This is a genomic window from Micromonospora sp. NPDC005979, assembly GCF_040614415.1.
Lineage (GTDB): Bacteria > Actinomycetota > Actinomycetes > Mycobacteriales > Micromonosporaceae > Micromonospora.
In genome coordinates, this window is sequence record NZ_JBEXUR010000012.1 from 170,341 (window position 1) to 228,011 (window position 57,671).

At 73.0% G+C, this 57,671-nt stretch carries 48 protein-coding genes, 1 pseudogene and 1 riboswitch (2 of these 50 only partly in view); of the genes and pseudogenes, 35 read left to right on the top strand and 14 right to left on the bottom strand.

Annotated features, from left to right (window positions below; all coding sequences use genetic code 11):
* From infB to ABZ272_RS21145, 7 genes are all read left to right on the top strand, one after another.
* Positions 1-2,810 carry the 3' portion of a translation initiation factor IF-2 gene (gene infB / locus ABZ272_RS21115; protein WP_355051642.1) on the top strand. It extends 202 nt beyond the left edge of the window, so 2,810 of the gene's 3,012 nt are visible here — the last part of the coding sequence; its start codon lies off the left edge, out of view; it ends in the stop codon at positions 2,808-2,810.
* 90 nt (positions 2,811-2,900) lie between these two features.
* Entirely contained in the window at positions 2,901-3,197 is a 297-nt protein-coding gene (locus tag ABZ272_RS21120; RefSeq protein WP_355051643.1) for a DUF503 domain-containing protein, read from the top strand.
* Between the two features lie 128 nt (positions 3,198-3,325).
* Complete coding sequence (gene rbfA / locus ABZ272_RS21125) at positions 3,326-3,826, top strand: 30S ribosome-binding factor RbfA (RefSeq protein WP_355051644.1); 501 nt, start codon at positions 3,326-3,328, stop codon at positions 3,824-3,826.
* Entirely contained in the window at positions 3,823-4,881 is a 1,059-nt protein-coding gene (locus ABZ272_RS21130; RefSeq protein ID WP_355051645.1) for a bifunctional oligoribonuclease/PAP phosphatase NrnA, read from the top strand. Before rbfA ends, ABZ272_RS21130 begins: the two co-directional genes overlap by 4 nt.
* Before the next feature lie 112 nt (positions 4,882-4,993).
* Entirely contained in the window at positions 4,994-5,401 is a 408-nt protein-coding gene (locus tag ABZ272_RS21135; RefSeq protein WP_355051646.1) for a hypothetical protein, read from the top strand.
* Positions 5,401-5,610 carry a DUF6186 family protein gene (locus tag ABZ272_RS21140; RefSeq protein WP_355051702.1) on the top strand — a complete coding sequence of 70 codons (210 nt, stop codon included), beginning with the start codon at positions 5,401-5,403 and terminating at the stop codon, positions 5,608-5,610. The genes ABZ272_RS21135 and ABZ272_RS21140 overlap by 1 nt, the downstream gene beginning before the upstream one ends.
* Positions 5,611-6,174: 564 nt before the next feature.
* Entirely contained in the window at positions 6,175-7,497 is a 1,323-nt protein-coding gene (locus ABZ272_RS21145; protein ID WP_355051647.1) for an MATE family efflux transporter, read from the top strand.
* A gap of 12 nt (positions 7,498-7,509) precedes the next feature.
* On the opposite strand, the gene ABZ272_RS21150 is transcribed toward ABZ272_RS21145, so the two are convergent.
* Complete coding sequence (locus ABZ272_RS21150; protein ID WP_355051648.1) at positions 7,510-8,520, bottom strand: hypothetical protein; 1,011 nt, start codon at positions 8,518-8,520, stop codon at positions 7,510-7,512.
* Between the two features lie 11 nt (positions 8,521-8,531).
* Positions 8,532-8,834, bottom strand: a complete 303-nt coding sequence (locus ABZ272_RS21155; RefSeq protein WP_355051649.1) for a hypothetical protein — start codon at positions 8,832-8,834, stop codon at positions 8,532-8,534.
* Positions 8,835-9,015: 181 nt separating this feature from the next.
* Between ABZ272_RS21155 and truB the strand changes: the two genes are divergently transcribed.
* The 6 genes from truB to dapB all read left to right on the top strand — a co-directional run bounded on the left by truB (position 9,016) and on the right by dapB (position 16,281).
* Positions 9,016-9,900 carry a tRNA pseudouridine(55) synthase TruB gene (gene truB / locus ABZ272_RS21160; protein ID WP_355051650.1) on the top strand — a complete coding sequence of 295 codons (885 nt, stop codon included), beginning with the start codon at positions 9,016-9,018 and terminating at the stop codon, positions 9,898-9,900.
* Positions 9,901-10,014: 114 nt separating this feature from the next.
* Complete coding sequence (locus ABZ272_RS21165; RefSeq protein WP_355051651.1) at positions 10,015-10,944, top strand: bifunctional riboflavin kinase/FAD synthetase; 930 nt, start codon at positions 10,015-10,017, stop codon at positions 10,942-10,944.
* 191 nt (positions 10,945-11,135) lie between these two features.
* Positions 11,136-11,405 (top strand): 30S ribosomal protein S15, encoded by a 270-nt coding sequence (rpsO, locus tag ABZ272_RS21170; protein ID WP_007456699.1) that lies wholly within the window; start codon positions 11,136-11,138, stop codon positions 11,403-11,405.
* A 227-nt stretch (positions 11,406-11,632) separates the two neighbouring features.
* Entirely contained in the window at positions 11,633-14,023 is a 2,391-nt protein-coding gene (locus tag ABZ272_RS21175; RefSeq protein WP_355051652.1) for a polyribonucleotide nucleotidyltransferase, read from the top strand.
* Positions 14,024-14,070: 47 nt separating this feature from the next.
* Positions 14,071-15,468 carry a pitrilysin family protein gene (locus tag ABZ272_RS21180; RefSeq protein ID WP_355051653.1) on the top strand — a complete coding sequence of 466 codons (1,398 nt, stop codon included), beginning with the start codon at positions 14,071-14,073 and terminating at the stop codon, positions 15,466-15,468.
* A gap of 60 nt (positions 15,469-15,528) precedes the next feature.
* The gene (dapB, locus tag ABZ272_RS21185) at positions 15,529-16,281 is read left to right on the top strand and encodes a 4-hydroxy-tetrahydrodipicolinate reductase (RefSeq protein ID WP_355051654.1); all 753 of its coding nucleotides are present in this window, start codon (positions 15,529-15,531) and stop codon (positions 16,279-16,281) included.
* Between the two features lie 228 nt (positions 16,282-16,509).
* Here the strand turns inward: dapB and ABZ272_RS21190 are convergent, their stop codons facing one another.
* Entirely contained in the window at positions 16,510-18,615 is a 2,106-nt protein-coding gene (locus ABZ272_RS21190) for a glycogen debranching N-terminal domain-containing protein (protein WP_355051655.1), read from the bottom strand.
* Between the two features lie 145 nt (positions 18,616-18,760).
* Here ABZ272_RS21190 and ABZ272_RS21195 point away from each other — a divergent pair, with 145 nt between their 5' ends.
* From ABZ272_RS21195 to ABZ272_RS21210, 4 genes are all read left to right on the top strand, one after another.
* Positions 18,761-19,747, top strand: coding sequence for a substrate-binding domain-containing protein (locus tag ABZ272_RS21195; RefSeq protein ID WP_355051656.1), 987 nt, complete (start codon positions 18,761-18,763; stop codon positions 19,745-19,747).
* A gap of 24 nt (positions 19,748-19,771) precedes the next feature.
* Entirely contained in the window at positions 19,772-21,019 is a 1,248-nt protein-coding gene (locus ABZ272_RS21200) for an extracellular solute-binding protein (protein ID WP_355051657.1), read from the top strand.
* A 75-nt stretch (positions 21,020-21,094) separates the two neighbouring features.
* The gene (locus ABZ272_RS21205) at positions 21,095-22,216 is read left to right on the top strand and encodes a sugar ABC transporter permease (protein WP_355051658.1); all 1,122 of its coding nucleotides are present in this window, start codon (positions 21,095-21,097) and stop codon (positions 22,214-22,216) included.
* A gap of 1 nt (position 22,217) precedes the next feature.
* Positions 22,218-23,102, top strand: a complete 885-nt coding sequence (locus ABZ272_RS21210; RefSeq protein WP_355051659.1) for a carbohydrate ABC transporter permease — start codon at positions 22,218-22,220, stop codon at positions 23,100-23,102.
* A gap of 10 nt (positions 23,103-23,112) precedes the next feature.
* Here ABZ272_RS21210 and ABZ272_RS21215 read toward each other — a convergent pair whose 3' ends face one another.
* Entirely contained in the window at positions 23,113-23,706 is a 594-nt protein-coding gene (locus tag ABZ272_RS21215; RefSeq protein WP_355051660.1) for a GNAT family N-acetyltransferase, read from the bottom strand.
* Positions 23,707-23,741: 35 nt separating this feature from the next.
* Between ABZ272_RS21215 and ABZ272_RS21220 the strand changes: the two genes are divergently transcribed.
* Positions 23,742-25,016, top strand: coding sequence for a glycosyltransferase 87 family protein (locus tag ABZ272_RS21220; protein WP_355051661.1), 1,275 nt, complete (start codon positions 23,742-23,744; stop codon positions 25,014-25,016).
* On the opposite strand, the gene ABZ272_RS21225 is transcribed toward ABZ272_RS21220, so the two are convergent.
* A complete protein-coding gene (locus ABZ272_RS21225; RefSeq protein WP_355051662.1) occupies positions 24,915-25,466 on the bottom strand; it encodes a GNAT family N-acetyltransferase in 552 nt (183 codons plus the stop codon). The two genes, ABZ272_RS21220 and ABZ272_RS21225, sit on opposite strands and share 102 nt — an antisense overlap.
* 80 nt (positions 25,467-25,546) lie before the next feature.
* On the opposite strand from ABZ272_RS21225, the gene ABZ272_RS21230 reads away from it, so the two are divergent.
* From ABZ272_RS21230 to ABZ272_RS21250, 5 genes are all read left to right on the top strand, one after another.
* The gene (locus ABZ272_RS21230; protein WP_355051663.1) at positions 25,547-26,776 is read left to right on the top strand and encodes a crosslink repair DNA glycosylase YcaQ family protein; all 1,230 of its coding nucleotides are present in this window, start codon (positions 25,547-25,549) and stop codon (positions 26,774-26,776) included.
* Positions 26,777-26,840: 64 nt separating this feature from the next.
* Positions 26,841-27,362 (top strand): DUF2752 domain-containing protein, encoded by a 522-nt coding sequence (locus ABZ272_RS21235; RefSeq protein ID WP_355051703.1) that lies wholly within the window; start codon positions 26,841-26,843, stop codon positions 27,360-27,362.
* 85 nt (positions 27,363-27,447) lie between these two features.
* Positions 27,448-28,188: an FAD-dependent thymidylate synthase gene (gene thyX, locus ABZ272_RS21240; RefSeq protein WP_210786506.1), complete on the top strand. Its 741-nt coding sequence runs from the start codon at positions 27,448-27,450 to the stop codon at positions 28,186-28,188.
* A 47-nt stretch (positions 28,189-28,235) separates the two neighbouring features.
* A complete protein-coding gene (gene dapA / locus ABZ272_RS21245; RefSeq protein WP_355051664.1) occupies positions 28,236-29,162 on the top strand; it encodes a 4-hydroxy-tetrahydrodipicolinate synthase in 927 nt (308 codons plus the stop codon).
* A 52-nt stretch (positions 29,163-29,214) separates the two neighbouring features.
* The gene (locus ABZ272_RS21250; RefSeq protein ID WP_355051665.1) at positions 29,215-30,903 is read left to right on the top strand and encodes a ribonuclease J; all 1,689 of its coding nucleotides are present in this window, start codon (positions 29,215-29,217) and stop codon (positions 30,901-30,903) included.
* A 168-nt stretch (positions 30,904-31,071) separates the two neighbouring features.
* On the opposite strand, the gene ABZ272_RS21255 is transcribed toward ABZ272_RS21250, so the two are convergent.
* Both ABZ272_RS21255 and ABZ272_RS21260 read right to left on the bottom strand, forming a co-directional pair.
* Positions 31,072-32,628, bottom strand: coding sequence for a YbjN domain-containing protein (locus tag ABZ272_RS21255; protein WP_355051704.1), 1,557 nt, complete (start codon positions 32,626-32,628; stop codon positions 31,072-31,074).
* A 98-nt stretch (positions 32,629-32,726) separates the two neighbouring features.
* Positions 32,727-33,197, bottom strand: a complete 471-nt coding sequence (locus tag ABZ272_RS21260) for a YbjN domain-containing protein (RefSeq protein ID WP_355051666.1) — start codon at positions 33,195-33,197, stop codon at positions 32,727-32,729.
* A gap of 113 nt (positions 33,198-33,310) precedes the next feature.
* Between ABZ272_RS21260 and ABZ272_RS21265 the strand changes: the two genes are divergently transcribed.
* The gene (locus ABZ272_RS21265; RefSeq protein ID WP_355051667.1) at positions 33,311-35,764 is read left to right on the top strand and encodes a DNA translocase FtsK 4TM domain-containing protein; all 2,454 of its coding nucleotides are present in this window, start codon (positions 33,311-33,313) and stop codon (positions 35,762-35,764) included.
* A gap of 66 nt (positions 35,765-35,830) precedes the next feature.
* Here the strand turns inward: ABZ272_RS21265 and ABZ272_RS21270 are convergent, their stop codons facing one another.
* Positions 35,831-36,076 carry a hypothetical protein gene (locus ABZ272_RS21270; RefSeq protein WP_355051668.1) on the bottom strand — a complete coding sequence of 82 codons (246 nt, stop codon included), beginning with the start codon at positions 36,074-36,076 and terminating at the stop codon, positions 35,831-35,833.
* Positions 36,077-36,149: 73 nt separating this feature from the next.
* A complete protein-coding gene (locus tag ABZ272_RS21275) occupies positions 36,150-36,464 on the bottom strand; it encodes an SMR family transporter (protein WP_355051669.1) in 315 nt (104 codons plus the stop codon).
* A 33-nt stretch (positions 36,465-36,497) separates the two neighbouring features.
* Positions 36,498-36,569, bottom strand: a riboswitch (guanidine-III (ykkC-III) riboswitch).
* Between the two features lie 92 nt (positions 36,570-36,661).
* Here ABZ272_RS21275 and ABZ272_RS21280 point away from each other — a divergent pair.
* The 7 genes and pseudogenes from ABZ272_RS21280 (at position 36,662) to ABZ272_RS21310 (ending at position 43,115) form a co-directional block, all read left to right on the top strand.
* The gene (locus ABZ272_RS21280; RefSeq protein WP_355051670.1) at positions 36,662-37,585 is read left to right on the top strand and encodes an ornithine cyclodeaminase family protein; all 924 of its coding nucleotides are present in this window, start codon (positions 36,662-36,664) and stop codon (positions 37,583-37,585) included.
* Between the two features lie 80 nt (positions 37,586-37,665).
* On the top strand, positions 37,666-39,174 hold the full coding sequence (gene rimO, locus ABZ272_RS21285) for a 30S ribosomal protein S12 methylthiotransferase RimO (protein ID WP_355051671.1): 1,509 nt from the start codon (positions 37,666-37,668) through the stop codon (positions 39,172-39,174).
* A 77-nt stretch (positions 39,175-39,251) separates the two neighbouring features.
* Positions 39,252-39,845, top strand: a complete 594-nt coding sequence (gene pgsA, locus ABZ272_RS21290) for a CDP-diacylglycerol--glycerol-3-phosphate 3-phosphatidyltransferase (RefSeq protein ID WP_355051672.1) — start codon at positions 39,252-39,254, stop codon at positions 39,843-39,845.
* A gap of 133 nt (positions 39,846-39,978) precedes the next feature.
* Positions 39,979-40,461 (top strand): annotated as a pseudogene (locus ABZ272_RS21295) (CinA family protein); the annotation flags it as partial.
* Positions 40,462-40,776: 315 nt separating this feature from the next.
* A complete protein-coding gene (locus ABZ272_RS21300; protein WP_355051673.1) occupies positions 40,777-41,229 on the top strand; it encodes a helix-turn-helix transcriptional regulator in 453 nt (150 codons plus the stop codon).
* Positions 41,230-41,431: 202 nt separating this feature from the next.
* Positions 41,432-42,304 carry a PspA/IM30 family protein gene (locus ABZ272_RS21305; protein WP_355051674.1) on the top strand — a complete coding sequence of 291 codons (873 nt, stop codon included), beginning with the start codon at positions 41,432-41,434 and terminating at the stop codon, positions 42,302-42,304.
* Positions 42,305-42,329: 25 nt separating this feature from the next.
* Complete coding sequence (locus ABZ272_RS21310) at positions 42,330-43,115, top strand: hypothetical protein (RefSeq protein WP_355051675.1); 786 nt, start codon at positions 42,330-42,332, stop codon at positions 43,113-43,115.
* 29 nt (positions 43,116-43,144) lie between these two features.
* Here the strand turns inward: ABZ272_RS21310 and ABZ272_RS21315 are convergent, their stop codons facing one another.
* Positions 43,145-46,798 carry a hypothetical protein gene (locus tag ABZ272_RS21315; RefSeq protein WP_355051676.1) on the bottom strand — a complete coding sequence of 1,218 codons (3,654 nt, stop codon included), beginning with the start codon at positions 46,796-46,798 and terminating at the stop codon, positions 43,145-43,147.
* A gap of 168 nt (positions 46,799-46,966) precedes the next feature.
* Complete coding sequence (locus ABZ272_RS21320; RefSeq protein ID WP_355051677.1) at positions 46,967-47,776, bottom strand: DNA-formamidopyrimidine glycosylase family protein; 810 nt, start codon at positions 47,774-47,776, stop codon at positions 46,967-46,969.
* A gap of 109 nt (positions 47,777-47,885) precedes the next feature.
* Between ABZ272_RS21320 and ABZ272_RS21325 the strand changes: the two genes are divergently transcribed.
* Positions 47,886-49,154: a hypothetical protein gene (locus ABZ272_RS21325; protein ID WP_355051678.1), complete on the top strand. Its 1,269-nt coding sequence runs from the start codon at positions 47,886-47,888 to the stop codon at positions 49,152-49,154.
* A 27-nt stretch (positions 49,155-49,181) separates the two neighbouring features.
* Here ABZ272_RS21325 and ABZ272_RS21330 read toward each other — a convergent pair whose 3' ends face one another.
* Both ABZ272_RS21330 and ABZ272_RS21335 read right to left on the bottom strand, forming a co-directional pair.
* Positions 49,182-49,424, bottom strand: coding sequence for a CPCC family cysteine-rich protein (locus ABZ272_RS21330; RefSeq protein ID WP_039905669.1), 243 nt, complete (start codon positions 49,422-49,424; stop codon positions 49,182-49,184).
* Positions 49,425-49,449: 25 nt separating this feature from the next.
* The gene (locus ABZ272_RS21335) at positions 49,450-50,250 is read right to left on the bottom strand and encodes an SAM-dependent chlorinase/fluorinase (RefSeq protein ID WP_355051679.1); all 801 of its coding nucleotides are present in this window, start codon (positions 50,248-50,250) and stop codon (positions 49,450-49,452) included.
* A gap of 148 nt (positions 50,251-50,398) precedes the next feature.
* Here ABZ272_RS21335 and ABZ272_RS21340 point away from each other — a divergent pair, with 148 nt between their 5' ends.
* Positions 50,399-51,004 (top strand): hypothetical protein, encoded by a 606-nt coding sequence (locus ABZ272_RS21340; RefSeq protein ID WP_355051680.1) that lies wholly within the window; start codon positions 50,399-50,401, stop codon positions 51,002-51,004.
* 316 nt (positions 51,005-51,320) lie between these two features.
* Here the strand turns inward: ABZ272_RS21340 and ABZ272_RS21345 are convergent, their stop codons facing one another.
* Positions 51,321-56,003 (bottom strand): DEAD/DEAH box helicase, encoded by a 4,683-nt coding sequence (locus ABZ272_RS21345; RefSeq protein ID WP_355051681.1) that lies wholly within the window; start codon positions 56,001-56,003, stop codon positions 51,321-51,323.
* A gap of 178 nt (positions 56,004-56,181) precedes the next feature.
* On the opposite strand from ABZ272_RS21345, the gene ABZ272_RS21350 reads away from it, so the two are divergent.
* Both ABZ272_RS21350 and ABZ272_RS21355 read left to right on the top strand, forming a co-directional pair.
* Complete coding sequence (locus ABZ272_RS21350; RefSeq protein WP_355051682.1) at positions 56,182-56,568, top strand: hypothetical protein; 387 nt, start codon at positions 56,182-56,184, stop codon at positions 56,566-56,568.
* Between the two features lie 149 nt (positions 56,569-56,717).
* Positions 56,718-57,671, top strand: partial view of a Na+/H+ antiporter subunit A gene (locus ABZ272_RS21355; RefSeq protein ID WP_355051683.1) — the 5' end (the start) only. 1,884 nt of this gene lie beyond the right edge of the window; 954 of the gene's 2,838 nt are visible here — the first part of the coding sequence; its start codon is at positions 56,718-56,720; its stop codon lies beyond the right edge, outside the window.

The window sequence follows — 57,671 nt, forward strand, 5'->3', positions numbered from 1 at the left end:
CGACGCCGGCTTCGACGCCGTCCCCGACGCCGTCCCCGACCCCGGGCGCGCCCCGGGTCTCGGCCAAGCCGATGCCGCCTCGGCGGCCGGCCGCGCCGGTACCCGGTCCGAAGCCCAAGGGTCCGGTGCCCGGTGCGCCGCAGTCGGCGGCCCCGGTCGCCAAGCCGGCGAGTGCCCACGACATCGAGGTGGCGGCCGCGGAGGCGCGCGCCGCCGCGCTGAAGGCTGAGCAGGAGGCCGCGGTCAAGGCCGCGCAGGCAGCCCGCCAGCAGCAGCGTGACAACCCCGTCCGCCGGGAGCCCCCGGCCGACGGCAACCGGCCCGGTCCTCGGCCGGGTCCCGCGGCGATGCCGCCCCGTCCCGGTTCACCGGCCGCTCGTCCGAGCACGCCGGCTCCGGGTCCGGGTGCCCGCCCCGGCGGTCGTCCGCCGGCGCGTGGCGCCGGTAACAACCCGTTCGGCATCCAGGGCGGCCAGCAGCAGCGGCCCCCGGCCGCCGGCGCGGGTGGCCCCCGGCCGAACAGCCCGGCGGGTATGCCGCCGCGGCCGAGCCCGAACTCCATGCCGCCGCGGCCCAGCCCGGCGTCCATGCCGAGTCAGCGTCCGGCCGCCGGTCGTCCCGGCCCCGGTGGCGCGGGTCGCCCCGGTGGCGGCGCGGGCCGTCCCGGTGGCGGTGGCGGCGGGTTCCGTGGCGGTCCCGGCGGTGGCGGCGGCGGCGGTGGCTACCGCGGCGGCCCCGGTGGCGGCGCGGGTGCCGGCGGTGGCGGTGGCTACCGTGGCGGTCCCGGCGGCGGCGGCGGTGCTCCCGGTGGCGGTTTCCGTCCGGGTGGTCCGGCCGGTGGCGGCGGTCGTCCGGGTGCGGGCGGTCGTGGCCGTGGCGGCGGCGCCGCGGGTGCCTTCGGGCGTCCGGGTGGTCGGCCGACGCGCGGTCGCAAGTCCAAGAAGCAGCGCAGACAGGAGTTCGACAACCTGTCGGCTCCGACCATGAGCTCGGGTGCTCCCCGGGGTCAGGGTCAGGTCGTCCGGCTCTCCCGTGGCGCCTCGCTGTCGGACTTCGCCGACAAGATCAACGCCAACCCGGGTTCGCTGGTCCAGGAGATGTTCAACCTGGGCGAGATGGTCACCGCGACCCAGTCCTGTTCTGACGACACCCTGCACCTGCTGGGTGAGCACCTGGGCTTCGACATCCAGATCGTCAGCCCGGAGGACGAGGACCGCGAGCTGCTCGCGCAGTTCAACATCGACCTCGACGCGGAGGTGGCCGAGGAGCGTCTGGTCAGCCGTGCGCCGGTGGTGACCGTCATGGGTCACGTCGACCACGGTAAGACCAAGCTGCTCGACGCCATCCGTAAGGCGAACGTGGTGGCCGGTGAGGCGGGTGGCATCACCCAGCACATCGGTGCGTACCAGGTCCACGTCCCGCACGAGGGCGAGGACCGGGCGGTTACGTTCATCGACACCCCGGGTCACGAGGCGTTCACCGCCATGCGTGCCCGTGGCGCCCAGGTCACGGACATCGTGATCCTGGTCGTCGCGGCCGACGACGGCGTGATGCCGCAGACCATCGAGGCGTTGAACCACGCCAAGGCGGCCGACGTGCCGATCGTGGTCGCGGTCAACAAGGTCGACAAGCCGGACGCCAACCCGGACAAGGTCCGCCAGCAGCTGACCGAGTACGGCCTGGTCGCCGAGGAGTACGGCGGCGACACCATGTTCGTCAACGTGGCCGCCAAGCCGGGCATCGGCATCGAGGAGCTGCTCGAGGCCGTCCTGCTCACCGCCGACGCGTCGCTGGAGCTGACCGCTCCGATCGACGGGCCGGCGCAGGGTGTGGCCATCGAGGCGCACCTGGACAAGGGTCGCGGTGCGGTGGCGACGGTGCTGGTGCAGAAGGGCACCCTGCGGGCGGGCGACTCGATCGTCGCCGGTGGGGCGCACGGCCGGGTCCGGGCCATGCTCGACGAGAACGGCAACCAGCTCTCCGAGGCTGGTCCGGCGCGTCCGGTCATGGTTCTGGGTCTGACCGCGCCGCCCGGTGCGGGTGACACGTTCCTCGCCGCGGCGGACGACCGTACGGTGCGGCAGATCGCCGAGCAGCGCCAGGCACGGCGGCGGGCGGCGTCCTTCGCCAACTCCCGTGGCCGGGCCACCCTTGAGACGCTCATGGAGCAGCTCAAGGAGGGCGAGAAGACCTCGCTCAACCTCATCCTCAAGGGCGATGTCTCCGGTTCGGTGGAGGCTCTCGAGGACGCGCTGTTCAACCTCGACATCCCCGAGGAGGTCCAGCTCAAGGTCCTCGACCGGGGCGTCGGCGCGATCACGGAGAGCAACGTCATGCTCGCCAGCGCGTCGTCCGAGCCGGTCACGATCATCGGCTTCAACGTGCGGGCCTCGAACAAGGTCCGCGAGATGGCCGACCGCGAGGGCGTGGAGATCCGGTACTACACGGTCATCTACCAGGCCATCGAGGAGATCGAGGCAGCGCTCAAGGGCCTGCTCAAGCCGGAGTACGAGGAGGCCGAGCTGGGCACCGCGGAGATCCGCGACGTGTTCCGCTCGTCCAAGATCGGCAACATCTCCGGTTGCATCGTCCGGTCGGGCATCATCCGGCGCAACGCGAAGGCTCGGCTGCTTCGGGACGGGACGGTCGTGGCGGACAACCTCACGATCACCTCGCTCAAGCGGTTCAAGGACGACGCGACCGAGGTCCGCGAGGGCTTCGAGTGCGGTCTGACCCTGGGTGGTTACAACAACGTCCAGGTCGGCGACGTCATCGAGACCTTCGAGATGCGGGAGAAGGTTCGCGCCTGATCCGGCAGTGACACGCTGATCAAGGGGTTTACGCCGACCGGCGTAAACCCCTTGATCATGCGGGGTGGGGTGGCGGTATCGTCCGGGGCGATGTTCACCGGAACCGCGGTCTTCGACCTGCTGCTGCCGGGCGACTCCCGGTCGCTCAAAGCCAAGAGATCATATGTACGGCCGATCGTGGCGGCCCTGCGCCGCTTCGAGGTGTCGGCCGCCGAGGTGGGTGCGCTCGACCTGCACGGTCGGGCGGAGATAGGGGTGGCCGTGGTCGCCGCCGAGGCGGCGCACGTCCGCGAGGTGCTCGACTCCTGCGAGCGCCTGGTGGCCGCCCGTCCCGAGGTCGAACTGCTGTCGGTTCGACGCCGGTTGTACGGCGTGGACGACGACTGACCCACGGGGCCGGCGGTGCCCGGCGACCGGCGCCGCCGCGAAGGTAGTGTTCGAGATGTTGGCCGGTCGGCCGGCGGCCTCCAGGGCCGCCGGGCCGGCCGGGAGCGGGACGCCGTGGAGGTGGCGAGATGTCTGATCCGGCCAAGGTACGCCGGCACGCGGAACGAGTGCGTGAGCTGGTCGCTTCGGTGGTGCGGAGCCAGATCAAGGATCCGCGCCTGGGCATGATCACCATCACCGACGCCCGGATCACCGCCGACCTGCGCGACGCGACGGTCTTCTACACGGTGCTGGGTGACGCGGTGGCCCAGGCGGACACCGCGGCGGCTCTGGAGAGCGCCAAGGGGTTGCTGCGCAGCACGGTCGGTAAGGCGCTCGGGCTGCGGCACTCGCCCACGCTGACGTTCGTCCTCGACGACGTGCAGGATCAGGTCAAGCACATCGACGACCTGCTCGCCGCTGCCCGCAACGCCGACGCGGAGGTGCAGCGCCTCGCCGCGCGCGCCGAGTACGCGGGCGACGCGCAGCCGTACCGCGTCGAGGACGAGGACGAGGACGACGAGACGGGCGCGGAGGCCGACGTGGCCGCCGACGCCACGGAGACCCCCCGGGGTGGGGCGGCGCGGTGACGGGCGCCGCCGGTGCCCAACTCGCCGCGACGGTCGACGTCGGCCCGTCCGAGGCGGACTGGGCGGCGGCCGAGGCGCTGATCCGTGCTCTCCCGTCGACCGCCCGCGTGCTGCTGATCTGCCACGTCAACCCGGACGGCGATGCGCTGGGCAGCATGCTCGGCTTCGGTCTGGGCCTGCGTCAGTTCGGCGTACAGCGGATGCAGGCGACCTTTCCCGGGCCGCCGGAGGTGCCCGAGCCGTTGCGGGGTCTGCCCGGGTTGGAGCTCCTGGTCCCGGCGGGCGACGCCGATCCCGCGCCGGACCTGGTGATCTGCTTCGACGCGGCCAGCGAGTCGCGCCTCGGTGCGCTGGCCGACCGGCTGTCGACGGCCGGTGCGGCGCTGGTGCTCGACCACCACGCCTCGAATCCGGGCTTCGGCACGGTCAACCTGATCGACCCGGGCGCCGCCGCCACGTCGGTGGTCGCCGATCGGCTACTGGCCCGGCTGGGCGTGACGACGGACCGGGCCATCGCCGAGTGCCTGTACGTGGCGCTGACCACGGACACCGGCTCGTTCCGCTTCGAGGCGACCACTCCGGCCGTACACCAGATGGCCGCCCGGTTGCTCGCCACCGGCATCTCGCCCGGTGACATCTCCCGGCGCGTCTTCGACACCCGACCCTTCGGAGCGGTTCGGCTCTTCGGCGAGGTGCTCGGCCGTGCCTGTCTGGAGCCGGGCGCCGCCGACGGTCGGGGGCTGGTGTGGACTACCGCCACCCTCGACGATCTGGCCCGCCACGACCAGCCGCCGTACGTTCTGGAGGCGCTCATCGACTCGGTGCGGTGCACCGCCGAGGCGGACGTGAGCTGCGTCCTGAAGCAGACCGCGCCCGACGAGTGGGCCGTGTCGATGCGCAGCAAGGGCGCGGTGGACGTCAGCCGCGTGGCGGTCGCGATGGGCGGGGGCGGCCACCGGTTCGCGGCCGGGTTCACCGGCCGGGGGAGCGCCGAGCAGGTCGTCGAGGCGATCCGCGGCGAGTTGGGCGCGGCGCTGGTCTCCGGCGTCGGCTGACCCCCGCCGGCCCGCCCGCTGCGGTGGCGCTGGTGTGGGCACGGCAAGTTCAGGGTCAGCTCCGGGGAGTGTTGGCCTTCCCGCGCTGGGTGAGACCGGGAAGAATTGCGGGATGGAGCAGCCGCACGACCTCACCGTGGAGGCCCCCCGAGCCTGGGACCGGCCCGCCGTCTCCGTTCCGGTTCTCCTCTGCCTGTCTCTCGTGGGGGGCCGGTTCGCGTCGTTCTCCACGGAGGCGAATCTCTACACGCTCGGCACCGGCGGGGTGTTGATCTGGCTCGGTCTGAGCAACCGGGTGCCCCGGCGTCCGGCACCGCCGCGGCTGGGCGCGGGGGCGGCGTGGTGGGCCCTGCCGGTCGTGATCTTCGGGGTCTTCGAGGGCGCCACCTTCGTGCTCGCCGTCGGCGACGACTTTCCCACCTTCTCCCGGCTCGCCGACCCCCTGTTGGAAGATCATCTGACCCGGTCGGTGGCGTGGTTCGCCTGGTTGGCCGCGTTCTGGGGATTGGTGCGGCGATGATGCGGGCCCTCGCGATCGGCGGCTTCCTGGCCGCGCTCGCCCTCTTCGCCGTCATCGAGGTGCTGGCCCGTCGGGAGGGCTCCCGGATCCCCACGATGAGCGACGTGTGCGCGTACGTGATGCGCTACGAGGTCGGCTCGGTGCCGGTGGGCAGGATCGGTCTGTTCGGCTTCTGGTGGTGGCTGGGCTGGCACTTCCTGGCCCGGTGAGGCGGGTTGCCGGTGGTCCAAATGGCGGGAACCGTGGGCAGCATATGGACCTGAACGATAACTTGGGAAGTGGCCGGCGCCACGGTGTGGCGCAGGTCGTGGGTGGTGGTGCCACACCTCGCGCCGCCTCCCTCCAGGGTCGGACCGACCCGGGCTCTCGCTGCCCAGTCGGCTGCTCCGGTAACCCCGGACCGCCGTGGGGCGCGCAGCACGACCGCCCGTGAGGGCCGCCGCGTGCCGGTGGCTCGCACCCTGGAAGGAGCGCCACCATGCCGAACAAGCCCAAGCCCGAGACCACCGACGACGCCCGCGAGCAGGCTCGCCGCGCGCTGCAGACGTCGATGGACACCCGCCAGTAACTGACCCCCTGGTAGACCAGCGCGCTCAACACCCACCCGGTCTGCCGATCTTGCACTTGCTGTGGTGACAAAGCTGGCCCAAAGGCGCATTTCGCCAGCACCAAGTGCAAGATCGACGAGGTTGGGCGGCACTGCTGGCTCGACGCGAGGGTAAGCCTCGGACGCGCTTGCGATCCTTACCGCGCTCGTGTCAGGATCGTCGGCGATGAGCCAGACCGCCACCGTCGACCGATCCGCCTCGCCACGTCGGATCGCGAGCCTCGCCCTGCCGGCGCTCGTGGTGCTCGCCGCCGAGCCGCTCTACGTGCTCGTCGACACGGCCGTCGTCGGGCACCTCGGTCGCGTACCGCTCGCCGCGCTCGCCGTCGGCGGCACGGTGATGACGCTCACCGCCTGGCTCGGAACGGTCGTCGCGTACGGCACCACGGGGCGCTCGGCCCGTCGCTTCGGCGCTGGCGACCGGGCGGCGGCGGTGGCCGAGGGAGTGCAGTCGTCCTGGCTGGCGCTCGGCGTCGGACTGCTGGTCGCGATCGGCATGCAGATCGGCGGGGGCGCGTTGGCGCGTACCCTCGCCGGAGGTGGTGGCGAGGTGGCCGCCGCCGCCGCTGCGTGGCTGCGCGTCGCGGCGCTCGGCGCCCCTGGCCTGCTGCTCGCCGCGGCCGGCAACGGCTGGCTGCGCGGCGTGCAGGACACCCGCCGCCCGCTGTACTTCGTGCTCGGCCCCAACCTGGTCTCCGCCCTGCTCTGCCCGCTGCTGGTCTACCCCGCCGGCCTGGGCCTGACCGGCTCGGCGGTCGCCAACGCGGTGGCGCAGACCCTCTCCGGCGTGCTCTTCGCCGGGGCGCTGGTCGCCGAGCGGGTGTCGCTGCGGCCCCGGCCGCGCCTGATCCGCGACCAGTTGGTGCTCAGCCGGGACCTGCTGATCCGGGGCCTGGCGTTCCAGGCGAGCTTCCTCTCCGCGACGGCGGTCGCCGCCCGCTTCGGCGCCGCCGCCGTCGGCGCCCACCAGATCGCCCTGCAACTGTGGTTCTTCACGGCGCTGGTGCTCGACGCGCTCGCCATCGCCGCGCAGTCCCTCATCGGCGCCGCGCTCGGGTCGGGCGACGCGGCGGGCGCGCGGGCGCTGGCCCGCCGGATCGGCCTGCTCGGCGGCGTCTGCGGCATCGCCTTCGCCGTGGTCATCGCCGCCGGCGCGGGCGTCGTGCCGTCCTGGTTCAGCTCCGACGGGCAGGTACGGGAGCAGGCAATGATCGCCTGGCCCTGGTTCGTCGCCATGCTGCCGCTGGCCGGCGTCGTGTTCGCGCTCGACGGCGTGTTGATCGGCGCCGGTGACGTCCGTTACCTGCGCAATCTCACCATCGTGGCGGCGCTCGGCGGCTTCCTGCCGGCCATCTGGCTGGCGTACGCGCTCAACCTGGGACTCGGCGGCATCTGGGCGGGACTCACCCTGTTCGTGGTGATCCGACTCGTCGCCCTGTTGCTGCGGGTGCGCTCCGGCGGCTGGGCGGTGGTCGGGGCGGTTCGCTGACCCGCTCGCCGGTCAGCAGCGGACGGTGGTCGGCGGGGGCGCGTCGAGATCGAAGATCGTGCCCGGGTCGCCCGCGGGTAGCCGATCCCCGTGCGTGTCGGCTATCCAGAACTGCTCCTGCACCCAGCCGTCGCGGAGCTTGCCGCAGTCCGCGTTCCAGGTCACCGCCTCCGCCGAGACGATCCACAGTCCTCGGGCGGAAGCCGGCACGTCCTCCGTGTGCGGCACCTTCCACACCACGCGGTCACGCAGCGCCACCACACTGGCGCCGGCGGGCGCCCGCAGGTCCACGTCGAAGGGGTACGCCCACACGAACTCCGTGGAGACCTCCAGCATCCGGGTGCCGTTCTCCGTGGTGGCCCGGTAGCTGACCCGTCCGTCGGCTCGGATACCGAGCTCCCATTCCGAGGGCGACGCCATCCGGGTCGCGTACCGCAGGAAGGCGTTGCCGGTGAAGTCCGACCTGAGCTGCTCCCGAGCGTCCGGGGCGAGCAGCCGGAGGAACGGTTCGGGGTCGCCGGTGAGCATGGACGTGTCCAGTCGGCTCTCGATCAACCCCTTCCGCACCGTCTCCAACGCCGCCGCTACCTGGGCCTTCGTGAAGGGCCCGGTGGCCTTCGCCGCCGGCATCCGCACGGCCTGTTCACCGGGGGTGAAGGCGGCCGCCGGTGAGCCGGCGAACAGGTCCCGCGGTTCGCCCACCCTGCTCAGCGGTGGGGTGCCGCTCGGGGTGGGAGTCGCCGAGGTGGACGTACGGATGCCATCGGCCAGCCGGTCGACGATCACCAGGCCCCCGCCGACCATCGCCAGGGCCAGCAGCAGTCCAAGTCCCAGCATCAGTGAGCCGTTGTGCCGGGCGGAGAAAAAGCGGACCCGTTCCCAGCCGGCGGGCTGGTGCTCGGTCTGCGCCGAGCTCATCCACTCCGGCAGCGCCACCGGGTTGACCTCCGCGACAGCGGCCGGCGGCGAGGGTGGATCGGTCGGGCCCGGGGGTGTGGGCTCGTTCGGCGCATTCCGCGTCATGGCTCTTCCCGTCAGTAATCGCCGCTGGTGGCCAGCGCGAGCACATAGTAGGCGGCCGTCACCAGGGCGGTGCCGAGGACGGCGGCCACGATGAAGGACAGCACGGCGACGAGGTGTGGATGCGTTTCGCTCCACCGGGCCCGGTCGCGTCGGCGCCACATCGCGCGGCGGGCCGTCCGCAGCGCCGGCGAACGTTCGATCAGATCGTCGACGTAGCGTGCCGGGCTTCGCCGCTTCGGTGTCGGATTCCGCATCCACTGCGGCAGATCGACCCGAGCGTGGTGCTCGTGGGCCGGACGACGGTCGGGGGTCATCGCAGTCCTCGTCTGTGAGAGCGGGCGGATGATCTTTCCACCTTCGCGAGGTCGCGGGCCGACCCGTGGGACAAACCGGCCGAACCAGCGAATCGGCCGGACCTGCGCGAGCGGAGGCTCCGGTCACGGCGGGCGTGCCCACGCAGCGCGCGGTCCGGGTCGTCTGGCAGGCTTGGGCGACGTGAGCACCGATGGTCTGATCGTCGTCGACAAGCCCGGCGGCATGACGTCGCACGACGTGGTGGCGCGGATCCGCCGACTGGCGAAGACGCGGCGGGTGGGGCACGGCGGCACCCTCGACCCGATGGCCACCGGCGTACTGGTGATCGGCGTCGGCCGGGCCACCCGACTGCTGACCTACGTGATCGGTGCGGGCAAGAGCTACACCGGCACCATCCGGCTGGGCCAGGCCACCGTCACCGACGACGCCGAGGGCGACGTGATCGCCGCGACCCCGGCCGGTCACGTCACCGACGAGGCCGTCCACGCCGCGCTGACCGCGCTGAGCGGCGAGGTCGACCAGGTGCCGAGCGCCGTCAGCGCCATCAAGATCGACGGGCAGCGGGCGTACAAGCGGGTACGCGACGGTGAGAGCGTCGACCTGCCCGCGCGTCGGGTGACCATCTCCCGGCTGGAGGTGCTGGCGATCCGCCGCGGCGAGCCGGACGTGGTGGACGTGGACATCGATGTGACCTGCTCCTCGGGCACGTACATCCGAGCCATCGCCCGGGACGCCGGCCGGGCCCTCGGTGTGGGCGGGCACCTCACCGCGCTGCGCCGGACCGCGGTGGGTGGCTTCGCCCTCGCCGAGGCGGCCACCCTCGATCAGCTCGAGGAGCGCGCCCCGGAGGTGGTGAACCTGCCACTCGACGCGGCGGCCGACCGGTTCTTCCCCCGCCGCGACGCGACCCCCGACGAGGCGAAGGTGCTCGGCCACGGCGGGCCGCTGGACCCGGCCGGCATCGCCGGGCCGTACGCCGTCTTCGGCCCCACCGGAAATCTGATCGCTATCGTCAGCGAGCGGGACGGCCGGGCCCGCGCGGAGATCGTGCTCGCCCCGGCCTGACCGCCGGCGCTGGCGCTCGGGTTTGTGCTCGGCGCGCGTCGACCAGCGTCAACAAGGGGCCCTTCCTATGCACCAGGCGTTAGGAGGGGGCCCTTCCTTACGGAGAGGAACGGCATGCAGCGGTGGCGGGGGTACGACGCGGCGCCCGGAGGATGGGGGCGCTCGGTCGTCACCATCGGCGTCTTCGACGGCGTGCACAAGGGGCACCAGGCGACCATCGGGCACGCCGTGGCCCGCGCCCGGGAGTTGGGCGTGCAGTCCGTGGTGGTCACGTTCGATCCGCACCCGGCCGAGGTGGTCCGCCCCGGCTCGCACCCCGCGATCCTCACCGAGCCGGGCCGCAAGGCCGAGTTGATCGAGGCCCTCGGCGTGGACGTGCTCTGCGTGGTGCCGTTCACTCCCGAGTTCTCGCGGCTGCCGCCCGAGCAGTTCGTGCACGACATCCTGGTCGAACACCTGCACGCGGCGCTGGTGGTGGTCGGCGACAACTTCCGCTTCGGGCACCGCGCGGCCGGCGACGTGGCGCTGCTGGAGCGGCTGGGCCAGACCTTCGGCTTCGGGGTGGAGGGCAGTCCGCTGATCGCCGCGGCCGGCACGGTCTTCTCCTCCACGTACATCCGCTCCTGCGTCGACGCGGGCGACGTGGGCACCGCGGCGGACGCGCTGGGTCGCGCGCACCGGGTGGAGGGCGTGGTGGTCCGTGGTGACCAGCGCGGCCGGGTGCTGGGCTTCCCCACCGCGAACCTGCTCTGCCACCGGTACGCGTCGGTACCCGCCGACGGGGTGTACGCGGCCCGCATGATCCGCCGGGGCCATCCCGAGCCGCTGATGGCCGCGGTGTCGGTCGGCACCAACCCGACCTTCTCCGGCCGGGAGCGGCGGGTCGAGGCGTACGCGCTGGACTTCTCCGGTGATCTCTACGGCGAGCGGCTGGCCCTGGACTTCGTGACGCACCTGCGCGGGCAGGTCCGGTACGACTCGATCGAGCCGCTGATCGCCCAGATCGAAGAGGACGTCGAGCGCACCCGGCGCGCGCTGGGCTGATCATCCGGGGTGCCACGCGGGCCCTTGGCCGGGTGTTACCGGCGGGTGCTGGTAGTCTTGCGGAGACGTCGGGTGACCGGCGTGGGGCCTCGCGTGCCTGCTCGACGCCGCGGGTGCGAGGAACCGGTCCGTTCCCGGTCTCGTCGGGACGACGGACACCTACTTGATCAACCCACTGAAACAGGGAGAACATGGCGCTCGACCAGGAAGCCAAGGCCAGCATCCGCGCGGAGTACGCGACCGCCGAGGGCGACACCGGTTCGCCGGAGGTGCAGGTCGCGGTCCTCACCAAGCGGATCGCCGAGCTGACCGAGCACCTGAAGGTGCACAAGCACGACCACCACAGCCGCCGTGGGCTGCTGCTGCTGGTCGGCCGTCGCCGTCGGCTGCTCAACTACGTCCAGAAGAAGGACATCGCCCGCTACCGGACGCTCATCGAGCGGCTCGGTCTGCGCCGGTGACGTGACGGGGGAGCGGCCGTACGGCGGCTCCCCCGACCCGCGTCCCACCTGAAAGAAACACGGGCCGCGCGACCACCCGAGAGGGAGCCGGTCAGCGTACCGGTCTCCGGTAGTGGCCCCCGGGAACCCGGCAGCACGCCGGCCACCCGGGCGCTTCGATCGAAGACCGGCCGGCTGAGCAGCTCCCCGACGTCGTGGGCCCACGACGCGAAGGAGCACGACAACACATGACCGAGACCAAACTCGGCACCGAATCCCGCACCGCCGTGATCGACAACGGGTCCTTCGGCACCCGCGAGATCACCTTCTCCACCGGTCGACTGGCTCGCCAGGCCGCCGGTTCCGTCATCGCCCAGCTGGGCGAGACGGTCGTCCTCTCCGCCACCACCGCCGGCAAGCAGCCGAAGGAGCAGTTCGACTTCTTCCCGCTGACCGTTGACGTCGAGGAGCGGATGTACGCCGCGGGCCGCATCCCCGGCTCGTTCTTCCGCCGCGAGGGCCGGCCCAGCGAGGACGCCATCCTCACCTGCCGCCTGATCGACCGGCCGCTGCGCCCGTCGTTCGTCAAGGGCCTGCGTAACGAGGTCCAGGTCGTCGAGACCATCCTCGCGCTCGACCCGGCGCACCCGTACGACGTCGTGGCGATCAACGCCGCCTCGATGTCGACCAAGCTCTCCGGCCTGCCGTTCTCCGGCCCGATCGGCGCGACCCGCGTCGCGCACATCGACGGCCAGTGGGTTGCCTTCCCGACCCTGGAGGAGCTGGCCCGCGCCACCTTCGACATGGTCGTGGCCGGCCGCACCCTCGAAGATGGCGACGTCGCGATCATGATGGTCGAGGCCGAGGCCACCCCGAACGCCGTGACCCTGATCGCCGGCGGCGCCACCGCGCCGACCGAGGAGGTCGTTGCCAGCGGCCTGGAGGCCGCCAAGCCGGCCATCCGCGAGCTGTGCCGGGCGCAGGCCGAGCTGGCCGAGGTCGCCGCCAAGCCGGTCGCCGAGTTCCCGGTCTTCCTGGACTACCAGGACGACGTGTTCGACGCGGTGGCCGACGTGGCCCGCGCCGAGGTCGCCGAGGCGATCACCATCGCCGGCAAGGCCGACCGCGAGGAGGCCCTGGACCGGGTCAAGGCTCGGGTCGCCGAGGAGCTGGGCGCTCGGTTCGAGGGTCGGGAGAAGGAGCTGTCCGCTGCCTTCCGGTCGCTCACCAAGTCCGAGGTGCGCAACCGCGTGCTGCGCGAGCAGGTCCGCATGGACGGGCGTGGCCCGCGCGACATCCGGGCGCTGACCGCCGAGGTCGGCGTGCTGCCCCGGGTGCACGGTTCGGCGCTGTTCGAGCGCGGCGAGACGCAGATCCTGGGCGTCACCACGCTGAACATGCTCCGCATGGAGCAGATGGTGGACACGCTGTCCCCGGAGAACCGCAAGCGCTACATGCACAACTACAACTTCCCGCCGTACTCGACCGGTGAGACCGGCCGGGTCGGCTCGCCGAAGCGGCGCGAGATCGGCCACGGGGCGCTCGCCGAGCGGGCGCTGATCCCGGTGCTGCCGTCGCGCGAGGAGTTCCCGTACGCCATCCGGCAGGTCTCCGAGGCGCTCGGCTCCAACGGCTCCACCTCGATGGGCTCGGTCTGCGCGTCGACGCTGGGCCTGCTCTCCGCGGGTGTTCCGCTGAAGGCGCCGGTCGCCGGCATCGCGATGGGGCTCATCTCCGACGAGGTGGACGGCAAGACCCAGTACGTGACGCTGACCGACATCCTCGGTGCCGAGGACGCGTTCGGTGACATGGACTTCAAGGTCGCCGGCACCCCGGAGTTCGTCACCGCGCTGCAGCTCGACACCAAGCTCAACGGCATCCCGTCGGACGTGCTGGCCGCCGCGCTGCAGCAGGCGAACGAGGCCCGGCAGATCATCCTCGGGGTCATGAAGGCCGCGATCGAGGCTCCGGCCGAGATGTCGGACTATGCGCCGCGAGTCACCACCGTCAAGATCCCGGTGGACAAGATCGGCATGGTGATCGGCCCGAAGGGGCAGACCATCAACGCGATCCAGGACGAGACCGGCGCCGAGATCTCCATCGAGGACGACGGCACGATCTACGTCGGCGCCACCAACGGCCCGTCGGCCCAGGCGGCCGTCGACCGGATCAACGGGATCGCCAACCCGACGCTGCCGAAGCAGGGCGAGCGGTTCCTCGGCACGGTGGTCAAGACCGCCGCGTTCGGCGCGTTCATCTCGCTGCTGCCGGGCCGCGACGGCCTGCTGCACATCTCCAAGGTGGGCGACGGCAAGCGGGTCGAGCGCGTGGAGGACTTCCTCAACGTCGGTGACCGGGTCGAGGTCGAGATCGCGGACATCGACGCCCGTGGCAAGATCTACCTGGACAAGGTCCGCCCGGAGGGCGCCGAGGCGCCGGCCGCCGGTGAGGCCGCCGGTGGCGACCGTCCGTCCGGCCGTGACCGGGGCGACCGGGGTCCGCGTGACCGGGGGGACCGCGAGCGTGGCGGCGACCGTGGCGGTCGTGGCCCGGAGCGCGGTGACCGTGGCGAGGGTGGCGGCGGCGAGGGTGGTGGCGAGGGCGGCGAGCGTCCGCGCCGCCGGACCCGGCACAGCTGACCACCAGCACCTGCAACACCCACCCCTCGTCGAACCGGGAGCAACACGTGAGTCGGGCCTTCAGTGCGCCGTTTCCACCGGATCGACGGGGGGTGGCACCGTCTCGGGACACCGCGGCGGGCCGCTCCGGCGGCACCGCCCGCGCGGTGACCCGGACGCTCAGCGACGACCCGCTGGGCGGCACGATACGACGTACCGTGCTGCCCAGCGGCCTGCGCGTGCTCACCGAGGCGATTCCGGCTATGCGCAGCGTTTCGTTCGGCATCTGGGTGGCGGTGGGCTCGCGGGACGAGACCCGTCCGCAGGCCGGCGCCGCGCACTTCCTGGAGCATCTGCTCTTCAAGGGCACCCACAAGCGGACCGCGCTGGAGATCTCCTCGCAGATCGAGGCGGTCGGTGGTGAGACGAACGCCTTCACCACGAAGGAATACACCTGCTACTACGCCCGCGTGCTGGATGAGGATCTGCCGCTGGCGATCGACGTGATGTGCGACCTGGTCGCCGACTCCCTGCTGGAGCCGGCCGACGTGGAGACCGAGCGGGGCGTGATCCTCGAGGAGATCGCCATGCACGACGACGAGCCCGGTGACGAGGTGCACGACCTCTTCGCCCGGGCCGTCTACGGTGACCATCCGCTGGGTCGGCTGATCTCCGGTACCGAGGAGACCGTCACGCCGATGACCCGCCGGCAGATCCAGACCTTCTACCGGGGCCGCTACACGGCCCCGCAGATCGTCATCGCCGCCGCCGGCAACCTCGACCACGCCGCCGTGGTCAAGCTGGTCCGCCAGGCCGTGCGCGGCACGCCGCTGGACAGCGACCCGGCCGCGCCGGCCGCACACCGCGCGGCCACCCCGGCGGTACGCACCAAGCCGGCCACCACCGTGGTCGAGCCGAAGGAGACCGAGCAGGCGCACGTCATCCTCGGCTGCCCGGGCATCGACCGCACCGACGACCGGCGCTTCGCCCTCGGGGTGCTCAACAACGTCCTTGGCGGCGGCATGTCCAGCCGTCTCTTCCAGGAGATCCGCGAGCAGCGCGGCCTCGCGTACTCGGTCTACTCGTACGCCAGCCAGTACGCCGACAGCGGCCTGTTCGCCGTCTACGCCGGTTGCGCCCCAGGCAAGGTGGACGAGGTGCTGGCCCTGACCCGCGCCGAGCTGGCCCGGGTGGCCGCCGACGGCTTGACCGAGGCCGAGGTGGCCCGGGGCAAGGGCATGAGCAAGGGGTCGTTCGTGCTCGGCCTGGAGGACACCGGTTCACGGATGAGTCGGCTGGCCAAGGGGGAGCTGCTCTACGGCGACCTGATGCCGGTGGACGAGCTGCTCCGCCGGGTCGACGAGGTCACCGTCGAGGACGTGAACACCCTCGCCGCCGAGTTGCTGAGCCGGCCGATGTCGCTGGCCGTCGTCGGTCCGTTCGGCGAGGGCGACTTCTCCGGCTGAGGCCGGTCGGGATCTGTCCCGGCCGGAAGGGCACGTCCCGATTGGGATAGGTTGTGCCCCGTGACTGACGAGCAGGAGCAGACCCGGGTCGGCGTTTTCGGTGCCCGTGGTCGGATGGGCGTCGAGGTCTGCAAGGCCGTCGACGCCGCCGACGATCTCGAACTGGCCGCCGCGATCGACCAGGGCGACGGTCTCGACGCCGCGTCCGCCGCCCAGGTGGTCGTCGACTTCACCACGCCGGACGTCGTCATGGACAACCTTCAGTGGTGCATCGCGCAGGGCATCCACGCGGTCGTCGGCACCACCGGCTTCACCGAGCAGCGGCTGGAGCAGGTGCGTGGCTGGCTGGCCGACAAGCCCGAGGTGGGCGTCGTCATCGCCCCGAACTTCGGGATCGGCGCGGTGCTGATGATGCAGTTCGCCGCGCGGGCCGCCCGGCACTTCGAGTCCGTCGAGATCATCGAGCTGCACCACCCCGGCAAGCTGGACGCCCCGAGCGGCACCGCCACGCACACCGCCCGGCAGATCGCCCAGGCCCGCGCCGAGGCCGGCCTCGGCGCGGTGCCGGACGCGACGAAGGACGAGGTGTCGGGCGCGCGGGGCGCCGACGTCGACGGGGTACGCGTGCACGCGGTACGCGCCACCGGACTGGTCGCCCACCAGGAGGTGCTGTTCGGTGGCACCGGCGAGACGCTGACGATTCGGCACGACTCCTACGACCGGGTGTCCTTCATGCCCGGCGTGCTCCTGGCCGTCCGCGCCGTCCGTACCCGCCCCGGCCTGACCATCGGCCTGGACCCCCTCCTCGCCTAACCCGAGCCCTCGCGCGCGGGCCCTCTCCGCGATCTTGCAGTTCCTGTCGCGACAAAGGCGGCATTCCCGCCCATCTCAGCAACACAAACTGCAAGATCGCGGCGAGCTGGGCGGCGGGCCTCGCCTCTCCGTCGGCGTCGATCATGGAGTTGTGGTGCCCCGTATTTGGGGCAGGTGTGGAGCTTTCGCCCACCACAACTCCATGATCGACGGGGTGGAGGGGCGGGGTTAGCTCGGGACGGGGGATCGGCGAGTGCGTTGGGTGGGGAGGGTTGGGGCGGTTAGGGGGGTGGGGAGTCCGGTTAGCTCGGCTTCGCCGGCCTGGTTGACCGTGACACTCACCGGGGTGCCGGATACGCGGAAGTTATCCACGTGGACCGCGCCGAAGTCGGGGCCGGCCAGGGGGGCGACGCGGACCGTGCCGCCGGGCACGTCCGGATAGAGGCCCGTCGCGGCCTGGAGGAGCAGGACCGCACCGGCCGCGGCCCACGCCTGTGGACGGCAGGCCGCCGGGTACGGCACCGGGCGACGCAGCGGCGTCCGGTCGTCGCCGCCGTACAGTTCGGGCATCCGGTAGTCGAACGCCTCGGCCGCCGAGAGCAGCCCCTCGGCCAGGCCGAGCGCCGCCGTCCGGTGCCCGGCGCGAGCCAGTCCGGCGAGCACGATCGCGGTGTCGTGGGTCCAGATCGAACCGCAGTGGTACGACAGCGGGCTGAAGCCGGCGTCGTCGGTGGACATCGTCCGTAGCCCGAAACCGCCGGCCAGCGCGTCCGTGGTGAGCAGGCGGGCGATCTGCGCCTCCTCGTCGGCGTCGAGCAGACCGGTGCCGAGCAGGTGACCGATGTTGCTGGTCAGCGAGTCGACGGGCCGCTTGTCCCGGTCGAGGGCCAGGGCGGGTTGCGGGCCGTACCGGCCGTCGACCCAGAAGCTCTCCCGGAACCGGCGGGCCAGGGCGGCGGCGTGTTCGCGCCAGCGGTCCGCGCCGGGGCGGCCGAAGGCGTCCAACAGTGCCGCGCCGTTCACCGCCGCCTCGTGCGCGTACGCCTGCACCTCGGCGAGCACGATCGGCGCGGTGGCCAGGCTGCCGTCGTGGAAGCGTACGGCGTCGCCCGAGTCCTTCCAGCCCTGGTTGGACAGTCCGTGCCCGGTGGTGTCGACGTACTCGACCAGGCCGTCGCCGTCCGGGTCGGCGTGCTCGCCGAGCCAGCGCAGGGCCGCCTCCAGGTGCGGCAGCAGCGGTGCGACCTGCTCGGCGGGCAGGCCCCAGCGCCACGCGTCGTGCAGCAGGTTGATCCAGAGCATGGTGGCGTCGACGGTGCCGTAGTAGGCCGGCGGCAGCCGGAGCCCGCTGTCCGCCAGGGCGAACTCGTGGCGGCGCAGCTCGTGCAGGATCTTGCCGGGTGCCTCCCCGGTGGCCGGGTCGACGCGGGTGCCCTGGCGGCGGGCCAGGACGCGCAGGGTGCCGGCGGCCAGGTCGGTGCCGAGCGGCAGCATCATCCGGGCGGCCCAGAGGCTGTCCCGGCCGAACAGGGTGAGGAACCAGGGGACGCCAGCGCCGAGGAAGACGTCCCCGGGAGCGCCGGTCTCGGCCAGTCGTAGCCCGCGCAGGTCGTCCAGGCTGCGGTCGAGGAGACGGACCAGCCGTCGGTCGTCGGCGGTCACCTCTGGTCGGGCCCACTCCGGCTCGCCGGTCGGGCCGACCACCACGGCGCGGGGGTCCGCGACGGCCACCTCCCAGCGCAGCACCGTCTCGCCGCGCGGAGGCAGGTCGATCGGCCAGGTCAGTCGGGGCGCGGTGGCCTGCTCGCCGGTGGTGAGCACGTCGGCGTCCGGCGCGGTGACGGTGACGGTGATCCCGTCGGCGGCCCAGGTGAGCAGGCCCGGCTGGCCGGTCTTGGCCTCCAGTGGTGCGGCGGCGCCACCGGACTTGACCACCTCGATGGGCGCCAGGTCGCAGGCGAGGTCGACGCTGACGGTGGCCCGTACGCCGACGGTGGCGGTCGAGACGATCCGCAGCTCCTCGGTGAGGCCGTTGCGGGTGGCCCGGCGGGAGCGGTCGACGCGGACGGTGGGGTCCGGGGTGGGATCGCCGAGCCAACGGGCCAGACCCACGAAGCGGACGCCGTGCGGGCCGTCCTCGCCGTGGGTGAGCCTCTCCAACTCCTGGTCGTCCACGCGCAGCTCGGCCCGGGAGAGCACGCGGGCGTCGGCGTGGAAGACCCCCTGGACGCCGGTCGGGCGGATCTGCCCGGTCGCGTCCCCCAGCGCGCTGGTGGGGGCGAGCACCACCCCCACCAACTCGTGCAGAAGGGGTTGCAGCTGGCGTTCGGTCACGGTGCGGCTCCAGATCATCGGGGTGCGGGGCGGATGTCTTGACAACGCGTCCCGGGCGGTGCAAAGTGCGAAACATTCCAGAAACTTGAACGATCTAATCCTGCACTATCCGAATTGGATCGTTCAAGACGGCGAGAGGGATTAAGTGCCTGAAAAGGTAACCATCGCGACGGTGGCCCGGCACGCCCGCGTGAGCCGCCAGACGGTCTCCAACGTGCTCAACGCCCCGCACATCGTGCGGCAGGAGACCCGGCAGCGGGTCGAGGACGCGATCACCGCGCTCGGCTACCGGGCCAACCAGGCCGCCCGGCAGATGCGCACCGGCCGGTCCCGACTCATCGCCGCCCGCATCGAACCCACCCGCGACGGCATCAACGGCTCCGTGCTCGACCGCTTCCTGCACGGCCTCACCGAGACCGCCGACGCCGCCGGCTACCGGGTGCTGCTCTACACCGCCACCGACGACGAGCGGGAGATCGCCACCTACGACGACCTGCTCGGCACGTACGAGCTGGATGCGTTCGTGCTGGTCGGCACCAAGTACGGCGACCCACGCACCGCCTGGCTCGCCGAACGGGAGGTGCCCTTCGTGACGTTCGGCCGGCCGTGGGACGCGCTCGACGCGCACCCCTGGGTCGACGTGGACGGCGCGGCCGGCACCGCCGCCGCCACCCGGCACCTGCTGGACGCCGGGCACCGGCGGATCGCCTTCATCGGCTGGCCGACCGGCTCCGGGGTCGGCGACGACCGACGTGCCGGCTGGCGCGACACGCTGCGCGCCGCCGGCGTCGACCCCGCCGGACTCCACCGGGAGACCGAGGACGGTGTCGCCGAGGGCGAACGCCTCACGCGCGACCTGCTCGCCGCCGAGACGCCGACCGCAGTGCTCTGCGCCAGCGACTCGCTCGCGCTCGGCGCTCTCCAGGCGATCCGCGACCTCGACCCGCCGGTCTCGGTGATCGGCTTCGACGACACGCCGGTCGCCGCCGCCATCGGCCTGACCAGCGTCAGCCAACCCCTCGCCGAGGCGGCCGCCCGCTGCGTGGACCTGCTCACCGGCGTCCTCGACGGCAACCAGACACCCACCCCTGTGCTGCTCGCGCCCTCGCTGGCCCTGCGGCACACCGCATAACCCACCCCCCACCAGGAGAAACCCATGGCACCCAGAACCCTCACCCGGGCAGCGGTCGCCGGCCTCGCCGCCGTCGCGCTGCTCGGCTCCGCGGCCTGCGGCAGCGGCTTCGACGACTCCGGCGACGCCGCCCAGTCCAGCGGCCCGGCCAACCTGCAGATCCTCATCGGCTCCTCCGGCGACGCCGAGACCAAGGCCGTGCAGGACGCCGCCGCGAAGTGGGCCAGCAGCTCCGGCAACAGCGCGACGGTCACCCCGGCGCAGGACCTCACCCAGCAGCTCGGCCAGTCCCTCGCCGGCGGCACCCCGCCGGACGTCTTCTACGTCGACGCGGCCCGCTTCGCCGACTACGCGAGCGTCGGCGCGCTGGAGCCGTACGGCGACAAGCTCGCGGACAAGGGCGACTTCTACGAGAGCCTGCGTACGACGTTCAGCTACGACGGCAAGCTCTACTGCGCTCCGAAGGACTTCTCCACCCTCGCCCTGCAGATCAACACCGACCTGTGGGCCAAGGCCGGACTGACCGACGTCGACGTGCCGACCACCTGGGACCAGCTCACCACGACCGCCCAGAAGATCAAGGCGAAGGGGCAGGTGGCCCTGGCGCTCGGCGACACCCGGGACCGGATCGGCGCCTTCCTCGTGCAGAACGGTGGCTGGCTGATGAGCGAGGACGGCAAGCAGCCCACCGCCGACAGCGCGAAGAACCTGGCCGCGCTGGAGTACGTCAAGACCCTGCTCACCTCGGGTCTGGCCAAGTACCCCAAGCAGCTCGACTCCGGCTGGTCCGGCGAGGCGTTCGGCAAGGGCAAGGCCGTGATGACGATCGAGGGCAACTGGATCAAGGGCGCCATGCAGAACGACTTCCCGAACGTGAAGTACAAGGTGGTGCCGCTGCCGGCCGGCCCGGGTGGTCAGGGCACCCTCTCCTTCACCCAGTGCTGGGGCATCGCGGCCAAGAGCAAGTACAAGGACCAGGCGATCAAGTTCGTCGAGGCGATGACCAGCGGCGAGCAGCAGCTGACGTTCGCCAAGGCGGTCGGCGTCATGCCGTCCCGGCAGTCGGTGCGCGACCAGTACACGGCCGCGTTCCCGGCCGACAAGGTCTTCATCGACGGCGCCGCGTACGCCCAGGGCCCGGTGAACGCGCCGAAGATGGACAGCGTCCTCAAGGACCTCGACACCGGCCTGCAGGGCCTCGCCAACGGTGACCCGAAGACCGTGCTGCAGAACTTCGACAAGAACGCCAAGGCGGCGCTCGGCGGCAGCTGACTCGTTAGGAAGGGCCCCTTCCTACGCATTAGGCGATAACAAGGGGCCCTTCCTTGAGGAAAGGGGGTGAGGACGATGGCAACCGAGACACTGACCGCCGCGGCCACCGCGCCCGGCGCGCGCCGCCGCCGACGCCGTCGTGGCGTTCGCGGCAACGAGAACCTCGCCGGCTGGCTGTTCGTCGCGCCGGTGATCGTCATCCTGGGGTTGTTCCTGCTGCTGCCGATCCTGATGGCGCTCTGGGTCAGCCTGACCGACTGGAACGGCCAGGGCAGCCCGTTCACCGGCGACGTCCCGATCGTCGGGGCGCACAACTACACCCAGCTGTTCACCGAGGACGGGCTGGCCCGCCGCGACTTCATGACCAGCATCCGCAACACCATCTACTACGTGGCGATCGTCGTGCCGGCGCAAACCGTGCTCGCGCTCGGGTTGGCGCTGATCGTCAACAACCGGATGCTCAGGGGAAAGAGCTTCTTCCGCAGCGCCTTCTACTTCCCCTCGGTCACCAGCTCGGTCGCGATCAGCGTGGTGTTCCTGTTCCTCTTCGCCAACTCGGGCGCGGTGAACGCGCTGCTCGGCTTCGCCGGGATCGACGGACCGGAGTGGTTCGCCGACTCCCGGGGCGTCCTGCACCTGCTGTTCGGCGCGGTCGGCGTCGACACGCCCCCGACGGCGCTGACCGACGGCGGCCCGTTCGGGCTGAGCTGGTGGGACTGGCTGGCCGGACCGAGCGTGGCGATGACCTCGATCATCACGCTGGTCGTCTGGTCCACCTCCGGCACGTTCATGCTGATGTTCCTGGCCGGACTGCAGAACGTCCCGGTGACCCTGGACGAGGCGAGCACCCTCGACGGCGCGTCCCGCTGGCAGCGCTTCCGTCACGTGACGCTGCCGATGATCAGGCCGACCACCTTCCTGGTGCTCACCCTCGGCCTGATCGGCTCCTGGCAGGTCTTCGACCAGGTGTACGTCATGAGCCAGGGCGACCCGGCCAAGACCACCCTCACCCCGGCGTACCTGTCGTACCGGACCGCCTTCCGGGACTTCGACTACGGCTCCGGCGCGGCGATCTCGTTCGTGTTGTTCCTGATCATCATCGTGCTCACGCTGATCCAGCGCCGCGTGCTGGCCGAGCGCGACACCGACCGGCCGCGTCGCGGCTGGTGGCGTCGGCGCGTACCGGAGAGGTCCTGAGATGGCCGTGCTCACCGACCGCCCGGCGGGGCCCGCGCGCGGTGACCAGCGCGGGGCCCGCACGCTGGCCACCCGCTTCCTGGGGTACGCGACGCTGGTCTTCTTCGGGTTGGTGTTCCTCTACCCGTTCGTCATCCAGATCGCCAGCTCGCTCAAGACCGAGCCGGACGCGGCGGCCAATCCGCTCTCGCCGTTTCCGGACCCGCTCAGCCTGGCCGGTTTCGAGCGGATCTTCGCCGGCACCAACTTCCCGCTCTGGCTGGGCAACTCGCTGCTGGTGACCGTGCTGGTCACCCTCGGGCGGGTGTTCTTCGACTCGCTCGCCGGGTATGCCCTGGCCCGGCTGCGGTTCGCCGGGCGCGGCGGGCTGTTCGCGGCCGTCATCGCGGTGATGGCGGTCCCCGGTGTGGTCCTGCTGATCCCGAAGTTCCTGGTGCTCAACCAGCTCGGCATCTACAACAGCTACGCCGGGCTCGTGGTGCCGCTGCTGGCCGACGCGGCGGGCGTGTTCATCATGAAGCAGTTCTTCGAGTCGATCCCGGTGAGTGTGGAGGAGGCCGCCCGCATCGACGGGGCGAGCATCTTCCGTACCTTCTGGTCGGTGGTGCTGCCGATGGCGAAGCCGGCCCTGATCACCCTGACCATCCTGTCGTTCCAGGGCTCCTGGAACGAGTTCCCGCACAGCCTCGTGTCGGTGCAGGACCCGGACCTCTTCACCCTTCCGCGTGGCCTCGCCGACCTGGTCAGCGGCTCGCTGGGCAGCGGCAACCAGTACCCGCTGAAGCTGGGCGCGGCGCTGCTCGCCACCATTCCCGTGGCGATCATCTTCGTGGTGTTCCAGCGCTACTTCGTCCGCGACGCCAACGACGGTTCGGACAAGGGCTGACCCGGCCGGGTCACTCGCCGGGGCTGTCCTCGGCGAGTGGCTCGGTCGGTACGGCCACGTGCAGGCGCACCTGAGGCACCAGCATGTCGTCGACGTCCAGCGCCCGGGCCGCGCCGTCGGGCTCCCAGCCGGTGCTGGTGAGGAACTTCCGGGTCGCCTCGTCGCCGTCGAACGCCCAGGCCACCGCCCGAGCCATCCCGTCTTCGCGCCACAGGTCGACGGTGGCGGCGAGCAGCCGGCTGCCGTGCCCACGCCGACCCCAGCGCGGCTCGACCAGAAGGTCGGTCACCGCCGCCACGTCCGGGCCGAGCGCGTCGGCCGGCTCGCCCGGCGCCAACGCCTCGCCGTCGGCCGGGCCGGAGGCGGCGAACCCCACCAGATACGATTGCTCGGCCTGTTCGACGGCGACCAGCACCCGGTGCGCGCCCGAGGGCGGCTCCAGCACCGCGGCGCTCCACCGCCGGGCGAGGAACGCCTCGTCCAGGTTGTCGAGCACATGCCGAGGCAGGATCCGGCGGTACGCGACCCGCCAGGTCGCGAGCTGGATGCGTGCGATCTCGCCGGCGTCCTCGGGACGCGCCGGGCGGACGTACCCGAGAGCCATGGGACGGAAGCCTACGCAGGGCGGGGGAGGCGGCGGTGGCGCAGGGTGCCAACAGGACGGCCGTGCAGGTCGTCGGGGTGGTGGTGCTCGCCGCGGCGGTCACCGCGTTCCTCTCCGTCGCGGCCGTACGGCACGGCTTCTTCGACCTCAAGGTCTACTACGGCGCGTTGACGTGGTGGGTGCACGACGGTGGCGAGATCTACGACTACCTCAAGCCCAGCACCCAGTACGGCTTCACCTATCCGCCGTTCGCCGCGCTGGTCATGCTGCCGATGGCGTACCTGCCCTGGACGGCCGCGATCGTGGTGAGCGTGCTCGCCAGCGTGGCCACCACCACCGTGCTGATCTGGTGGTTCGTCGACCCGATCGCCCGGCGGGCCGGGTGGACCCGCTGGTTCGCCCTCGCCGTGGCGCTCTGCCTGGCCGCCGCCTTCGAGCCGATGCGCGAGACGATCAACTTCGGGCAGGTCAACACACTGTTGCTCTTCCTGGTCGCGGTGGACCTGCTCCGGCTGCTGCCCGCCGGCAACCGGTGGGCGGGCGTGGGCATCGGGCTGGCCACCGCGATCAAACTGACCCCGGGCATCTTCATCGTCTACCTGCTGGTCACCGGGCGGTGGCGGGCGGCGCTCACCGCCAGCGGCGCCGCCGCCGCGGTGACCGTGCTGGCCGGCGCGCTCTTCCCGGACGCGTCCCGAGAGTTCTGGACCGAGGCGCTGTGGAACACCGCCCGGGTCGGCGAGTTGGCCTTCGTCTCCAACCAGTCACTGCGCGGCGTGGTCGCCCGCCTCGACCCGCGGCACCCGAGCACCCTGCTCTGGCTGCTGCTGGTGCTCGGCACCCTGGCGCTCTGGGCCTGGCGTTCCCGCGCGGCCGTCGCGGCCGGCGACGAGGCGACCGGCCTGGCCCTGACCGGCGCGGTGATGTGCCTGGTCAGCCCGGTCACCTGGGTGCACCACCTGGTCTGGCTGCTGCCCGCGCTGATCCTGCTGGTCGACAACGCGATGGCCGCGCCGGCCGGCCGCCGCCGGCGCGTCCTGCTGATCGCCGCGACCATCGGGTACGCGCTGCTGATCAGCCGGACCGTCTGGTTCTGGGAGAAGGACTTCACCGGCGTGGACGGTTTCCTCGGCAGCAACGCGTACGTCTGGATCAGCCTGGCCCTGCTGGCCTTCCTGCCGATCCGCCGGTGGCTGACGCCGGGCGGGTCAGTAGTCGAGGCGTCCGGCGTACCGCAGCTCGACGAGCCCGACCGGCCCGCGCCCGCCGGCGAGCGGCACCTGATAGGTCGACCGCTCACCGTCCGGTGACAGCCCGGCCCGTTCGTAGAACCGGCGGGCCCGCCCGTTGTCGGCCAGCACCCACAGCCGGTAGCCGGTCCAGCCCCGCTCGACGAGACCGGCGCGGGCGGCCGCGAGCAGCGCGGTGGCTGTCCCGTCGCCCCAGAACGCCGGCTCGACGTAGAGCGCCAGCACCTCGCCGACGCTCGGGTCCAGGTCGTCCCGGTCCTGGTTGCGGCGGTACGGCCCGAAGGTGGTGAAGCCGACGGCCAACCCGTCCACCTCGCCGAGGAGCGTGGTGAACGGGTGCTCCGGGTCGGCCGTGCCCACCTCACGGCGGCGCTGCGCCCAGGCCGCCACGTTGAGCCGGCCGAGCACCTCGTCCGGCATGACACCGGCGTAACCCGACTGCCAGCCGTGCACGTGCACCCGGGCGATCGCCTCGGCGTCGTCCGGCTCCTCCCGGCGGATGGTCAGCATTGCACCGTTCTATGCCCCGATGATGGTCGGAGTCCAGCTTCCCGCACCGACGTCGCACCGATGATTTATCGTCGCCGACGATGGCCGCACCGGAATCACTCTCGCTCGCCCAGGCCCGGCGGGTGGCGCTCGCCGCCCAGGGCTTCGCCGACCCGCCGCCGACCGGCGTGCCCACCCGTCGGCACCTGCGCCGGGTCCTCGACCGGGTCGCCCTGATCCAGATGGACTCGGTCAACGTGCTGCAACGGGCGCACTACCTGCCGCTCTACAGCCGACTCGGTCCCTACCCGACGACCCTGCTCGACCAGGCCGCCTACCGCCGTCCTCGGGAACTGTTCGAGTACTGGGGCCACGAGGCGTCCCTCGTTCCGGTCGGGCTGCACCCGCTGCTGCGCTGGCGGATGGCCCGGGCCCGCAGCGAGGCCTGGGGTGGCATGCGGCGCATCGCCCAGGAACAGCCGGACCTGGTCGCCTGGGTACGCGACGAGGTGGCCGCCCGGGGTCCGTTGACCGCCGCCGAGATCGAGCACGACGCGCCCCGGCAGACCGGCAACTGGGGGTGGAACTGGTCGGCCGTCAAGCAGGCGTTGGAGTTCCTGTTCTGGGCGGGTGAGGTGACCGCCGCCGAGCGCAGCACGTCCTTCGCCCGCCGCTACGACCTGCCCGAGCGGGTGCTGCCGGCGTCCGCGCTGGCCGCGTCCACACCGACCGACGCCGAGGCGTACCGCGGTCTGGTGGCCCTGGCCGCGCGGTCGCTCGGGGTGGCCGCCGAGCCGGAGCTGCGCGACTACTTCCGGCTGCCGGTCGCCGGCGCCCGCCAGGCGGTCGCCGAGCTGGCCGAGGCCGGCGAGCTGGTGCCGGTCACCGTGGCGGGTTGGCGGCAGCCGGCCTGGCTGCACGCGTCGGCACGGCTGCCGCGCTGGGTCCGGGGCAACACGCTGGTCAGCCCGTTCGACCCGCTGATCTGGGAACGTGCCCGCACCGAGCGGCTGTTCGACTTCAGCTACCGGATCGAGATCTACGTGCCGGCGCCGCAGCGGGTCTACGGCTACTACGTGCTGCCGTTCCTGCAGGGCGACCGGTTCACCGCCCGGGTCGACCTGAAGGCCGACCGCAGGGCCGGGGTGCTGCTGGTGCCGGCCGCCTGGCTCGAGCCCGGCGCCGACGCGGGGGAGACCGCCGTGGCGCTCGCCGCCGAGCTGTACCGGCTGGCCGGCTGGCTCGGGCTGGACGCGGTCGCGCCACCCGCCGCCGGCGACCTGGCCGGTCCGCTCACGGCCGCCCTGGCGAGCGTGTCGGGTGTACCGTGAACGCGTGACGAGCGTTCCCGGACCGGTCGACCAGTCACCGCCCACCGCCGGCACCGTCCACACGGTGCCCGCCCCCGATGCTGCGCAGAGCGGATGGTCGGCGGAGCCGCCCGTCGGTTACCACTACCCGGCGCCCGAGCCCGACCGGCTCACCCGGCTCGTCCTGCGGATCCACGAACGTTCGCCGCGCTGGGCCGTGCCACTGGCCGCGGTCGGCTGCGTCGGGCTCGGCATGGCCTACGCGCTGGTGAGCAACCCGACCCACGCCGACCCGGACGCCGCGCCCACCTGCATCCTCAAGCTGACCACCGGGTTCGACTGCCCGGGCTGCGGCGGCACCCGCGCGCTCTGGTACGTGCTGCACGCCGACCTGCCGGCCGCCGCCCGACACCACTTCCTGTTCGTGTTCTCGCTGCCCTTCCTGGCCTACCTCTTCGTGGCCTGGGCGGGCAACCAGGCGTTCGGCTGGCGGCTGCCCGAGCTGCGGATCAGCCCCAAGGTCATCGGCGGCTTCATGGCCGCGTGGCTGGCGTTCACGGTGGTGCGCAACCTGCCCTGGGCGCCGTTCACCTCGCTCTACGTCTGACGCGCCTGTCGAGATCTTGGACACCAACGGCCCCCGGTGATTCGGGAAGGGGCCGCCGGCCACTACAGTCCCAGGCATGCCGGAGATGGTGCAGCCCCAGGTCAAGTTGATCGCGTGGACCCAGTTCGCGGCCCCGGACGACGTGCCGTGGTCGACCGACGCCGAGGGCGGCCAGGCGCTCGCCGAGTTCGCCGGGCGGGCCTGCTACCAGTCCTGGAAGAAGCCGAACCCGGCCACGGCCACCAACGCCGGCTACCTGGCGCACATCCTCGAGGTGGGTCACCTGAGCGTGCTGGAGCACGGCTCGGTCACCTTCTACTTCACCGGGGTGTCCCGCTCCTTCACGCACGAGCTGATCCGGCACCGGCACTTCTCGTACTCCCAGCTCTCGCAGCGGTACGTCCCCGAGCGGGACGCGGCCATGGTCGAGCCGGCGGTCATCGCCGACGACCCGGAGCTGCACAAGAAGTTCGTCGAGGCGGCCGAGGCGAGCGTGCGGGCGTACACGGAGCTGTTGGAGGGTCTGGAGCAGCGCTTCTCCGACGAGCCGAACCCGACGCTGCGCCGCAAGCAGGCCCGGCAGGCGGCCCGCGCGGTGCTGCCGAACGCCACCGAGACCCGGATCGTGGTCTCCGGCAACTACCGGGCCTGGCGGCACTTCGTCGCGATGCGGGCCACCGAGCACGCCGACGTGGAGATCCGCGAGCTGGCCGTCGAGTGTCTGCGTCAGCTCCAGGGGGTCGCCCCGAACGTCTTCGCCGACTTCGTGATCACCACCCTGCCGGACGGCACCGAGGTGGCGGCCAGCCCGCACGAGGCGTCCTGAGCCCTTCCCCGGCGGGCTCCGGCTGGTCGTCCGCTAGGTTGGAGGGTATGACGCAGGACCACCCCGACGCCGCCGCCCGACCGGTGTCCCGCCCCTTCGGGCGGGTGCTCACGGCCATGGTGAGCCCCTTCACCGCCGACGGCTCACTCGACCTCGACGGCGCCGCCCTTCTGGCGAGCCACCTGGTCGACGAACAGGGCAACGACGCGCTGGTGGTCAACGGCACCACCGGCGAGTCGCCGACCACCACCGACGCGGAGAAGGAACGCCTGATCCGGGTCGTGGTCGAGGCCGTCGGTGACCGTGCCCGGGTGGTGGCCGGTGTCGGCACCAACGACACCCGGCACACCATCGAGCTGGCCGCCGCCGCCGAGAAGGCCGGCGCGCACGGTCTGCTGGTGGTCACGCCGTACTACAACAAGCCGCCGCAGAGCGGGCTGCTGCGGCACTTCACCGCCGTGGCCGACGCCAGCGGACTGCCGGTGATGCTGTACGACATCCCGCACCGCTCCGGCGTGCCGATCGACACCGAGACACTGGTCCGGCTCGCCGACCACGGCCGCATCGTCGCGGTCAAGGACGCCAAGGGCGACCTGATCGCCACCAGCTGGGTGACCAGCCGGACCGGCCTCGCCTACTACAGTGGCGAGGACGCGCTCACCCTGCCGGCGCTGGCTGTCGGATGCGTGGGCGTGGTCGGCACCTCCACGCACTTCACCGGGGCGCTGACCGCACAGATGATCGAGGCGTACGACGCGGGGGACATGCCCACCGCGCTGGCCCTGCACCGGCGGCTGCTGCCGCTGTTCACCGGCATCTTCCGTACCCAGGGCACCATCCTGGTGAAGGCCGGTCTGGCATCGCTGGGCCTGCCGGCCGGCCCGGTGCGGCCCCCGCTCGTGGACGCCACCAACGACGAGATCGCCCAGCTGCGCGCGGACTTCGCGGCAGCGGGCCTGGAGCTACCCGAATGATCGAACGACACGATGGACGCCGAGTGACGGCGTCGCAGAATGAGGTGGACGCGTGACCGAGGCGCACATCGAGGCGGAACTACCCCCGCCGCTGCCGGAAGGTGGCCTGCGGATCATCCCGCTCGGCGGGCTCGGCGCCATCGGTCGGAACATGACCGTCTTCGAGTACGACGGCAAGTTGCTGATCGTCGACTGCGGGGTGCTCTTCCCCGACGTCGAGCAGCCGGGCGTGGACCTGATCCTGCCCGACTTCGGCCCGATCCTGGACCGGCTGGCCGACGTGCAGGCGATCGTGCTGACCCATGGCCACGAGGACCACATCGGCGCGGTTCCGTACCTGCTGGCTCACAAGCCCGACATCCCGCTGGTCGGCTCGCAGTTCACCCTCGCCCTGGTCGAGGCGAAGCTGGCCGAGCGGCGGATCCAGCCGTACACGCTGACCGTGCGCGAGGGCGGCCGCGAGCGGCTCGGCCCGTTCGAGTGCGAGTTCTTCGCCGTCAACCACTCCATCCCGGACGCGCTCGCGGTGGCCATCCGCACCCCGGCCGGCCTGGTGCTGCACACCGGCGACTTCAAGATGGACCAGCTCCCGCTGGACGGCCGGATCACCGACCTGGCCGGTTTCGCGCGGCTCGGCGCCGAGGGCGTCGACCTGCTGCTCTCCGACTCCACCAACGCGGAGATCCCCGGCTTCGTCACCCCGGAGCGGGAGATCGGACCGGTGCTCGACTCGATCTTCGCGAAGGCCAAGGGTCGGATCATCGTGGCCTCGTTCGCCTCGCACGTCCACCGGGTGCAGCAGGTCTTCGACTCCGCGCTGGAGCACGGTCGCAAGGTCGCCCTGATCGGCCGGTCCATGGTCCGCAACATGGGCATCGCCCGCGACCTCGGCCTGCTCAACATCCCGGCCGGCCTGGTCATCGGGATCGAGGAGGCGACGACGCTCCCTCCGGACCAGATCGTGCTGATGTCCACCGGGTCGCAGGGTGAGCCGATGAGCGCGCTCGGCCGGATGGCCAGCGGCGACCATCGGCACATCACCATCGCCCCGGGGGACACCGTCGTGCTGGCGTCCTCGCTGGTGCCGGGCAACGAGACCTCGGTCTACCGGGTCATCAACCGGCTCGCCCGGGCTGGCGCCGTGGTGGTGCACAAGGACGTCGCGAAGGTGCACGTCTCCGGGCACGCCCCCGCCGGCGAACTGCTCTACCTGCTCAACGTCGTCCGGCCCAGCAACCTGATGCCCGTGCACGGCGAGTGGCGTCACCTGCGCGCCCACGCCCGGCTCGGCATCGAGTCCGGGGTCGCCGCCGACCGGGTGGTGATCTGCGAGGACGGCGACGTCGTCGACCTGGTCGAGGGCCGCGCCAGCCTGGTCGGGCACGTGAAGAGCCGGTACGTCTACGTCGACGGCCTCGCCGTCGGTGACGTCAGCGAGTCGCTGCTCACCGAACGGCGGATCCTCGGTGACGGCGGGTTCATCGCCACGACCGTCGTCGTCGACTCGGTCACCGGCAAGGTGGTCGCCGGTCCGACGTTGTCCGCGAAGGGCTTCTCCGAGGACCCGGAGGCGTTCAACCCGGTGATCCCGCTGGTCACCGAGGCGCTCAACCGTGCCGCCTCGGACGGCATCACCGACCCGCACCAGCTCCAGCAGATCGTTCGGCGGACCGTGGGGCGGTGGGTCAACGACGCGTACCGACGGCGGCCCATGATCGTGCCCACCGTCGTCGAAGTCTGACGCACGCGTGACCGGGCCGGTCGCCGACGTCCCCCGTGGATGTCGGTGACCGGCCCGGATTCGGTGGCGGGCCACGGAGGTACCACAGCCGTTGCGCACGTCCGGTTGCGTGCTGTCGGAAGTCGCACAGTCACCCGTCGGGCCGCGACCTTCGGGCCCCCTCGCGGGTCAGGGAAGGGCGGCGACGGCCTCCGCGTACGCGACGCCGGTCGCGATGGCGGCGTCCACCAGCACCCGCAACTGTGCCGGGGCGACCCCGTGCGCCAGGTCGGTGGCCGCGTCCCCGGCGAGCACGATCTCGCTGTCCAGGTCGTGCGCGTACGCCTTGGGCAGCAGCCGGTCGTGGTTCCACGCGTTGCAGAAGGCGTACGCCTCGGACCGTCGCGTGGCCGGCAGGCGACGGTCGGCCATCGCCCGGGTGTGCAGCACCTCGCCCCGCTCGCCGGCCCGCCGGAACTGGATCACGGCGGCGCCCCACCGGCCGACCACCGTGCCGTCGTCGTCGACCAGGTACCGGTCGCCGCGCCGGTCCAGCGTCGCGGTGATGAGGTCGGTGGTGAGCGCCATCAGCTCCCGCTCGGACTCCCGATCCGGCCCGGGATCGGCGTCGTCCTCCTCGTCGGCGACGTCGCCGCCACTCGGCAGCGGCACCGCCGCCGCGGCGGGACGTTCGGCCAGCCAGGCCGCGATCCTTCCGGACTGGTGACCCGTGCCGTTGCGGGCGTCGAAGCTGCCGGCCAGGTCGGTGGCGAGGCCGAGCAGGAGCGCGCCGAGCGTCGAGGTGTCCAGCTCGGTGGCCGGACGCTCGCCGTACGCCGGGCGGCGCACCCGTCGCTCGCCCAGCCCCGCCTCGTCGGCCAGCCCGCAGACCAGCGCGCCCGCCGCGGCGAACTCCATGGCGGCGAGGTCGTCGGTGGGCCGGTCCAGTCGGGGCAGCTGCTCGGTCAGGATGGCCAGCCCGCGCTCCAGATGCCCGCCGAGCGCGCAGAACCGCAGGTGGGTCGCCAGATGCCCGAACGCGGCGCGCTCGCGCCGGTGCCGCCGGTACGCCCGCACGTGCGCCGCCGCGGCCTCCTCGGGCTCGCCGAGCCGTAACCGTGGCAGCATTCCGGCGACCAGCGCCCGCTCGGGCTGGTCGGTGCAGGCGGGGGCGTCGGTGTCGTACGCCTCCAGCTCGGCGCGGGCCTCCTGCCACTCGCCCCAGCCGGCCAGCAGTTCCGCGCGGCGGGCCGGGGCGCAGCCGGGGCACCCGCCGGCCGGACCGCCACGCGTACCCGCCCACTGCCGGTAGAAGTGCCGGGCGGTGGGTTCGTCGCCCAGGTGGTCGGCGATCCGGCAGCGCAGTTCGGCGACGGTCGGCCCGTCGAGCCCGTCCGTTCCCACCCGCTCGGCCAGGTCGGCCAGGAGCAGTCGGGTCTGGTCCAGCCCCACCCGCGGGGTGCCGAGCAGCGCCTCCACCGCGTACCGCTGGTAGCGCGTCAGCAGCACGGTCTCGGCGTCGCCGAGCAGCGTGGGCCACCGGTCGGCGGCGGCCCGGCAGCGCCGTACCGGCTCGACGATCCGCCACCGCTCGCCGTGCAGTAGGTACGCCTCGATGAGCGCGAACCTCGCGTCCAGCGCGGACCGGGCGTCCCCGGCGGCGTCGGCGCGCTCGGCGACCCGTTCCAGCGCGGCCAGCCGGCCCGACCCGTCGGGAAGGTCCCGCGCGTCGGCGAGCGCGGTCACCAACGCCGGGACGCGCTGCCCGACACTCCGGCCGGCGTCCCCGTCGGCGGGCGCGTGCACCCGGTCGGTACGGCTGCCCGTGGTCTCCTCCCGGCCGGTCACGTCGACACCGCGCCGGGAAGGCGACCGACCGCCACGGCGAGTTGGCAGCCGGTCGTGATGCCACAGTCGAGCAGTCGGTCGAGCTGGTGGGGCGTGACGCCACGTTCCAGGTCGGTGATCACCTCACCGTGGATCCGGGCCCGGCCGGCGTCGTCGACGTGCACGAACGCCTTCGGCCACAGCCGGTCGTGGTTCCACGCGTTGCAGAAGGCGTACAGGTCGGGTACCCGCTCGATCCCGAAGGTCGGCGCGACCATCGTGCGGACCTGGAGCAGCTCACCATCGGCGCCGAGGCGCAGGAACCAGATCAGGTTGTCGTCGAAGCGTCCCACGAGGTCACCGTCGGGGGCACGGCCGACCGGGCGGCCGCGCGCGGCGAGCACCGCGGCGATCAGCTCGCCGGTCAGCGGGCGTACCGCACCGGGGTGCCCGGCCAGCGGATCGTCCTCGATTCCCGGCGACGCCATCGGGCATCCCTTCTGAGGCGGATATCACGACCGGCGGCGGGGTCCGTGCTGCGACGCGCGGACACGACCCGGAAAAGCGGCGATCTGCCCGGCCCCACCGTTACCGTGACTCTATGGCGGGCCGTACCTCTCAGGCGAGCCGGCGACGCGGCGCGTCGCCGCGCGGTGGCACCAACAGCCGTGCCCGTCAACCGGCGAAGAAGACCCGGGCACCGGTACGGCGTCGCACCACACCCGCCCGTCCGGGCCCTGCCGTCTACGTGGGCCGCGCTGTCGGTGCACTGTGGATGGGGCTGGCGCACGGGATGGGGTGGGCGGTGCGGGCCGCCGGCCGGCAGGCCGCCTCCGCCCGTGACCTGGACCCGGAGCACCGCCGCGACGGTGCCGGACTGCTCCTGTTCGGGCTGGCCCTGCTCAGCGCCGTGGCGCTGTGGCTCTCCGGCGCGGGCCCGGTGGGCGCCCGCCTGGCCGACACGGTCCGGCTGTTCCTCGGCGCGATCTCCGTCGTGGTGCCGGTGCTGCTGATGATCGGGGCGTGGCGGCTCATGCGTCAGCCGGCCGATCCGGAGCACCGGGGCCGAGGGCTGATCGGGTGGGGTTCGTTGCTGGTGTCGACCGCCGCGCTGCTCCAGATCGGTCAGGACCCGGTGGACACCGTGGAGCGTGACTTCGCCGGTGGCCTGGTCGGCGCCGGCGTGGGCGGGTTGCTGGAACGGGCGGTCACCGCGTGGGTGGCCGTACCCCTGCTGGTCCTGCTCCTGCTCTTCGGTCTGCTGGTGGTCACCGCGACGCCGATCAACAAGATTCCGGAGCGGCTCGGCCTGCTCGCCGGAGGGCTGGTCGCGCCCCCGGAGACCACCGAGGAGGACGACGAGCCGGTCGCGCGGCCCGCGCGCAGGCGTCCGTCGAAGCGGATGCCGCCACCGATCGACCCGGACGACTTCGAGGACACCGAGGGCGCCGACCTCCAGGAGACGATGGTCCTGCCGCGCAAGGCCCCGGCGAAGGTGCCGGCCAGCCGCAAGCCGGCCGAGCCGCCCGAGCACTCGCCCGCGCCCACCCGCGCCGAGCAGCTCGCGTTGACCGGGTTGGCCGGCGACTACACCCTGCCGCCGGCCAACATGCTCAGCGGCGGGGCCGCGCCCAAGACCCGCAGCAAGGCCAACGACGAGGTCATCGCCGCGCTGACCGGCGTCTTCGACCAGTTCGACGTAGACGCCGCCGTCACCGGCTTCACCCGTGGTCCGACGGTCACCCGCTACGAGGTGGAGCTGGGCCACGGCGTCAAGGTCGAGCGGATCACCCAGCTCTCCCGCAACATCGCGTACGCGGTGAAGTCGCCGGACGTACGGATCCTCAGCCCGATTCCGGGCAAGAGCGCGGTCGGCGTGGAGATCCCGAACACCGACCCGGAGAACGTGGCCCTCGGCGACGTGCTGCGCTCGCGGGCGGCGACGAGCGACCACCATCCGATGGTGGTGGCGCTCGGCAAGGACATCGAGGGCGGCTACGTGGTGGCCAACCTCGCCAAGATGCCGCACATCCTCATCGCCGGCGCGACCGGCGCGGGCAAGTCGAGCTGCCTCAACACCCTGCTGGTGTCGATCCTCACCCGGGCCACGCCGGACGAGGTGCGGCTGCTGCTGATCGACCCGAAGCGGGTCGAGATGACCGGCTACGAGGGCATCCCGCACCTGGTCACGCCGATCGTCACGAACGCCAAGAAGGCGGCCGACTCGCTGGACTGGGTCGTCCGCGAGATGGACATGCGCTACGACGACCTCGCGGCCAACGGGGTCCGGCACATCGACGACTTCAACCGCAAGGTGCGCAACGGCGAGATCAAGGCCCCGCCGGGCAGCGAGCGGGAGATGCGCCCGTACCCGTACCTGCTGGTGATCGTGGACGAGCTGGCCGACCTGATGATGGTCGCGCCGCGTGACGTCGAGGACTCGGTCGTCCGGATCACGCAGTTGGCCCGGGCCGCCGGTATCCACCTGGTCCTGGCCACCCAGCGGCCCTCGGTCGACGTGGTGACCGGTCTGATCAAGGCGAACGTGCCGTCCCGGCTGGCGTTCGCCACCTCGTCCCTCGCGGACTCGCGGGTCATTCTCGACCAGCCGGGCGCGGAGAAGCTGCTCGGTCGGGGTGACGGGCTCTTCCTGCCGATGGGCGCCTCGAAGCCGGTGCGCATCCAGGGCGCCTGGGTCACCGAGCGCGAGATCGCCGACGTGGTGAAGTTCTGCAAGGACCAGCGTGAGCCGGAGTTCCGCCCGGACGTGCTGGCCCCCGCCAAGGACAGCCAGAAGAAGATCGACGAGGACATCGGCGACGACCTCGATCTGCTGGTGCAGGCCGTGGAGCTGGTGGTCACCTCGCAGTTCGGCTCGACCTCGATGCTCCAGCGCAAGCTGCGGGTCGGTTTCGCCAAGGCGGGCCGACTCATGGATCTCATGGAGACCCGTGGGGTGGTTGGGCCGTCCGAGGGGTCGAAGGCGCGCGACGTGCTGGTCAAGCCGGACGAGCTGGAGGAGGTCCTGGTCGGCCTGCGCGGCGACGTGGACTGACCACTCGCGACCCCGGACACACGACGGGCCCGCCGGTATCCGGCGGGCCCGTGACGTCGGGGTGGGTCAGTTGTTGATCAGAGCCGCGACGACCACCAGGCCGATGATCGCGGCCACGCCGCTGGCCGCGGCGGCGTACCAGCCCAGCGGCTTGTCACCCAGGACCGCGCCGACGATGCCGGCGATGATGCCGAGCACGCCGAAGATGATCGGGTTGAGCAGCAGGGCGAGCACCGCGAAGACGAAACCCACGATGGTGAGGATGCGGGCGGCGTTGCTGCGCGGGCGGGCGGTGGTGGGCATGTCGGCCATGTCGTCCTCCGGATGAGAGCCTGTCGTGACGAATCGATCACTACCCACTGTGGGCGCTCGCCACGCGTGGTCGTCAATGGAAGATCTTGAGGCCGACCACGCCGGCGACCACCAGCAGCAGGCAGAAGATCCGGGGCGGGCTCACCGACTCGCCGAGCGCCACCATTGAAACCAGCGCCGTGCCCACCGCGCCGATACCGACCCAGACGGCGTACCCGGTGCCGACCGGGATGTCGCGCAGCGCGTACGCCAGACCGCCCATGCTCAGCGCCAGGGCCACCACGAACACCACCGAGGGGAGCAGCCGGCTGAAGCCGGCGCTTCGGTCCAGGGCGACGGCCCAGGCCGTCTCCAGCAGCCCGGAGATCACGAGTACGAGCCAGGCCATCGTTCACCTCACGAGGACGAGTCGGGTCAGTCTGCCGGGGCGTCTTGGCCTGACCGGGTACGCCCACCGCTCGTCCGGAGTGACCACCGCGTCCGGGGCCACCACGGCCGACGCTAGCACCGGCTGACGGCCTGGGACGGTGACCCACGCCACCACAGCATTGACCTCTACTTTGCTTCAACTTTCACTATGACGGTATGGCCCTGCTCTATGCCGACCCCGAGGTCGCCGCCGCCCTGGACGCCGCCACCACCGTCGACGCCATGCGGGCCGCCCTGGTGGCCGCGTACGAGGGGCGCCTGGTCGCCCCACCCCGGGCCGCGGCCCCGCTCGGTGGCGGGCGGATGGTTCTCACCGCCGGGCACCTGGTCGGCCAGTGGTACGGCTACCGCTCGTACGACACGTTCGGCCACCCCCAGGGAGAGCAACTGGTCGTGCTGCACGACGCCTCCACCGGGGCGGTGCGGGCCGTCGCCGTCGGCGAGGAGTTGGGCTCCCGCCGTACCGGTGGACTGGGCGGCGTCGCGGTGGACGCGCTGGCCCGGCCGGACGCGACCACCCTCGGCGTGATCGGCTCCGGGCGGCAGGCGTGGACCCAGGTGTGGGCCGCCGCGGCCGTGCGCCCGCTGCGCGAGGTGGTGGTGCACAGCCGTTCGACGGCGCGCCGGGACGCCTTCGCCACCCGGGTACGCGCCGAACTGGGCGTGCCGGCCCGCGCGGTCGCCGACCCCGGCGCGGCCGTCACCGGCCGGGACATCGTGGTGCTCGCCACCACGAGCCGCACGCCGGTGCTGAGCGCCTCCGACTTGAGCCCCGGCACACACGTCAACACGGTCGGCTTCAAACAGCACGACCGCAGCGAGTTCGGCACCGACCTGCTGGACGCCGCCGACCTGCTGGTCACCGACTCGCCGGCCCAGGCGGCGGACTACCAACCGCCGATGCTCGCGGCGCTGCCCGCGTACGCCGGACGGCTTCGGGACCTGGGCGGCATCCTGGCGGGCGCGGTTCCCGGCCGGACCACGTCGGACCAGGTCTCCGTCTTCTGTTGCACGGGCCTGGCCGGTACCGAGGTCTTCCTGCTCGACGCCCTGACCCGGGCGACCGCCGTGACCCGGTGACCGACCCTCGCGGGCGGGACGTCCCGGCCGGCCAGCGTGCCCGCGTGCGTGGGCTACCGCGAGCGGCCCGGTACCCTCGGATGGTGTCTGCCACCTCTGCATCCGCTCCCGACAACGCCGAGGGCCGTCGCGTCGCCCTGCTCACCCTGGGCTGCGCCCGTAACGAGGTCGACTCGGAGGAGCTGGCCGCCCGGCTGCACGCCGACGGCTGGCAGGTGAGCACCGACGGCGAGGGCGCCGACGTGGTCGTCGTGAACACCTGCGGCTTCGTGGAGAAGGCCAAGCAGGATTCCATCCAGACGCTGCTCGCCGCCGCCGGGACGGGCGCGAAGGTGGTGGCCGCCGGCTGCATGGCCGAGCGGTACGGCAAGGAGCTGGCCGACAGTCTGCCCGAGGCGCAGGCGGTGCTGAGCTTCGACGACTACCCGGACATCGCCGCCCGGCTCAACGCCGTGGTCGCCGGTGAACAGGTGACCGCGCACACGCCGCGGGACCGCCGCGAGCTGCTGCCCCTGACGCCGGTGAAGCGCCGTGACAGCGGCGTGTCCCTGCCCGGGCACGGCACCGTGGCGCGCGCCGCGATCGACACCGACGAGCACACCCCGGCGCACCTGCGTCAGGTGCTGCGCCGTCGACTGGACACCGGCCCGGTCGCGTCGTTGAAGCTCGCCAGCGGCTGTGACCGGCGCTGCGCGTTCTGTGCCATCCCGGCGTTCCGTGGGGCGTTCGTCTCGCGTACCCCGGACGAGCTGCTCGCCGAGGCGGAGTGGCTGGCCAAGACCGGCGTACGGGAGCTGGTGCTGGTCAGCGAGAACTCCACCTCGTACGGCAAGGACCTGGGCGATCCGCGCGCGTTGGAGAAGCTGCTGCCGCAGCTCGCCGCGGTGTCCGGCATCGTCCGGGTGCGGGTGAGCTACCTCCAGCCGGCCGAGACGCGGCCCGGGCTGGTCGAGGCGATCGCCGGTACGCCCGGGGTGGCCCCGTACTTCGACCTGTCGTTCCAGCACTCCAGCGAGCCCGTGCTGCGCCGGATGCGGCGTTTCGGCTCCACCGACCGGTTCCTGGAGCTGCTGGCGAGCGCCCGGGCGCTCGCGCCGGAGGCGGGCGCGCGGAGCAACTTCATCGTCGGCTTCCCCGGCGAGACCCGCGCCGACGTCGACGAGCTGACCCGGTTCCTGACCGAGGCCCGGCTCGACGCGATCGGCATGTTCGACTACAGCGACGAGGACGGCACCGAGGCCGCCGGACTGCCCGGCAAGGTCTCCGCCGCGACCATCAAGCGGCGGTACGACCGGCTCAGCGCGCTCGCCGACGAGCTCTGCTCCCAGCGTGCCGAGGACCGCCTCGGCTCGACCGTCGAGGTGCTCGTCGACGCGATCGTGGACGGCGTGGTGGAGGGACGGGCCGCGCACCAGGCGCCGGAGGTGGACGGATCAACCACCCTGGTCGCCCCGGTCGACGGCGGGGTCGACCTGGCCGCGCTGCGCCCGGGTGACCTGGTGCGGGCCACGGTGACCGGCACCGAAGGGGTGGATCTGCTCGCGGTGCCGGATGAGATGATCTCCGCGGCGCCCGGCGCGGCACGGTGACGGCGGGCCCGGACGGAGCGGGGGAGCCAGGTGGTGCGGTGTCGGGAACGCCACGGCGGCCCGAGCGGAGCGAGACGGTGACCGGGGCGACGGAGTCGACGCCGGCCCGGGTGGTCGCGCGGGTACCCGTGCTCAACGCGGCCAACGCCCTGACCGCGCTGCGGCTGGTGCTGGTGCCGGTCTTCGCCGCCTCGGTGATCGTGTCGGGGATGACCCACGCCGGCTGGCGGATGGCGGCCTGCCTGATCTTCGCGGTGGCCTCGGCGACCGACCTGGTGGACGGTTGGATCGCCCGCCGGTTCGGGCTGGTCACCTCGGTCGGCAAGGTGGCCGACCCGATCGCCGACAAGGCGCTCACCGGCGCGGCCCTGGTGCTGCTCTCCTGGTACGACCGGCTGCCCTGGTGGGTGACGGCGCTGATCCTCGTCCGCGAGCTGGGCATCACCGGGCTGCGGTTCTGGGTGATCCGGCACGGTGTGATCGCGGCCAGCCGTGGCGGCAAGATCAAGACCGCGCTGCAGATCCTGGCCATCGCCTGGTATCTCTGGCCGATGCCGACCGCCCTCGCCGCCGTCGGCCCCTGGATCATGGGCGCCGCCGTCCTGGTCACGGTGGCAACCGGCTTCGACTACATCCTCCAGGCCCTCCGCCTCCGCCGCCCCCACCCCTAACCCCCCGGCCCCGGTTCGGCGCGTCGATCATGACGTTGTCGCCCCTCGGGCCGGCGTGTCGGGGCGCTAACTTCATGATCGACGGGGTTCGGCCGGGAGGGTTGGGGGTCGGCGGGTGGGGAAGGACGGGATCATGCAGCGGGACGAGAACGCGACGGGTAGCGCGGCGGCGGCTGTCGTGCACAGCCTGTCGCAGCGGCACGAGACCCTCGCCACCGTCGAATCGCTCACCGGCGGGCTGCTGGCCGCGTCGATCGTGGAGATCGCCGGGGTCAGCCGGATCTACCGCGGCGGGCTGGTCGTCTACGCCACCGAACTGAAGGCCACGCTCGCCGACGTACCGCCCGACCTGCTGGCCGAGCGCGGACCGGTCGATCCCGACGTGGCGGCGGCGCTCGCCGAGGGCGGTCGGCGGCGCTGCGGAGCGGACTGGGGGCTCGCCACCACCGGGGTCGCCGGCCCGGAGCCGCAGGACGGCAAGCCCGTCGGCCTGGTCTACGTCGCGGTCGCCGGCCCGACCGGCGTCGAGGTCCGCGAACTCGACCTGGACGGGGGGCGGGACCACGTACGCTCGGCCGCCGTGATCGAGGCGCTGCGGCTGCTCGCGGAACACATCCACGCCGCCGACGAGGCCGCCGACGAGGCCGCCGTCGCGGGCCCGGAGACAACGGACGAGGCCGTCCCCGCCGGCGCGAAGACGGCCGCCGGGAACGGCTCGGGAGCGGCCGCTGGAGGCGTCCGGGACGGTCTGGGTACGGCCGGCGCGGGGCGTCGGTGAGCCGTCCCGCCAGGATCCGACGGGCGGGGTGGGATGTCGCCGGGGCGCGCAGCGGGTACGGTTGCGGGAAGGCTCCGACGCTCGGAGCCGGCGCGGTCCGCCGCGACCGGCTGCCCGACGCCGGGCGTGAGGTATCCCTCAGGGGGAGGTGCGATGGTCCTGCTACGCCGGGTGATCGGTGACGCACTGCGGGCGCGCCGGCAGGGACAGCAGCGCACACTGCGTGAGGTGTCCACCGCCGCCAATGTCAGCCTCGGTTACCTCTCCGAGATCGAGCGCGGGCACAAGGAGCCGTCCAGCGAGCTGCTGGCCGCGATCTGTGACGCGCTCGGTGCCCGCCTTTCCGAACTTCTCCGCGAGGTGAGCGACACCGTGGCGCTCGCCGAGCAGATGCCCGCCGGGGTGCTCGTCGGCATGCAGGACGAGCCGGCCGAGGCCGTCGCGCCGGCCGCCGTGCGCAAGGCCGCCAACCGGGGCGTCCGCCAGGTCACCTCCGACGGCAAGGTCGCGGTGTCGGTCCGGCAGGATTCCCCGCTGCGGGCGACGCTGCGCAGCACCCGGGTCCGGCCCACCGAGCGCGACCGGGACGTGGTCTGCGCCGCCTGAGCGCCGTGCGTCCGTTGCCCATGGGCGACGTGGCCCCGGCCGCGTAGGGTTGCCCGCAGGAGCCGACGGTGCCCGTCGTGCGCCCGGTACGGATGCCGCGCTGGCGTTCGGCTGGGACGATGGAGACCGGCCGGGTCGCGGTCGGTCGGCGCAATCCGGCCCGACCGCGGTGGAGCGACGCTACTGAGGGGATACCGCGGAGATGGCGAACCCGTTCGTCAAGGGCTGGAACTACCTGATGGCGCTCTTCGGCGCGAAGATCGACGAGCACGCCGACCCGAAGGTGCAGATCCAGCAGGCCATCGAGGATGCCCAGCGGCAGCACCAGGCGCTGGTCCAGCAGGCGGCCGCCGTCATCGGTAACCAGCGTCAGCTGGAGATGAAGCTGTCCCGGCAGATGTCCGAGGTCGAGCGGCTCCAGGGCAACGCCCGGCAGGCCCTGGTGCTGTCCGACCAGGCCCGCGCCAAGGGCGACGAGGCCGAGGCGGGGCGGTTCGAGCAGTCCGCGCAGGCCCTGGCCACCCAGCTGGTCTCCGCCGAGCAGGCCACCGAGGACCTGAAGACCCTCCACGACCAGGCGCTCGGCGCGGCCGCACAGGCCCGCCGCGCCGTCGAGAACAACTCGATGATCCTCCAGCAGAAGCTCGCCGAGCGCACCAAGCTGCTCAGCCAGCTGGAGCAGGCCAAGATGCAGGAGACCGTCGCCCGCTCGTTGGAGTCGATGTCGTCGCTGACCGCACCCACCAACACCCCCTCCCTGGACGAGGTGCGGGACCGCATCGAGCGCCGGTACGCCAACGCGATGGGCCGCGCCGAGCTGGCCGGCAACTCCGTCGAGGGCCGGATGCTGGAGATCCAGAAGGCGACCATCGACTCGGCCGGTTCGGCCCGGCTGGAGCAGATCCGCTCCAGCATGGCGGGGGAGCAGCTCGGCGGCACGGCGCAGCGCCCGGCGGTCCCGCAGGCCGAGCAGGCGGGCCCGGGCGGCGACCCGACCGCCGCCGCCCGGCTGGACGAGCTGCGCGCCAGCATGGCCCGCGAGCGGGGCACCGGCGACCCGACCGCCGCCGGCTGAACGGCCGGTCCGAGGGGGTCTTTCGGTGGCAGACGAGCGGACGCGCTACTTCCGTCAACTGGGTCGGCTACGCCGGTCCGCCCGGCGGTGGAGCGTACTGGCCGGTGGGCTCGGTGGGGCCACGGCGGTGCTGACGCCGTACGCCGGGCTCGGTCTGCCGGACGCGGCCTGGGCCGGCGCCGCGGGCAGCGCGCTGGCGTTGGCCGCCTGGCGCTGGATCGACCTGCGGGCGTTGGCCGCCCGGCCCGCGCCCCCGGCGCTGGACCCGGCCGAGGCCGCCGCCCGGTCCCGGGCCCGGTTGGTGGCCGCTGTGGAGCGACTGCCGGTCGGCTCGGGCGTGCTGGCCGAGGTACGCCGGGTGCGCAGCCGGGTCGCGCTGCGTGGCACCACCGCCGGGCAGCAGTGGGCGCGACTGGACCGTGCCTCGCTCACCCTGGCGGGGATGGCGCCCCGGCTCACCGGGCTGGCCGAGCCGGCCGTGCGGGAGGCCGCTGACGCCGACCGGTCGCTGCGGGAACTCGCCAACCGGGTGGCCAGCGTGGAACGGGCCGTGCGGCTCGCGCCGACCGACGCCCGGACGCCGCTGGCCGACGCGTACGCCGCGTTGACCGCCCAGTTGGAGGGCGGGGTGGCGGCGTACGAGCGGTTGGTGGTCGCCGCCGCCGGCTATCTCGCCGAGGACGCCCGCCCGGAGCCCACCCACCCGGCCGCCGACCGACTCACCGAGGCCACCGACCTCCTGCACGGCGTGGCCTCGGCCCTGGCCGAGCTGCGCGCCGGCAGCGCCGGCCTACGCGCGCCCACCCGCTGAGCCGCACCGCGCCGCGCCGCGCCCGCCCGTCACGGCGGCGTCGTGACCGGGATCGGACCGGTGTACGGCGAGCTGCCCACGACGTTGAACGACCGGATCCGGTAGTGGTAGGTCACGCCCCGGGCCAGGCCCGTGTTGGTGAAGCCGCGACCGGTCACCGTGAAGGTCGCCACCTCGTGGGCGAACGACGCGTCCAGCGCCCGCTGCACGATGAACCCGGCGCCCGGGCCGACCGGGGTGTTCGCCGTCCAGGCCAGCACCACCGTGGCGGTGTCCGGGCCCGGCGCGCTCGCGGTGGCGTTCACCTCGCCGGGGGTGCCCGGCGCGGGCGGGGTGCTCGCCGCGGCCACCGTCGACCACGCCGAGGCGGCGCCCAGGTACGTGGTGCGGACCCGGTAGTAGTACGTGGTGTCGGGCGCGGCCGTGGTGTCGAGGTGGTTGTCGCCGACCCCGATCGCGGTGGTGCCCGGCCCGCTGGTGAAGGTCGGGTTGGTGGCCCGCTGTACGTCGATGCCGGTGGCGAAGGAGCGGTTCGTCCAGCGCAGCGCCACCCGCAGCGGCGCGGCGGGCGGGATCGCCGCGATCAGGCCGCCCGGCGCGGCGAGGTGCACCGAGGCGGGCACGCTGTTCGACCAGGACGAGTAGCTCACCTCGTTCTCCGCCCGGATCCGGTAGTGGTACGTGACGCCGGGGGTGACGGTCGCGTCGGTGTAGCGGGTCGCGGTGGCCGCGACGGTGATCGTGGTGACGTCGCCGCCGAACGACCCGTCGGTGGCCCGTTGCAGCAGGTGGCTCGTCGCGGGCGGGCGTCCGCCGTTGCCGGTCCAGGTCAGGGCGATCGCCGGTAGGGCGGTGGCCGAGCCGGGCACGGGTGTGGCGGTGAGTCCGGTGGGCGCCCGCGGCGTCACCCGCAGCACCAACGGTCGGCTCATCCCCAGGTCGCGATGGCCGGCGAGCTGGCTGTGCCAGCGGTACTCCCAACCCAGGTTGACCATCTGGTTGACGACCACGGCCGGTCGCCCGTCGGTCGGGCTGACCGGCGTCGACCCGGTCCGCGCGCCGGCCGGACGGCCGGGGTCGAGCAGCCGCAGGCTGTCGCCCAGCTTGAACGGCAGGGCCGGGGCGACCGGGCGCAGCGCCACCACCACGTCCTCGCGGGGGTTGACCCGGACGATCTGCTTCCAGCCCAGCTCCGCCGGGTGCGGGGGGCGCTGCGTGCCGTCCCAGCCCACCCGGTTGACGATCTGCACGTCGCAGCCGCCGAAGCGTAGCGGCTCGGTCTGCCGCACGTTGCCACTGATCCGCCAGAGCTGCGTGCCGTCGGTCGGCGCGCCCACCGGTATGGCCGGGTCGGCCGCGAACAGCACCTCGGTCACCGGATCGGTCGGCCCGAGCGGCAGGGTCGCCGGGGCGAGCGGCCCGGTGTGCGGATGACCGACCCCGAGACGCCCGGCCAGCCGGCCGTGACCGGGCTCGAAGACCTGCTGCGCGGCCTTGACCTCGATCGGTAGGGTCACCGGACCGGTGCCCGCCGGCGGCGTGAACGTCACCGTGTCCGCGTGCGCGGAGACGACCGTCTCGGTCGTGGTCCGGCTGCCGAACGCCGGGTCGTACGCCGGCTGCGGCACGATCGGCGGGCGCTGGCTGGCCGCGTACGCCACCGGCAGTCGCTGACGCAGCATCTCCAGGTCGTACGGCCCGTCGGGCGTGCCGGCCACCCGGAACTGCAACAGGGTACGGGTGTTCGGGCCGTACCCCGGCTCGGTGGGCGGCGGACCGCCCTGGGCCGTGCGGTCCGGCGCGTCGGTGTGCTGGTCGTAGCGCTCATCGAAGCCGGGCAGCGGCGCCGGGGCGTCGTTGTAGAGGATCAGCGTGCTGCCCGGCGGCACGCTGGAGAAGTCGACGAGCACGTCGGCCCCCTCACCGGGAGCCAACAGCAGCGTGTGCCCGTCGACGTTCAGCACGGTCGGGTCGAGCCGGTCGTAGCGGTAGCCGATCGGCCGGTTCGGCAGCACCACCGGGGCGGGCAGCAGCCCGGCCTCGTTGCCGATCTGGACGAACTGCGGTCCGGTGGCCCGCGGGTCGGGCACCCCGCCCTCGCGCCCGTCGCACGGCCAACCGGACGGTCGGTCCGCCGACCGTACGGCGGGCACCATCGGCACCTCGCCGGCGTCCGCGTCGGCCAGGTTGCCGTCGTCGGTCCACATCGGCGCGTCCGAGCAGGCCCGGTAGAGCTGGAGGTTGAGGCTGCGGTCCAGGCAGGCGTTGAGGATGCGCAGGCGGTACACGGCGGGACGCACCCGCAGGTACGGGTAGGCGACACCGTTGACCAGCGGGGTGTCCCCGTACGCCGCGGGCACCGCCGACGGGTGCGGCACCCCGGGGCGCAGCGGTGGTTCGGCGCCACCGCCCACGGGGTCGTGGTGCGGGTTCGGCACCGGCCCCGGACCGGTCAGCGGCGGCCCGCCGGCGATCCGTTCGGCCATCGGCCAACCGTCCACGGTGGGTCCGGTGTCGTCCCGACCGCCGTCCGGCGCCGGACGGCGCGACCAGGGACCGTAGTCCCACCGGCCGGTGGGGTTGCGCCCGCCGGACCGGTACGGGTTCTGCCGGGGCTGGTAGACGTGGGGGTACCACAGGCTGCCGCGAGCGCCCCAGCGTTCCCGGTCCCAGGTCGGATCCTCGGCGGCCAGCTGGGTGTCGTCCGGCACGAACGTCTTGTCCTCGATCACCAGGGGCACCTGCTCGGTCGGCAGGACCCCCTCGGCGACGAGTTCGTCCTCGACCGGGTCGGTGAGCAGGTACGGCGCGAGCTGCCCGCCGTAGACGGTGAGCCGGGCCAGCCCGAGGGTGTTGTCGTGGAACGACAGCAGCCGGCCGCTCTGCTCGTTGGGGAAGTAGAGCGTGGTGGCGCCGGCGCCGGGCGCCGGCATGTCCGGCACGGGAGTGAGGCCGGTCCCGGTCGGGTACGGGGTGATCTCCCCGGCCGGGGTGATCCAGTGTCCCGGGTTGCCCGCGCTGGTCCAGCCGGTCTGCGCCCCGGCGAGGTGCAGCACCGCCCGGTTCTGCGGGTACGGCGCCGGGCCGTCCAGCGGCCCGAGACCGGCACCCTCGACCGTCTCGTCGACCGGCAGGAACAACTCGCCGGCCCGGCCGGTGGGAAGCTGGTTGATGAACTTCACCCGGACCGGTCGGCCCCGCCGAGCGCGGATCATCGGACCGAGATGCCAGGGCCGCTCCGGTGGCGCCACCGTGTTGTGGCCCGACGGGTCGGTGCCCAGGTTGAGCTGTCGGTAGCCGCGTAGCCGGGTGACCGGCAGATCCCGGTGCAGGCGTTGCGCGTACTCCTGGAGCCCGATCTCGTAGTAGTCGCAGCCCGGGTAGCTGATCGTGTCGGGCACCGCCACCGGCAGCGCCTGCTCGCCGGGTACGGGCAGCGCGTCGACGAACTTGCGCAGGCCCGTGCCCGGCACCAGATGGCCCGCAGGGTCACGCGTCGGGCGGGGACTGTACGCGACGTTCGGCACCGTTCCGAAGCAGCGTGGTTCGGCGGACGGATCCAGACTCGCCGTGGGCGCGGCCTCCTCGGCGGTACGCGCCGTGGGAACGGACGCCGTCCGACCGAGGCCGTCAGGGGCGGTCCGGTAGAAGAAGGTGGAGCGGAGTCTGCGGAAGATCGCCATGACTCTCCCCGGGGTCGGGGCACGAGGAAGAACACCACCCCGGCGTGGCGGCCCTCGGCACTCTGCTGACAGGCGGTGAGCACCCAACCGCAGCATGCGACGTCGAAGGGTCGGTTAGGAATTACCCAATCGTCCGTATCTGGGATGACCTCGATCCACAACGTCCGGTCAGCCCGGCGTCGGACTCCCCGACCGTTCGGGCTGGCAGACCGGGCACCAGTAGGTGACGCGCTCGCCCAGCTCCTCCTTGCCGATGGCGGTGCCGCAGCGGCGGCACGGCTGGGCGCGGCGGCCGTAGACGTAGCTGGTCTGCCCCCGGTGCAGCGAGCCGGTGGTGCTCTGCGTCCAGCGTCCGCGGTTCGCGGCCAGCAACCGCTGCGCGAGGGCGACCATGCCCGGCAGGTCGGGCACCGCGCCGACGGGCGTCCACGGCGACACGCCCCGCAGGAACAGCACCTCGCACTTGTAGAGGTTGCCGACCCCGGCCAGGTTGCGCTGGTCGAGCAGCGCCTCGCCGATGGTCTGCTCGGGATCCGCGCCGAGGCGGTCAACGGCCTCGGCCGGGTCCCAGTCGGGGCCGAGCAGGTCCGGCCCGAGGTGGCCCACCAGGGCGTCCTCCTCGGCGGTCGGCACCAGATCCAGCTCGTGCAGGTGGTAGCCCACCGCCACCGCGCCGGGGCTGCGCAGCACCACCCGGATCAGGTGCGCGGGCCGGCCGTTCCACCGTTCGCCCGGCGCGTACGCCCGCCAGGCGCCGTCCATCCGCAGGTGGGAGTGGAGCGTCCACGGCGCGTCGTCCGGGGCGGAGAGGCGGAGCAGCAGGTGCTTGCCCCGGCTGGCCGACTCGCGGACGGTCCAGCCGGTGAGGTCGGTGGTGGCGAGCCGGGGCACCCGGAAGTCGGAGCCGGTCAGCCGCGCGCCGGCCAGCGCGCGGTGCAGCACGCGGGCGGTGTTCCAGACGGTGTCACCTTCGGGCACGCTGCCATCCTCCCTCTTTCGAGCAAGATTCGCATGTGTCGCTATTTGTAGTCAGGTTCCTCATGATCTCCGGACATGCGATGGTCAGGGGGTTCTGAGGAGAATGCCCATGAGACGACACCATTGTCTTATCCGACCTCCCACCCTCGCCGCCATCCTCGCTCTCGCGCTCACCGCAGCCCTGGTGCCCGTCGGCAGCGCCGCCCGGACCGCCGCCCCCGCGACCGCCGGCTCGCTCACCCTGACCGCCGCCGCGCCGGCCGGGGAACGGTGGAGCGCCGACCTGTCGGTCGTCGACCGGGACGACGTCAATGTCCGCCGCACCGCCGCCGGAGTACGGCTGCGCGAGGCCCGCCCGGGCGGACGCAGCCCCCGCAGCCCACACAGCGCGCTCGCCGAGGGCATGCTCCTCAGCGCCCCCCGCACCCTCGCCCGCCCGGCCACCCGGGTCCGCGCCGAGATCGACGCGGACGTCCCCGCCGGCGCGAGCGCGGAGGCGCAGGTGCGCGGATGGCGGCTCAGCGGCTGGACCGAGTGGCGGGCCGCGACCGCCGGCGTGACCTTCGACCGCCCGGTCAGCCGCGTGCAGACCCGGGTGGTGCTGACCGCGCGGGCCGGCGGGGCCACCGCGACGGTACGCGGCGTCCAGCTCACCGCCGACGCGACCGCCGCCGTCTCCGCCGCCACACCCGGCCTCACCTACCGGGTGTACGCCACCCGGATCGGACTGGTCGGCGAACTGACCGCCAACGGCCGCACCGTACAGCCGCGCGACCACTTCGTGGCCCTACCGTCGCGTCGGGGCCTCTCGCCGCTCAACACCGGCGACTACACCGTGCGGGTCTGCACCACGACGGGCGCGCGCTGCGAGTACGCCCCGGTCTGGGACGTCGGGCCCTGGAACACCCGGGACGACTACTGGAACCCGTCCGCCGTACGCGAGAACTGGAAGAACCTGCCGCAGGGCCGGCCCGAGGCGCAGGCCGCCTACCAGTCCGGCTACAACGGTGGGCGGGACCAGTTCGGGCGTACCGTGCTCAACCCGGCCGGCATCGACCTGGCCGACGGCACCTTCTGGGACGGTCTGCAACTCACCACAAACGCCTGGGTGGACGTCGCGTACCTGTGGACCGGCGGCGGGCCGCGCGCCGTGGTGGGTGACGGCCCGCTCAACATCCGCAGCGGGCCCGGCACGTCGTACGCGATCCGTGGCCTCGCCGCGCGGTTCGCCAACGTGCCGGTCCAGTGCTACGTCACCGGCCAGTCGGTCGCCGGCCCGTACCGCACCACCACCAGGTGGAACCGCCTGGCCGCCGGGCAGTACGTCAGCCACGCGTACGTCTCCACCGTCTACGGCGGCACCGTACCGGTCTGCTGAGACGACCCCGCTTCGGCGGGCGCCGCGTCAGGGGCGCTCGTCGGGGCGGGCGGGACGCACCATGTCCTGGTAACGCGGGTGACTGGCCCCGTAGACGGCGTAGTTGAGCCGGGCGTGCGACAGGCTCAGGTCGCCGTTGGCGCCGCCCCGCACCGCGTCCGCGTCGGCATCGCTCTGGCCGTCGTCCGTCCAGAAGCAGACCGGGCAGGTCCCGCCGCCGGTCCGGGAGGCACAACAGGGACAGCCCACGGGAACTACGTGTTCACCCACCGGGGCAGCATTCCACAGTCGAATGTCACCCGGCCACCCGCAGGAGGTCACCCGGGCGCACCCCGAGGACGTCCACGGCCCGACCGCCGTTGACCGCGACCGCCACCAGGTCGGCCGAGTCCACGTACACCAGCAGGGCCTGGTGCGGCGCGTCGCCGAACGTCCGTCCGTGTACCGCCGGGTGGGACGGCGTCGGCCCGGGCGGGCCGACCCGGACGGTGGCCGCGAGCGCCCCGAGCACCTCGCCCGGCGCGGCCAGCTGCACGTTGCCGAAGCGGTCGACGGTCAGCACCTCGGCGGTGAAGCCGTCGGCGTCACGGGTCACGACCGGCGCTGGCAGCCGGACCAGTTCACCCGGGTCGACCGCCGGACCGGCCCCGGCCAGTGACGCCCCGAGCGCCAGGCGCGCCGCCACCGGGGCGAAGACGTCCCGGCCGTGGAACGTGCCGGACACCCGTGCCGCCACCCACCGTGGCTCGGTCAGCTCCACGGCGGCGCTGATTCCGCCGAGCGCGGTGGCCGCGTCGAGCAGCAACCCGTTGTCCGGGCCGACCAGCAGCCCTCCCGGGGTGGCCAGCGCGATGCCCCGTCGGGCGGTCCCGACCCCCGGATCGACCACCGCCACGTGCACGCCCACCGGCAGGTACGGCACGGTCTGCGCCAGCACGGCGGCGCCGCGCCGGACGTCCGCCGGCGGCACCAGGTGCGTCACGTCGATGACCCGGGCGGCGGGAGCGATCCGAGCGATCACCCCGTGGCAGGCGGCCACGAAGCCGTCGTCGAGGCCGTAGTCGGTGGTCAACGAGATCCACGGTGTGCCGGACACCCCCGCAGGCTAACGCCCTCACCCCCGCCCACGCCCCCGCGCACACCCCCGCCCCCAGCAATCCGGCTGACCCGGGTGGCAGATAGCGGACAGCGTGCTGGCCGACCGGCCCCTCCCGCCACCCAGCGTGGTTGGGCAGACTTCGCCTGTGACGCTTCGGAGTCTGCCCGCCGTCGGGGTCCTGCTGGTCGCCGCTGCCGTCGTCGCCGGCTGCGGCCGTGGTGGCGACCCCGCGCCGTCGAGTGCCGCCCCCGGTGTTACGTCCTCGGCCGTCCAGGCCACGGACCTGCCGAGCGTGCCGAGCACCTCGGCGGGCCCGTCCCGCACCGACGGTGCTACACCGCCGCCGCGGTCCGCCGCGCCGTCCACCGTGCCGTCGGCGCCGCCGCAGGGACCGGTCGAACGCCGGCCGGCCAGTCCGCCGCCGGTGGTGCTGCCCCAGCGCCCGGCGGGCGCCCCCAGCGCCCGGCAGGTCATCGAAGCGTTCCGGACCGCCGGCCTACGGGTCACGCACCCGAAGGACCGCTCGGTCGACTGTGGTCCGGACGGTCTCGGGCTGGGCTGCTCCGAGATCGTCACCACGGACGGCGTTACCGTCTTCGTGTTCCCCGACGAGACCAGCGCCGGCGACGTCGCCGAGACGTGGGGTGGCCAGTCGTACCGGCGTGGGGCCGTGGTGCTCAACTACCTCGACGCCAAGACTCCGGCAGCCGACCGCGTCCGCTACGAGAAGGTTCTCAACGGCCTCCGCTGAGACTGCCTCGCTGCCCCCCGGCTGCCTCGCGGCGGCGCAGTCCATCAAGTGGCTGCGGCGGGGCACAACCTTGTGGCTCTGATGCCTGTGAGTCATCAAGATGACTCACAGGCATCAACGTCGCCGGTGCCTGGCACGGCAGAGCTACCCGAATCGCGTGCGGATGCCGCGCGCGAGAGCGGGTCCGCCACACGAGTGGTCGTCACGCAGGGAAGGCCGCGACGCGTGCGGAGACCGGACGCGCGGTCGGCCAGGCGCGCAGGGCGGACGCATCCACGGGTTGAGCCAGCGGCAGACGTAGGCCGCGCGGGTCGGGTCAGCCGCGTAGGCGCAGGCCGCGCGGGGTGGCCCGGAAGCCGGCGGCGGTCAGCGCGTCACGCAGTGGCGACGAGTGCACCGCCTCGCCGTCGGCCCGCTCGACCGACATCGCGCCCAACGCTCCGGAGTGGACGGCGTCGGCCAGCGCCTTACCGGCCGCCGCGAGCGTCTCGGTGTCGTCGGTGAAGGAGAGCAGGGTCCGGCCACCGCGTTCCACGTACAGCACGAGGTCGCCGCCGACCTGCACCACCAGGGCGCCGGCCTTACGGCCCGCCCGGTGCCCGGTCGCGGCGGTGGCCCCGTCGCCGGAGTCGACGACGCGGTCCGGCCACCCGAGCGCCGCACCGTACGGGTTGGCGGGATCGGTGGCCGCCAGGACACTGGCCGGGCCACCCCGACCCCGCGCGCCGTCGGCCGGCTCGGCCAGGGCGCGGAGCCGGTCCACCGCGCCGGGCACCGCGAACTGTGCCGCGCCGAGGCCTTCGACGAAGTAGCCCCGGCGGGCCGCGCCACGCTCCTCCAGCGCCGACAGCACCGGATAGACCGCCGAGAACCCGCCGACCACCTGCTCGGCCATGACCGCGCCCCGGGTGACGACCCCGTGCCGTTCGAGCAGGACGTCGGCGAGGGCGGCGGCCCGCCTGGTCGGGTCGAGATCGCGGTCCGGAAGCCGCGACCAGCGGCCGGCGACGGTCGGTGGGCCACTGCGGGTGGGCAGCGCCACCCGGCCGGGCCGCCGGTAGCGGGTGCGCGGCGCGGACGGGCGCGACCGGTGCGCTCCACCCGCGCCGAGCACCGCCCGCAGCGGGGCGAGCGTGTCGTTGGTGAGGTGCCCGGCCCAGACCAGGTCCCAGATGGCACCGGTCAGCGCGGCATCGTCGGTGCCGCCGGCCCGGTCGGCCAGCGCGCGGAAGAACAGCGCCTGCCCGTCGCCGAGGGCGTCGAGCACCGCGTCGTGCAGCGGGGTACGCGTCAACGCCTCGTCGGGCGGCGGAAGCAGCAGCGGCGCGGAGTCCGCGTACGCCAGGGTGACCCAGCCGTCGCCTCCGGAGATCGCCCCGGAGCCGGCCCAGAGCACCTCCCCGCTGGCACACAGCTCGTCGAGCTGGGCGGGGGAGTAGTCGGCGACCCGGCCGGGCAACACCAGCCGTTCCAGCGCGGACGCGGGCACGGCGGCGCCCTGCAGCTGCTCCACCGTGGCGGCGAGCGCCTCCACACCCCGAGCCGACGAGCCGACCTGCTGCCAGCGGGGCAGGAAGCTGGCGAGAGCCCGCGGTGGCACCGGCTCGATCTCCCGGCGCAGCGCCGCGAGCGAGCGGCGGCGCAGCATCCGCAACACCTCGGCGTCGCACCACTGCGCGCCGGCCGTGTCGGGCGTGAACTCGCCGGAGACGACGCGGCCGGTGGCGGCCAGGCGGCGCAGCGTCTGCTCGACCACGAAGACGCCGAGCCCGAAGCGGGCCGCGCAGGTCGCGGCGGCGAACGGGCCGTGGGTGCGGGCGTACCGGGCCACCAGGTCGCCCAGCGGGTCGACCACCGGGGCGAGGTACGCCTCGGCCACCCCGACGGGCAGCGCCACGCCGAGCGCGTCGCGCAGCCGGGCGGCGTCCTCGATGCCGACCCAGCGCTGCTCGCCGGCGATCCGTACCCGCAGCACCCGGCGGGCGGCCTCCAGCTCGCTCAGCCAGCCCTCCGGCACGCCCCGCTCGGTCAGCTCGACGTCACTGAGGTCGCCCAGCACCCGCAGCAGCTCGACCACGTCCTCCGCGTCGCGCGGGCGGCGCTGCTCGGTGAGCCAGCGCAGTTGCCGGTCGGTCTCGGCGAGCACCTCCGGATCCAGCAGCTCGCGCAGGTCGACCCGGCCGAGCAGTTCACCGAGGAGCGTGGAGTCCAGGGCCAGGGCGGCGGCCCGGCGCTCGGCGAGGGGGGCGTCGCCCTCGTAGAGGAACGCGCCCACGTAGCCGAAGAGCAGCGACCGGGCGAACGGCGACGGCGCGCTGGTCTCCACCTCGACCAGGCGGACCTTGCGGGCCGCCAGGTCGCGCATCAGGTCGGCCAGCGCCGGCTGGTCGAAGACGTCCTGGAGGCACTCCCGGGCGGCCTCCAGGGTGACCGGGAAGTCGGCGTACTCGCGGGCGACGTCGAGCAGTTGCGCGGCGCGTTGCCGCTGCTGCCACAGCGGCTGGCGGCGGCGTGGGTCGCGGCGGGGTAGCAGCAGCGACCGGGCGGCGCACTCCCGGAACCGGGCGGCGAAGAGCGCGGAGGTGCCGACCGACTCCTGCACGAGCTGGGCGATCTCGTCGGGCTCGAAGACGACCACGTCGGCGCCGGGTGGCTCGTCGGCGGTGTCCGGGAGGCGTACCACGATCCCGTCGTCGGAGGGCATGACCTGGGCGTCCACCCCGTACCGCTCGGCCAGCCGGCGGCCCACGGCGAGGGCCCAGGGCCCGTTGACCCGCGCGCCGAGGACGCTGTGCACGGCGAGTCGCCAGTCGCCCAGCTCGTCACGGAAGCGCTCGACGACGACGGTCCGGTCGTCGGGCAGGGAGCGGGTGGCCTCCCGCTGGTCGCGCAGGTAGGCCATCAGGTTGGTGGCGGCCCAGTCGTCCAGCCCACCCTCGCGCAGCGTGGCCAGCGCCGCCTCGTCACTCTGGCGCAGCAGCGTGCGGACCCGCGCGCCGATGGCCCGGCCCAGTTCCACCGGGCGGCCGAGCTGGTCGCCCTTCCAGAACGGCATCCGCGCGGCCTGACCCGGCGCGGGGGAGACCAGCACCCGGTCGGGGGTGATCTCCTCGATGCGCCACGAGGACGAGCCGAGCAGGAAGACGTCGCCGACGCGCGACTCGTAGACCATCTCCTCGTCCAGCTCGCCGACCCGGGCGGCCCGCTCGGCACCAGCCAGGAAGACCCCGAACAGGCCCCGGTCGGGGATCGTGCCGCCGCTGGTCACCGCCAGCCGTTGCGCGCCGGGGCGACCGGTGAGCTGGTCGCTGGCCCGATCCCAGACCAGTCGGGGACGCAGCTCGGCGAACGCCGTGGACGGGTAGCGACCGGAGAGCATGTCCAGCACGGCGTGCAGGGCCGAATCGGGAAGCTCCGCGAAGGGCGCGGCCCGCCGGACCAGCACCGCCAGGTCACCCACCTGCCACGGCTCTAGGGCCACCATCGCGACGATCTGCTGCGCCAGGACATCGAGGGGGTTACGCGGGTAGTGCAGCTCCTCGATCGCGCCGTCGGTCATCCGCTCGGCCACCACCGCGCAGGACAGCAGGTCGCCCCGGTGCTTGGGGAAGACCACACCCCGGGACACCGCGCCCACCTGGTGCCCGGCGCGCCCGACGCGTTGCAGGCCGGAGGCGACGCTCGGCGGGGCCTCGATCTGCACCACGAGGTCGACCGCGCCCATGTCGATGCCCAGCTCCAGGCTGGAGGTCGCCACCACCGCCGGGAGCTGGCCGGACTTGAGCGCCTCCTCGATGTGTTTGCGCTCCTCCCGCGAAACGCTGCCGTGGTGCGCGCGGGCGATCACCGGAGCGGCACCGACCGCCGCGCCGGACTGCGCCATCACCTCGGCCGGGGGCCGGCTGCGCGCCGGGCCGGCGGGGCCACCCCACCGCTGCGCGCCGGTCGCCGGGCCGTCGTCGGCCGCCGGCTCGTCGACCGACGACGACCCCGGGGGTACGACGATCGCGCCCTCGCCCGACGTGGAGGCGATCGCGGCGGTGGCCACCTCCTCGGCGGCCAGTTCGTTGAGCCGTGCGCACAGGCGCTCGGCGCTGCGGCGGGAGTTGGTGAAGACGATGGTGGAGCGGTGCTGCCCGATCAGCGAGAAGACCCGCTCCTCGACAGCCGGCCAGATCGAGGCCCGGCGCGGCCCGGGCCCGCCGAGGGCGTCCTCGGGTGGCTGCTCCTGCTCGTCGAGCCGGGTCATGTCCTCCACCGGCACCTGCACGCTGACCTCGATCGTCTTCGCCGTGGGCGGCTGCACGACGTCGACCGGCCGGGCACCGCCGAGGAAGCGGGCGCAGGCGTCGATCGGCCGGACGGTGGCGGAGAGGCCGATCCGTTGTGCCGGCGTGGGCAGCAGCTCGTCGAGGCGTTCCAGGGAGAGGGCGAGGTGCGCCCCGCGCTTGCTGCCGGCCACCGCGTGGACCTCGTCGACGATCACCGTCTGGACGCCGCGCAACGAATCCCGGGCGGCCGAGGTCAGCAGCAGGAACAGTGACTCGGGTGTGGTGATGAGGATGTCGGGTGGGGTGCGGGCGAAGGCCCGTCGCTCGTCGGCCGGCGTGTCACCGGTGCGCATCCCGACGGTGATGTCCGGTGGCGGTACGCCGAGCCGGGTGGCCGCCTGCCGGATGCCGGCCAGCGGCGCGCGTAGGTTGCGTTCGACGTCGACGGCGAGGGCCTTGAGCGGGCTGACGTAGAGCACGCGGCACCGCTGGCGTGCCTCGGTCGGCGCGGGCTCGCGGGCCAGCCGGTCCAGCGACCAGAGGAAGGCCGCGAGCGTCTTGCCGGAGCCGGTGGGCGCCACGACCAGGGCGTTACGGCCGGCCGAGACCGACTGCCAGGCGCCGGTCTGGGCGGCGGTGGGAGCGGCGAAGGCGGCCTCGAACCAGGCGCGGGTGGCGGGACCGAACCCGTCCAACACCTCGCCGTTACCCGCGTCTGCCCCGCTCACCGATCCATCGTGCCCCGCCGGTACGACAACGACGAACGACCCTCGGTGGATCGTGCCACGCGACGTGGAAATTGCGCCTGATGCACCTTTAATACGTTAAGTCTCACTTAACTGCTTGCTTGTGAGGAGCAACATAAAGTAACTTCACCCGCAACGCGAATCGGGTGGGAGGGATCGGATGACCGGCGAGCCGCGACACGTCGAGCCCGGCACCGATGTGTTGATCCGCAAGGTCGACAGTCACCTCGCCACGCTCCGCGGCGGTCTGCACGGGCCCGAGCTGGAGCTCGCCGAGCGTCTCGCCGGCTGCCTGCGGGAGCTGGTCGTCTCCACCGCCCAGGCCAGCGCCGCCGACCGGGGTCAGGTCCGCGTCGCCGTGCACTACTTCGTGCTGCGCCGGGAGAGCCGGGGCCGGTTGCTCTCGATGCGGTCTCTCGCCGTCGCGGAACGGGTCGTCGCCAAGGTCGCCCGCCAACTCGGTCGCGTCGACCTACTGGCCGACCTGCGCCGAGGTCGTCAGGATCTCGACGACGCGCTGCCCGTCGGCGACGCCCTGCTGCGCTGACCGCCGGCGCTGGCGACCGCTACTGATCGCACATTGCCCCCCATAGCGGAGCAATTCCGGTAAAACCGCCCGTTGGGCGTGGATCTGGCGTCTGATCGCTGAAGACACCACCGCTGTACGGGTGTCGGCCACCTCGATCGGGAGCGCGAGTGCTGGTACTGCTCATCCTCCACCTCGTGGCGGCCCTCGTCGCGCCGCTTCTCGTCCGGTGGTGGGGTCCGCGCGCATGCTATCCGCTGGCGCTCGCGCCGGCCGCCGCGTTCGGCTGGGCGCTGGCCCGTACCCCGGCCGTCGCGCACGGCGGCGCGGTCGTCGAGACGTACCCGTGGATCGGGCAGTTGGGCCTCGACATCGCGCTGCGCGTCACCACGCTGTCCTGGCTCATGACCCTGCTGGTCGGCGGCGTCGGCGCGCTGGTGCTGGTCTACAGCGCCCGGTACTTCGACGCCGGCTCCCCCGGGATGGCCCAGGTCGCGGCCGTCCTGGTGGCCTTCGCCGGCGCGATGCTCGTCCTGGTGTTCGCCGACGACCTGCTGCTGCTCTACGTCGGCTGGGAGTTGACCACGATCTTCTCGTACCTGCTGATCGGGCACAGCACCGAACGCCGGGCCAGCCGCTGGGCGGCGGCGCAGGCGCTGACCGTCACCACGCTGGGCGGGCTGGCCATGCTGGTCGGGTTCATCCTGCTGGGCGAGCACGCCGGGAGCTACCGCTGGTCCGAGATCGCCGCCCACCCGCTGCCCGGAGGTGGCTACCTCGTCACCGCGGTGCTGCTGATCCTGGCCGGGGCGCTGTCGAAGTCGGCGGTGCTCCCGTTCAGCTCCTGGCTGCCGGTCGCGATGGCGGCGCCCACCCCGGTCAGCGCGTACCTGCACGCGGCCGCGATGGTCAAGGCCGGCGTCTACCTGGTCGGGCTGCTGGCGCCGGTGCTCGCCACGGTGGGTCCGTGGCGACCGCTGGTCCTCAGCGCCGGGGTGGCGACCATGCTCGTCGCCGGTTGGGCGGCGCTGCGACAGAACGACCTCAAGCTGCTGCTCGCGTACGGGACGGTCAGCCAGTTGGGCCTGCTGGTCGCGGTGACCGGCTCGGGCACACCGGACGCC

Bases quoted from the DNA above. Each gene is read 5' to 3' on its own strand.
- ABZ272_RS21120 (WP_355051643.1), top strand. From the start codon at position 2,901: ATGTTCACCGGAACCGCGGTCTTCGACCTGCTGCTGCCGGGCGACTCC.
- rbfA (WP_355051644.1), top strand. From the start codon at position 3,326: ATGTCTGATCCGGCCAAGGTACGCCGGCACGCGGAACGAGTGCGTGAG.
- ABZ272_RS21135 (WP_355051646.1), top strand. From the start codon at position 4,994: ATGGAGCAGCCGCACGACCTCACCGTGGAGGCCCCCCGAGCCTGGGAC.
- ABZ272_RS21140 (WP_355051702.1), top strand. From the start codon at position 5,401: ATGCGGGCCCTCGCGATCGGCGGCTTCCTGGCCGCGCTCGCCCTCTTC.
- ABZ272_RS21145 (WP_355051647.1), top strand. From the start codon at position 6,175: ATGAGCCAGACCGCCACCGTCGACCGATCCGCCTCGCCACGTCGGATC.
- ABZ272_RS21150 (WP_355051648.1), bottom strand. From the start codon at position 8,520: ATGACGCGGAATGCGCCGAACGAGCCCACACCCCCGGGCCCGACCGAT.
- ABZ272_RS21155 (WP_355051649.1), bottom strand. From the start codon at position 8,834: ATGACCCCCGACCGTCGTCCGGCCCACGAGCACCACGCTCGGGTCGAT.
- ABZ272_RS21165 (WP_355051651.1), top strand. From the start codon at position 10,015: ATGCAGCGGTGGCGGGGGTACGACGCGGCGCCCGGAGGATGGGGGCGC.
- rpsO (WP_007456699.1), top strand. From the start codon at position 11,136: ATGGCGCTCGACCAGGAAGCCAAGGCCAGCATCCGCGCGGAGTACGCG.
- ABZ272_RS21175 (WP_355051652.1), top strand. From the start codon at position 11,633: ATGACCGAGACCAAACTCGGCACCGAATCCCGCACCGCCGTGATCGAC.
- ABZ272_RS21200 (WP_355051657.1), top strand. From the start codon at position 19,772: ATGGCACCCAGAACCCTCACCCGGGCAGCGGTCGCCGGCCTCGCCGCC.
- ABZ272_RS21205 (WP_355051658.1), top strand. From the start codon at position 21,095: ATGGCAACCGAGACACTGACCGCCGCGGCCACCGCGCCCGGCGCGCGC.
- ABZ272_RS21210 (WP_355051659.1), top strand. From the start codon at position 22,218: ATGGCCGTGCTCACCGACCGCCCGGCGGGGCCCGCGCGCGGTGACCAG.
- ABZ272_RS21215 (WP_355051660.1), bottom strand. From the start codon at position 23,706: ATGGCTCTCGGGTACGTCCGCCCGGCGCGTCCCGAGGACGCCGGCGAG.
- ABZ272_RS21225 (WP_355051662.1), bottom strand. From the start codon at position 25,466: ATGCTGACCATCCGCCGGGAGGAGCCGGACGACGCCGAGGCGATCGCC.
- ABZ272_RS21230 (WP_355051663.1), top strand. From the start codon at position 25,547: ATGGCCGCACCGGAATCACTCTCGCTCGCCCAGGCCCGGCGGGTGGCG.
- thyX (WP_210786506.1), top strand. From the start codon at position 27,448: ATGGTGCAGCCCCAGGTCAAGTTGATCGCGTGGACCCAGTTCGCGGCC.
- dapA (WP_355051664.1), top strand. From the start codon at position 28,236: ATGACGCAGGACCACCCCGACGCCGCCGCCCGACCGGTGTCCCGCCCC.
- ABZ272_RS21260 (WP_355051666.1), bottom strand. From the start codon at position 33,197: ATGGCGTCGCCGGGAATCGAGGACGATCCGCTGGCCGGGCACCCCGGT.
- ABZ272_RS21265 (WP_355051667.1), top strand. From the start codon at position 33,311: ATGGCGGGCCGTACCTCTCAGGCGAGCCGGCGACGCGGCGCGTCGCCG.
- ABZ272_RS21270 (WP_355051668.1), bottom strand. From the start codon at position 36,076: ATGGCCGACATGCCCACCACCGCCCGCCCGCGCAGCAACGCCGCCCGC.
- ABZ272_RS21275 (WP_355051669.1), bottom strand. From the start codon at position 36,464: ATGGCCTGGCTCGTACTCGTGATCTCCGGGCTGCTGGAGACGGCCTGG.
- ABZ272_RS21280 (WP_355051670.1), top strand. From the start codon at position 36,662: ATGGCCCTGCTCTATGCCGACCCCGAGGTCGCCGCCGCCCTGGACGCC.
- rimO (WP_355051671.1), top strand. From the start codon at position 37,666: ATGGTGTCTGCCACCTCTGCATCCGCTCCCGACAACGCCGAGGGCCGT.
- ABZ272_RS21300 (WP_355051673.1), top strand. From the start codon at position 40,777: ATGGTCCTGCTACGCCGGGTGATCGGTGACGCACTGCGGGCGCGCCGG.
- ABZ272_RS21305 (WP_355051674.1), top strand. From the start codon at position 41,432: ATGGCGAACCCGTTCGTCAAGGGCTGGAACTACCTGATGGCGCTCTTC.
- ABZ272_RS21315 (WP_355051676.1), bottom strand. From the start codon at position 46,798: ATGGCGATCTTCCGCAGACTCCGCTCCACCTTCTTCTACCGGACCGCC.
- ABZ272_RS21325 (WP_355051678.1), top strand. From the start codon at position 47,886: ATGAGACGACACCATTGTCTTATCCGACCTCCCACCCTCGCCGCCATC.
- ABZ272_RS21350 (WP_355051682.1), top strand. From the start codon at position 56,182: ATGACCGGCGAGCCGCGACACGTCGAGCCCGGCACCGATGTGTTGATC.